This is a genomic window from Poseidonocella pacifica (assembly GCF_900111875.1).
GTDB lineage: Bacteria > Pseudomonadota > Alphaproteobacteria > Rhodobacterales > Rhodobacteraceae > Poseidonocella > Poseidonocella pacifica.
In genome coordinates, this window is sequence record NZ_FOJU01000002.1 from 515,064 (window position 1) to 571,337 (window position 56,274).

A 56,274-nucleotide genomic window follows, 5' to 3' on the forward strand; every position below is an offset into this window, starting at 1 on the left:
CGCATCTGCGAGTTGCGGATACGGGTGAGCATATCGCCGATAGGATCGTTCATATCATGCCCTCCTTACCAGCTCGACTTGACCATGCCGGGCGCCTGCCCGCTGGAAGCCAATTCGCGCAGCATGATCCGGGAAACCTTCAGCTTGCGATAGTATGCATGCGGACGGCCGGTCAGCTGGCAGCGGTTGTGAAGCCGGGTCGGCGACGAGTTGCGGGGAAGTTTCGCAAGCTTCAGGCGCGCCTTGAAACGCTCTTCCATCGGCTTGGATTCGTCTTTCGCGATTTCCTTGAGCTCGGCGCGCTTGGCAGCATACTGCTCCACAAGGCGCTGACGCTTCTTTTCGCGTTCGATCATTGCTTTTTTTGCCATGTCTTCTCTCTCCCGCGGATCAGCTGTTGAACGGCATGTTGAAATGCTTCAACAGCGCCTTCGCTTCCGCGTCGGTTTCCGCGGTGGTGGCGATTACGATGTCCAGGCCCCAAACTTCGTCGACCTTGTCGTAGTCGATTTCAGGGAAGACGATGTGCTCCTTGATGCCCATGGCATAGTTGCCACGGCCGTCGAAGCTCTTGCCGGGAATGCCGCGGAAGTCGCGGATGCGCGGCATGGCCACGGTCACCAGACGGTCGAGGAAGTCGTACATCCGGTCACCGCGAAGGGTCACCTTGGCACCGAGCGGCATGTCTTCACGAACGCGGAAGCCAGCGATGGACTTCTTTGCCTTGGTGACGACGGCCTTCTGACCGGCAAGTGCGGTCAGGTCTTCCTGAGCCGATTTCGCCTTCTTGGAGTCCTTCACGGCCTCAGCGCCGCACCCGATGTTGAGCACGATCTTGTCGAGGCGCGGGATCTGCATGTCGTTCTTGTAGCCGAACTCTTCTTTGAGAGCGGCCTTGATCGTCTCGTTGAACTGGCTGCGCAGACGCGGGGTATAGGTTGCAGTATCAAGCATCGATCACGTCCCCCGTGGTCTTGGCGAAACGAACCTTCTTGTCGCCTTCCATGCGGAAGCCGACGCGGGTTGCCTTGCCGTCTTTGTCGATCAGCGCCAGGTTCGACAACTGGATCGGCATCGCCTTGGGAACGCGCCCACCTTGCGTGGTCTGGCTCTGGCGTGTGTGGCGAACGGCCATGTTCACACCCTCGACCACGGCCTTGCCAGCCTTGGGATCGACGGAGATGATCGTGCCTTGCGCGCCCTTGTCCTTGCCAGCAAGAACGAGGACCGTGTCACCTTTGCGGAGTTTAGCGGCCATTACAGCACCTCCGGAGCAAGCGAGATGATCTTCATGAAGTTCTTCGCACGCAGCTCACGAACCACCGGCCCGAAGATACGGGTGCCGACAGGCTCGCCCGCATTGTTCAGGATGACGGCCGCGTTGCGATCGAAGCGGATTGAGGTGCCGTCTTCACGACGGACTTCCTTGGCGGTGCGAACGACGACGGCCTTGCGGACGTCACCTTTCTTTACGCGGCCGCGCGGGATGGCTTCCTTTACGGAGACGACAATGATGTCGCCCACGCTTGCGTATCTACGCTTGGAACCACCCAGGACCTTGATGCACTGCACCCGGCGTGCGCCGGAGTTGTCAGCGACATCCAGATTGGTCTGCATCTGGATCATATGGTTTCTCCCGACCTGTGGGGGGCACTCATGGCCTTGTCCCCAGGGTTTCGCTCAAACCGAAAGGTTCGGCAGGCTTACGCCTCCAGAACCTCCCAGCGTTTCGTCTTCGACTTCGGTGCGCATTCGATGATGCGAACCAAATCGCCAACCTTGAATGCATTCTTCTCATCGTGAGCCCGGTATTTCTTGGACTTACGGATGGTTTTCTTCAGAACCGGATGCGTGAAGCGGCGCTCGACAGAGACCGTGACGGTCTGGGCATTCGCGTCGCTGGTGACGGTTCCTTGCAGGATACGTTTGGGCATATCAGTCTCTCCTTACTCGGCTGCCGCTTGGGCTTTTTCGTTGAGGATCGTCTTGACCCGTGCAACGTCACGGCGAACAGACCGCATCCGAGCGGTGCTTTCCATTTGGCCAGTGGCCTGCTGGAAGCGGAGGTTGAAAGCCTCTTTCTTAAGAGTGGCCAACTGCTCTCGCAGTTGATCCGGCGTCTTGTCGCGCAGTTCCTGAGCATTCATGGCTCATGTCCTTTCCAACATCACCAGGCGGCCCCGAAAAGGGGTCACCGCGAATCTGGTGGAGTTCGTGATGAAGGGGCCGTATAGGGTTCAAACGCATCCGGCGCAACCCCTACCAAGTCCAGCGCAGAACTTGGTACAAAAAAGCGGGCCGGACTGCCTGCGAAGGCCCCCGTACCCGCCATATGCGCCGACCGCAAAACGGTCGGCACTGCTAACTTCAGATCAGTTGGCTTTCGCTTTGCGGCGACGGAGCGACGCCAAAGCGAGAATACCCGTAAGCCCCAACGCGCCGGCCGGAACGATCGGCACAGGCGCCGGCGCTGTTTCCACAGCGAAGGTTACCTGGTTGCCCGAAGGGCCAGCTTTGCCGTTGAGGAAGAAGCTGAGCGTTTGTCCCGCACCCAAAAAGATGTTCAACCCCGTTGCCCCAACCGAACCCGGACCGATGAGAACTGTGGTAACTGCCAGAGGAATCGCCGGATCAGCATCGATCGCATAGGAGAGCGAAATCGTGTTGGACGGAACGCCACCCGGGGAGAGGAAAAACGGGTTTATCGTCGCCGTAATCTTGGCGAGCAAGTCCGTGGCGGCCGCAAAAGAAAGCGTTTCCCCTGCGAAGGATTCCCCAGCCATGGCCACAGCGTTGCCATATGTCGCGTCGCCTGCGGAAAGGGGGGTGTCGAACGGTTTCACCGTGACGGCAGAAGCCATGCTCGCCGCAACACAGAACAAGGCTGCAACCCCCAGAGATTTGAAACTAGAAATCATAAAAGTGTCCCTCCAGGACGCGCGAGTTCACGCTCAAACGAAGACACAATCCTCCGCTGTCGTAACGCTCCTCGCATTTTCGACGAGCGAGACTCATCTTGGCCCCACAACTAAGAGTTTTAGGACGACTCTAGGAAATCTCAATTATCCTAGTTTACTTTCGGTTAGCATTTTGAGGAAACAGACTGTTTTTCGGCGCGAAGATTTGATCTGGCGAAAGCCAGTATCGATCCTGAAAACCCCGGTATAAGCCACTCTTGGTAAAACGAAGAAGCCCTCCCCGGCATGACCGGGAAGGGCTTTGTCTCTCACGCTAGGACGGGTTTACCAGTCTTCGCGAACCACAAGGCGGGTCTTGATCGGAAGTTTCATCGCAGCCAGGCGCAAAGCCTCGCGTGCGACGTCTTCGGATACACCATCGATCTCGAACATCACGCGACCGGGTTTCACCTTGGCCGCCCAGAAATCAACTGAGCCCTTACCCTTACCCATCCGAACTTCGGTGGGCTTGGAGGTTACTGGAGTATCCGGGAAAATCCGGATCCAGACACGACCCTGACGCTTCATATGACGCGTCATGGCACGACGAGCAGCTTCGATCTGACGCGCTGTAATGCGCTCTGGCTGAGTAGCCTTCAGACCGTAAGTCCCGAAGTTGAGGTCGGAGCCGCCTTTAGCCAGACCGTGAATACGGCCCTTATGCTGTTTGCGGAACTTTGTGCGCTTTGGTTGCAGCATCTGTCACGTCTCCTCAGCGGCGGCCGCCGGCGCCACGCGGGGCCGGGCCATCCTGGATTTCCTGGGTCTTACGATCACGAGCCGACGGATCATGCTCGAGGATCTCGCCCTTGAAGATCCAGACCTTCACCCCGATGATTCCGTATGGCGTCGTGGCTTCGGCAGTAGCGTAGTCGATGTCAGCACGAAGGGTATGGAGCGGCACGCGGCCTTCACGATACCATTCGGTCCGCGCGATCTCGGCGCCACCAAGGCGGCCCGCGACGTTGACCCGGATCCCCAGTGCGCCCATGCGCATGGAGTTCTGGACGGACCGCTTCATGGCGCGGCGGAACGACACACGGCGCTCGAGTTGCTGTGCGATCGACTCGGCAACCAACTGCGCGTCAAGTTCGGGCTTGCGAACCTCAACGATGTTGAGGTGAAGCTCGCTGTCGGTCATCGAGGAGAGCTTCTTGCGAAGTGTCTCGATGTCAGCGCCCTTCTTGCCGATGATAACACCTGGACGTGCTGTGTGGATCGTCACGCGGCACTTTTTGTGCGGCCGCTCGATGATCACGCGGGCAACACCGGCCTGCTTGCACTCGTCCTTGATGAACTCACGGATTCTGATGTCTTCCAGAAGAAGATCGCCGTAGTCCTTCGTGTCAGCGTACCAGCGGCTGTCCCAAGTGCGGTTGACCTGAAGGCGCATGCCGATCGGATTGACTTTGTTACCCATTAGGCTTGCTCCTCAATCTGGCGCACCTTGATGGTGAGCTCCGAGAACGGCTTGATGATGCGACCGAACCGGCCACGTGCCCGCGGACGACCGCGTTTCATCGTAAGGTTCTTACCCACGTAAGCCTCTGCGACGACAAGCTCGTCCACGTCGAGGTTGTGGTTGTTCTCGGCATTGGCGATGGCCGACTGAAGGCACTTCTTCACGTCGTCCGCGATCCGCTTGTTCGAGAAGGTCAAGTCGCTAAGCGCCTTTTCGACCTTCTTGCCACGGATCATCGCGGCTACCAGGTTGAGCTTCTGCGGGGACGTACGAAGCATGCGCAGTTTTGCCATTGCTTCATTGTCGGCCACGCGGCGGGGGTTCTTTTCCTTGCCCATGACTTACTTCCGCTTCGCTTTCTTGTCCGCGGCGTGACCATAATAGGTCCGCGTCGGCGAATACTCACCGAACTTCTGACCGATCATGTCTTCCGAGACGTTGACTGGGATATGCTTCTGGCCGTTGTATACGCCAAACGTCAGGCCCACGAATTGGGGCAGGATCGTTGAGCGACGCGACCAGATCTTGATGACTTCATTGCGGCCCGACTCACGCGACGCTTCGGCTTTTTTCAGCACGTAGGCATCGACGAAGGGGCCTTTCCATACGGAACGAGACATTGATTAGCGCCCTTTCTTCTTGGCGTGCCGCGAGCGGATGATGAGCTTCTGCGACGCCTTGTTCTTGTCGCGGGTCCGCTTGCCCTTGGTGTCCTTACCCCATGGGGTAACCGGTGTACGACCACCGGAGGTCCGGCCTTCACCACCGCCGTGGGGGTGATCGATCGGGTTCATTGCCACACCACGGACCGACGGGCGCTTGCCCATGTGCCGGACACGACCGGCCTTGCCGAAGTTCTGGTTGCTGTTGTCGGGGTTCGACACGGCACCAACGGTGGCCATGCATTCCTGACGCACCATCCGCAATTCGCCGGAGGAGAGGCGAATCTGTGCATAGCCGCCATCACGACCGACAAACTGAGCATATGTACCGGCGGCGCGTGCGATCTGACCGCCCTTGCCTGGCTTGAGCTCAATGTTGTGAACGATCGTCCCGATCGGCATGCCAGCGAAGGGCATTGCGTTACCGGGCTTGATGTCGGCTTTGGCGGAGGCAACGACAGTATCGCCTACGGCGAGTCGCTGTGGTGCCAGGATATAGGCCTGCTCACCATCTTCATATTTCACCAGAGCGATGAAGGCCGTCCGGTTCGGGTCATATTCGATCCGCTCGACGGTGGCCGCCACATCGAATTTAGTACGTTTGAAATCGACGATCCGATAGAGGCGCTTTGCCCCACCGCCGCGACGACGCGATGTGATCCGTCCGGTGTTGTTCCGGCCGCCCGATTTCGTCAAACCCTCAGTAAGGGATTTGACGGGACGTCCTTTCCACAGCTCCGAACGGTCGATCAGCACCAGCGCGCGCTGGCCCGGCGTCGTCGGCTTATACGACTTGAGTGCCATGCTTTCTGTCTTCCGTTTAGCAGTGCGGGAGTTGTTTCCCGCTATGTGTGGGGCCTCGGAGGGCCCTCTTGGTATAGGGCCCCGAAGGTCCCCGGCGAAAATCTTGCAGCGCTAATAACGAAACCCCGGACGAATCCGGGGCCGCAGCGCATGGGGTCGTTTAGGGGATAGCGGATCAGTCGTCAAGGCACCCTCACCCTTATAACGGGAACATGGGGCAGCTCCTCAAAACAGCGCCCCTGACTGCCTCAACCGATCATATGCGCAAGGGGCCTCTAGCCGGGTGATCGACGCGGTTAGGGGTACAAACACAAGACCTCAGCCGCCGGCGCGGCGGTGCAAAAAGGCAAGCAACCCAAGATCGACCAACAGCATCGACCAACAGCATCGGCGCGCCCGCAGGCAGCGGTACCGCCGCGTATGGTGTGACGGTCACCTCCGCGATAGCAGCGGCTGTCCGCAGCATACTTGTGTCTTGCCGAAAAAATAAAAAAGGCCCCAGCCGCTTTCGCAGCTGGGGCCATATTCTCAACCTTCGATCAGATCAGAGACCAGTGGTCACGTCGATGGTGTTTCCCTCTTCGAGGGTCACGTAGGCCTTCTTGACGTCCTTGCGGCGACCAAGGATGCCCTTGAACCGCTTGGCCTTGCCTTTGGTGATCGTCGTATTGACCGCTTTCACCTTTACACCAAAGAGCGCCTCGACGGCCTCCTTGATCTGAGGCTTGTTGCTGTCGATTGCCACTTCGAACACAACTGCGCCGTTTTCGGACGCCATGGTGGTCTTCTCGGTGATAATCGGCTTGCGGATTACGTCGTAATGTTCAGCTTTCGCGCTCATTTCAAACGAGCCTCCAGAGCTTCGACACCCGCCTTCGTGATCACGAGGATATCACGCTTGAGAATGTCATACACGTTTGCGCCCATCGTCGGCAGGACGTCGAGCCCTTCGATGTTGCGTGCAGCCTTGGCGAACCCTTCGTTGACCGACGCGCCATCAATGATGAGCGCGCGCTTCCAACCGAGGTTCTTCACCTGCTTCGCAAGGGCACCGGTCTTGCCTTCGGATTCCGCGGACTCGATCACGACGAGTTCGCCGGCTTTCGCCTTGGCGGACAGGGCGTGGCACAGGCCAAGCTTGCGGAACTTCTTGGGCAGGTCATGGCCGTGGCTACGCGGGGTTGGCCCCTTGTAGATACCACCCTTGCGGAAGATCGGCGCATTCCGGTCACCGTGGCGTGCGCCGCCGGTGCCCTTCTGGCGATAGATCTTCTTGGTCGAGTAGCTGGTTTCGGTCCGGGTCTTGACCTTGTGGGTGCCTTGCTGGGCGTTGTTACGCTGCCAGCGGACAACGCGGTGCAGGATGTCGGCGCGCGGCTCCAGCCCAAAGAGGGCCTCGTCCAGCTCGACCGACCCGGCAGTGCCGCCGTCCAGATTGATCACGTCGAGTTTCATTCGTCGCCTTCCTTCTTCTCGGCCTGAATTTCGGCCTCAGCCTCCTTCAGAGCGGCTTCTTCCGCGGCGGCGGCTTCGGCTGCTGCTGCGGCCTCTGCTGCTTTTGCCTCTGCTTCGGCTGCGGCTGCGGCCTCTTCAGCGGCTTTCGCGGCTTCTTCAGCGGCGGACTTCAGCGCGGCGGGAAGAATCGCGTTCTCGGGGAACGGCTTTTTTACCGCATCCTTGATCGTGACCCAGCCACCCTTGGAACCCGGAACCGCGCCCTTGACCATGATCAGGCCGCGGCCCGCATCGGTGCGCACAACCTGAAGGTTCTGGGTAGTCACACGGGCCGCGCCCATATGACCGGCCATTTTCTTGCCCTTGAAGACCTTGCCCGGATCCTGACACTGCCCGGTGGAGCCGTGCGAACGGTGAGAGATCGACACGCCGTGCGACGCACGAAGGCCGCCGAAGTTGTGCCGCTTCATGGCACCGGCAAAACCCTTACCGATCGAGGTCCCGGAGACGTCGACGAACTGACCTTCGAAGTAGTGGTCAGCCGTGATCTCTTCGCCAACGGCAATCAGGTTGTCCGCATCAACACGGAACTCAGCAACCTTCCGCTTCGGCTCAACCTTGGCAACGGCAAAGTGGCCGCGCATGGCCTTGGAAGTCCGCTTGGCCTTGGCCGTACCGGCACCGAGTTGAACAGCGGAATAGCCGTGCTCATCTGCGGTCCGCTGTGCGACGACCTGAAGTTTGTCGAGTTGGAGAACGGTCACAGGAATCTGCTTTCCGTCGTCCATGAAAAGCCGGGTCATGCCGACTTTCTTTGCGATTACGCCAGAGCGCAACATGGTGGTGCCCTCCTTAAACCGAAATCTGAACGTCGACGCCAGCAGCCAGGTCGAGCTTCATGAGCGCGTCCACGGTTTGCGGGGTCGGATCGACGATGTCGAGCAGCCGCTTGTGTGTGCGGATCTCGAACTGGTCACGGGATTTCTTGTCGACGTGGGGACCACGCAGAACGGTGAACTTTTCGATCTTGTTCGGCAGCGGAATGGGCCCGCGCACCTGTGCGCCGGTCCGCTTGGCCGTATTCACGATTTCCTGCGTGCTGGCATCCAGCACCCGGTAATCGAAGGCCTTCAGCCGAATGCGAATGTTCTGGCTTTGCATTTCTTAGCCTTTCGCGGCTTTGGAGTTGATAGGAGGGCCGGCGGCTCATCCGCCGGCCCTCGTCGAACCCGAAGGTTTTCTTGCTTACTCGATGATCTTGGCGACGACGCCGGCGCCGACGGTGCGGCCGCCTTCACGGATGGCGAAGCGCAGACCGTCTTCCATGGCGATCGGTGCGATCAGTTCTACCGCGAACGACACGTTGTCGCCCGGCATCACCATCTCCGTGCCTTCGGCCAGTGTCACCGTTCCGGTCACGTCCGTCGTGCGGAAGTAGAACTGCGGGCGATAGTTGGCGAAGAACGGCGTGTGACGCCCACCTTCATCCTTGGTCAGGATATAGGCTTCGGCTTCGAACTTCGTGTGCGGCTTCACAGAGCCGGGCTTGCAGAGAACCTGGCCACGCTCAACGCCATCACGATCGATGCCGCGCAGCAGTGCGCCGATGTTGTCACCCGCTTCCCCGCGATCGAGCAGCTTGCGGAACATCTCGACGCCCGTGCAGGTCGTCTTCTTGGTGTCCTTGATGCCAACGATCTCAAGCTCGTCGCCCACGTTCACTACGCCGCGCTCAACACGGCCGGTCACAACCGTACCGCGACCGGAGATCGAGAACACGTCCTCGATCGGCATCAGGAACGGCAGGTCAACCGCGCGTGCCGGTGTCGGGATATACTCGTCGACAGCCGCCATCAGTTCCTTGATCTTCTCTTCGCCGATTTCCGGGTTCTCTCCGTTCATCGCCGCAAGGGCAGAGCCCATGATGATCGGGATATCGTCGCCGGGGTAATCGTAGGACGACAGAAGTTCGCGGATTTCCATCTCGACGAGCTCCAGAAGCTCCTCGTCATCCACCTGGTCAACCTTGTTCATGAACACGACCATGTAGGGAATGCCAACCTGACGGCCGAGCAGGATGTGCTCGCGCGTCTGGGGCATCGGGCCGTCGGCCGCGTTCACAACGAGGATCGCCCCGTCCATCTGCGCCGCACCCGTGATCATGTTCTTCACATAGTCCGCGTGGCCGGGGCAGTCGACGTGCGCGTAGTGACGGTTCTCCGTCTCGTATTCCACGTGCGCCGTCGAAATCGTGATCCCGCGTGCCTTCTCTTCGGGCGCGCCATCAATCTGGTCGTAGGCCCGGAAGTCACCGAAATACTTCGTGATCGCCGCCGTCAGCGTCGTCTTCCCGTGGTCAACGTGCCCGATCGTGCCGATGTTCACGTGCGGCTTGTTACGTGCAAACTTTTCCTTTGCCATGAGCTTGGCTCCTCTTGTCTTTCGGATGGTGGGGCATTCCCCACCCTACGGTGATGGGTAGGGCGGGGTACCCCCCGCCACCCGGTTATGCGTATTTGGCCTGGATCTCTTCCGAGATGTTGTTCGGCACGGGATCGTAGTGATCGAACTGCATCGTGAACTGCGCCCGGCCCGAAGACATGGACCGAAGAGTGTTGATGTAGCCGAACATGTTGGCCAGCGGAACCATGGAGTTGATTGCGACGGCGTTGCCGCGCGGCTCCTGGCCCGTCACCTGACCGCGACGTGACGTCAGATCGCCGATGATGCCACCGGTGTATTCTTCCGGCGTCACAACCTCGACCTTCATGATCGGCTCAAGCAACTTGGCACCCGCTTTGCGCAGACCTTCACGCATACACATCCGGCCAGCGATTTCGAACGCCAGAACACTGGAGTCCACGTCGTGGAACTTACCGTCGATCAGCATGACCTTGAAGTCGATCACGGGGAAACCAGCAAGTGGGCCGCTATCCATGACGGACTTGATGCCCTTCTCGACGCCGGGGATGTATTCCTTCGGAACCGCACCACCAACGATCTTGGACTCGAACGAGAAGCCCTCGCCAGGCTCTGTCGGCGAGATGACCATCTTGACCTCGGCGAACTGACCCGAACCACCCGACTGTTTCTTGTGGGTGTAGGTATGCTCAATCTCGTGACCGATGGTCTCGCGATAGGCAACCTGCGGCGCACCGATGTTGGCTTCGACCTTGAACTCACGCTTGAGGCGATCAACGAGAATGTCGAGGTGAAGTTCGCCCATGCCCTTCATGATCGTCTGACCGGACTCGAGGTCGGTTTCGACGCGGAAGGAGGGGTCTTCGGCGGCAAGCCGCGCGAGGCCCTGGGACATCTTCTCCTGGTCGCCCTTCGTCTTGGGTTCGACCGCAATCTCAATCACCGGATCGGGGAAGGTCATGGTTTCAAGAACCACCTGCTTCTGCGGATCACAGAGCGTATCACCGGTCGTGGTCTCCTTGAGACCAGCAAGCGCGATGATGTCGCCGGAACCTGCCCATTCGATCTCTTCACGGGAATTGGAGTGCATCATCATCATACGACCGACGCGCTCTTTCTTGCCCTTGGTGGAGTTCAGCACCGAACCGCCCTTTTCGAGCAGGCCAGAGTAGATCCGGGTAAAGGTCAGCGAGCCGACAAACGGGTCGTTCATGATCTTGAACGCGAGGCCCGCAAACGGCTGATCGTCGCCAGGACGGCGCTCGATGTTGCGCGTCTCTGTTTCGTCGTCAGGGGAGAAGCCCATGTACGGCGGCACGTCGAGCGGACCGGGAAGATAGTCGATCACACCGTTCAGGAGGGGCTGGACGCCCTTGTTCTTGAACGCGGAGCCACAAAGAACGGGGACGAACGACATGGACAGCGTGCCCTTGCGGATCATCTCACGCAGCTTCGCCTCGGTGGGCATATCGCCCTCGAGGTAGGCTTCCATCGCCTCGTCATCCATCTCGACAGCGATCTCGATCAGGTTGGCCCGCATTTCTTCGGCCTGATCCTTGAGCTCGTCGCGGATCTCCTGAATGACCCAGCTCGCGCCAAGATCTTCGCCCTTCCAGACCCATTCCTTCATGGTCACGAGGTCGATGATGCCTTCGAGCTTGTCTTCTGCCCCGATGGGCATCTGGATCGGTGCCGGAATCGCGCCGGTGCGATCCTTGATCATCGCGACGCAGTTCCAGAAGTCCGCACCAATCTTGTCCATCTTGTTGACGAACACGATGCGCGGGACCTTGTAACGGTCAGCCTGACGCCAGACGGTCTCGGTCTGTGGCTCCACACCAGCGTTGGCATCGAGCACGGCAACGGCCCCGTCAAGCACGGCGAGCGAACGCTCAACTTCGATGGTGAAGTCGACGTGACCGGGTGTGTCGATGATGTTGAACCGGAACTTGGCTTCCTGCGGAGTGTCGCCGTAGATACCAGTGGGGTTCTCGCCGTCCTCGGTACGGAACCAGAATGTCGTGGTCGCAGCAGAGGTAATCGTGATGCCCCGCTCCTGCTCCTGCTCCATCCAGTCCATCGTCGCGGCGCCATCATGCACCTCGCCGATTTTGTGCGACTTGCCGGTATAGAACAGGATCCGCTCGGTGCAGGTGGTCTTGCCTGCATCGATGTGGGCCATGATCCCGAAGTTACGGTACCGGTCGAGTGTATATTCGCGTGCCATTGGGGATGCCCTTGCGTGTTACCAGCGGTAGTGGCTGAACGCCTTGTTGGCGTCGGCCATCTTGTGGGTGTCTTCGCGCTTCTTCACGGCGGAACCGCGCGATTGAACAGCGTCGACAAGCTCGCCTGCAAGGCGCTCTTCCATCGTGTTCTCGTTGCGGCCGCGCGAGGCGGTGATCAACCAGCGGATTGCCAGCGCTTCGCGGCGCTCGGGACGAACCTCGACGGGCACCTGGTATGTGGCACCACCAACGCGGCGGGAGCGAACTTCAACCGCCGGCTTGATGTTGTCGAGCGCTTCGTGGAACACCTCGACAGGCGCGCGCTTGATCTTCGCTTCGACGCGCTCAAGTGCGTTGTAAACGATGGTTTCCGCGACCGACTTCTTGCCGTCGATCATCAGGTTGTTCATGAACTTTGTCAGAACCCGGTCACCATACTTGGCGTCGGGCAGAATCTCGCGTTTTTCAGCGGCGTGACGGCGGGACATTCTCTAAATCCTCTTACTTCGGACGCTTGGCGCCATACTTGGAACGGCGCTGCTTACGATCCTTGACGCCCTGGGTATCCAGAACACCGCGCAGGATGTGGTAACGCACGCCGGGAAGGTCTTTCACACGGCCGCCACGGATCAGGACAACAGAGTGCTCCTGAAGGTTATGGCTTTCGCCGGGGATGTAGGAAATCACCTCGAAACCATTGGTCAGGCGCACCTTGGCAACCTTCCGCATGGCCGAGTTCGGCTTCTTCGGCGTCGTCGTATAGACCCGCGTGCAGACACCGCGCTTCTGCGGGCACTGCTCGAGGTGCATTGACTTAGAGCGTTTGACTTTCGGCTGCCGCGGCTTGCGGATCAGCTGTTGGATCGTTGGCATTCCGGTCTATCCCCGTGTTGCTCACACATGTGTTCGTGCACGTCAGGACGTGCGGTTTCTCGTCGATTGCGCCTTGCGCGTCCGCAAAACACAAAAACCGCATTCGTCCCCTGTTTTGACAGGAACGACGCGGTGGGTTTCCAGAGGATCGGGGAAATCTAGTCCCGGATCTTGTCCACTTCGGTTCTGATTTTCAGCGCTGGAGGCAATGCCCCCTTGCCGAGGTGTGGCGTCTATAGGGGGAGTCGCGCGCCTTGTCAACTGAATGGTAAGACACTATCCCTTCCCCTGCAGAAGCTCCGCCATGATGACAGTAACCCCTCGTGGTTGATACCGAAATCGTCACGCAGAAGGTCTGGCAAGCCAGCGCGGTCAAAGGCGTATCCACTGAGGTTTTGGCTTCGCTCCGACAAGGCGCTGTCGTTGCCCCCATGGGCGCCACGAATGAACATTGGCTGGTGCTCCATGCTCAGCGTTGGCATCTGTTTCCAGACCCGCATATGGGGATAATCGAGCAAGCTTCCCGGATCATCCGGGCGCAGCACAAGCGCGAGCGCCGGCGTCCAGAGCCGCGCCAACGCCGGTGAAAACGAAAGCTCCGGCCGATCAGCGCGCATGACCAGCCCCTTACAGAAATCGACCGCGAGGCGCCCGTTCCGGGCATGAACTGGGCCAAGAAGGGCAGCGATGCTACGAACCTGTGCGACGAAGCTGCCGGCGATGGCATCGTCGTCATCCAGCCGGAATTCCGCCACCGCCGCTACGGATGGATCACGGGCCGACACCATCAGCCGCCGTACCATGCGCCGATGATTCCGGCCCTCGGCCACGAACACCGGACGTATCTGCGGGACTTGCGCCGCCAACTCCAACAGCCGGGTCCGCGCTGGATCCGGCAATTGATCGCCGAGCATCAGTAGAAGCGTAAAACGATCATCTGTCTGGGCACGTAGGCAGGGCATGATGAGGTGCTCGAAAAAGAAGAGGCGCAGCGCCAGCCGCGCCGGATCGTAAAGGTAGGCCCGAAGTGCATCGAGTGTCGGGAAGTCGTGATTGAATGCCCGCAGTTCCGACGGATAAGACCACCGGCACAGGCCGAGTACCTGCAGATCGTCAGGTATCATGCGCAGAGCCGCCACAGGCGCGCGTCCGTGCCACTCTGAGTACGTCTCATGTCCTCTCCGTCGCCACCACGGGGGGTAAGCCACATGCCGCAGTGAAAGCCCCCTACCCGCCTCTGTTACAGAACCTGCTCCGCAAAGTGAAAGCTGTATTGTCCGCGTGATCAAACTCAAAAGGCCCCGGCGTTGCGCCGGGGCCTCTTACTACTCGATTTATGACGGCTTTATTCGTCGCGGCTTTCCGGCGTTTCGACGAGGCCGCTATCGATCTCGTCCTCAATCACGGGAGCGGCCAACGCGGCGGCCGCTTCGGCCTCCTCGCGACGCGCTTCGATGACGATATTGTCACGCTCCGAAGCGATACGCGTCACCCGCTGGGTGGCACCACCGGTGCCCGCCGGGATCAGGCGGCCAACAATGACGTTCTCCTTGAGGCCCACGAGCTTGTCGCGCTTGCCCTGTACCGATGCCTCGGTAAGGACGCGAGTCGTCTCCTGGAAGGAGGCCGCAGAGATGAAGGAACGCGTTTGCAGCGAGGCCTTGGTGATCCCAAGCAGGATCGGCTCACCCTGTGCCGGACGACCACCTTTGGCGATCGCCTTTTCGTTGGCCGCATCGAACTCCGCCTTGTCGACGTGTTCGCCCTTCAACAGCGTCGTCTCGCCGCTGTCCTGAATCTCCCACTTCTGGAGCATCTGACGAACGATGACCTCGATGTGCTTGTCGTTGATCTTCACACCTTGGAGACGATACACGTCCTGCACTTCGTCGATCATGTAGTTTGCCAGCGCTTCGACACCCATGATGGCAAGGATGTCATGCGGCGCAGGGTTGCCGTCCATGATGTAATCGCCCTTCTGCACGAAGTCGCCTTCCTGCACCGGGATATGCTTGCCCTTCGGCACCATATATTCGACCTGCTCCTGCGTGTCATCAGCAGGCTCGATCGCGATCCGACGCTTGTTCTTGTAGTCGCGCCCAAAGCGAACATAACCGTCGATTTCGGCGATGATCGCGTTGTCCTTGGGACGGCGCGCTTCGAACAGTTCGGCCACACGTGGCAGACCACCGGTGATGTCCTTGGTCTTGGCACCTTCGCGCGGGATACGTGCAACCACGTCACCCGCTTTCAGGGCCTGACCATCTTCACACGACAGGATCGCATCAACGGACATCGGATAGGTGATCGGGTTGCCCTGATCATTGCGCACCGGCTCGCCTTCGGCATCGATCAAGATGACCTCGGGCTTGAGTTCGTTGCCCTTGGGCACCGAACGCCAATCGGTCACGATCTTCTGCGTCATGCCGGTCGCATCGTCGGTTTCCTCGCGCACGGCAACACCGTTCACCAGATCCACATGACGTGCGATACCGTCCTTCTCCGCGATGATAGGCAGCGTGAAGGGGTCCCATTCAAAGAGCTTGTCACCACGGGTGACTTCGTCGTGCTCCTTGACATGAAGCTTGGTGCCGTAGCCCAGCTTGAAGCTTGCACGCTCCTCGCCGTCCTCGCCCACGATCACCAGTTGCATGTTACGGCCCAGAACGATCTGAGCGCCCTCCGCATCGGTGATGATATTGGTATTGCGGAACTCCGCCTTACCCGCCTGGTTGGCCTCCTGGAAGGACTGCTGACCACCCTGAGCAACGCCGCCGATGTGGAATGTTCGCATCGTAAGCTGTGTACCCGGCTCACCGATCGATTGTGCCGCGATGATGCCGACCGCTTCACCGACGTTGACGCGCGTGCCGCGGGCGAGGTCCCGACCGTAGCACTGGGCGCAGACACCGTCTTCGGCTTCACATGTCAGCGGCGAGCGGATCCGTACGCTTTCCAGCGCGGATTCCTCGACAGCATCCGCCATGCGTTCGTCGATGATCTCACCTGCGGCTACGATCACCTCATCCGTTCCCGGACGAACCATGTCTTCCGCAGCGACCCGGCCAAGGATGCGCTCGCCCAGAGACGAAACAACCTCACCATCGTTCACAGCCGCGGAGGCAGTGATTGCCCGCTCCGTGCCGCAATCATGCTGGCGAATGATGCAGTCCTGCGCCACGTCCACGAGACGACGGGTCAGGTAGCCCGAGTTCGCCGTCTTGAGAGCCGTATCCGACAGACCTTTACGCGCGCCGTGGGTGGAGTTGAAGTACTCCAGAACCGTCAGGCCTTCCTTGAAGTTCGAGATGATCGGCGTTTCGATGATGTCGCCGTTCGGCTTGGCCATCAGGCCGCGCATCCCACCGAGTTGCTTCATCTGGGTCACGGACCCCCGCGCCCCGGAGTGGGCCATCATGTAAACGCTGTTGGGCTCGCGCTCTGCGCCGTTCTCGTCCCTCTGCACGGCCGAGATCGCACCCATCATCGCATCGGTGACCTTGTCGTTACACTTGGTCCACGCGTCGATCACCTTGTTGTACTTTTCGCCCTGAGTGATCAGGCCGTCCATGTACTGCTGCTCGAACCCCTTCACCTGATCGCGGGTATCGTCGACGATTTCCCACTTGTGCTCGGGGATTACCATGTCGTCCTTGCCGAAGGAGATGCCGGCCTTGAAGGCCTCGCGGAAGCCCATCGTCATGATGTGGTCGCAGAAGATGACCGACTCTTTCTGACCGCAGTAACGGTAGACGGTATCGATGACCTGCTGGACTTCCTTCTTGCGAAGGAGCCGGTTCACGAGGTTGAACGGTGCCTTGGCATTCAGCGGCAAGAGCGCGCCAAGCCGCACGCGGCCCGGCGTGGTGTCAAAGCGCTGCATGACTTCCATGCCGTTTTCGTCGATCTGCGGAATGCGCGCCTTGATCTTGGCGTGCATGTGCACTTCGCCGGAGTCGAGCGCGTGCTGCACTTCTTCGATCGAGGAGAAAACCATCCCCTCGCCCTTCATGCCTTCACGCTCCAGGGTCACGTAGTAGAGACCAAGGATCATATCCTGCGACGGAACGATGATCGGCGCGCCGTTTGCAGGCGACAGAACGTTGTTCGTCGACATCATGAGGACGCGCGCTTCGAGCTGAGCCTCAAGCGAGAGTGGTACGTGAACGGCCATCTGGTCGCCGTCGAAGTCAGCGTTGAATGCCGAACAGACGAGCGGGTGCAGCTGGATCGCCTTGCCTTCGATCAGCACAGGTTCAAACGCCTGAATGCCAAGACGGTGCAGGGTCGGAGCACGGTTCAGCAGGACCGGATGCTCGCGGATCACCTCATCGAGGATGTCCCAAACTTCAGGCCGCTCTTTTTCGACCAGCTTCTTGGCCTGCTTCACCGTCGAAGACAGGCCTTTGGCCTCAAGCCGCGAGTAGATGAACGGTTTGAAAAGCTCGAGCGCCATCTTCTTGGGCAGGCCGCACTGGTGCAGCTTGAGTTCCGGACCGGTTACGATGACCGAACGGCCGGAGAAGTCGACGCGCTTACCCAGAAGGTTCTGACGGAAACGGCCCTGCTTGCCCTTGAGCATGTCGGACAGCGACTTCAACGGACGCTTGTTGGCACCCGTGATGACGCGACCGCGGCGGCCGTTGTCAAAGAGCGCATCGACGGATTCCTGAAGCATCCGCTTTTCATTCCGCACGATGATATCCGGCGCGCGCAACTCGATCAGCCGCTTGAGGCGGTTGTTCCGGTTGATCACTCGACGATAAAGATCGTTGAGGTCCGACGTCGCGAAACGGCCACCGTCCAGCGGGACCAGCGGGCGCAGTTCCGGGGGAATGACCGGAATGACCGTCATGATCATCCACTCAGGCCGGTTCCCGGATTCGAGGAAGGACTCTACGACCTTGAGGCGCTTGATGATCTTCTTGGGCTTCAATTCACCGGTCGCTTCGGCGAGATCCGCACGAAGCTGTTCCGCCTCGGATTCGAGGTCGATCGCCGCCAGCATCTCACGGATGGCTTCGGCGCCGATGTTGGCCGTGAACGCATCGGCACCATAGGTGTCCTGCGCGTCCATGAACTCTTCTTCGGTCATCATCTGGCCGTACTGAAGCTCGGTCAGGCCGGGTTCGATGACAACGTAGTTCTCAAAGTACAAGACCCGCTCCAGATCGCGCAGGGTCATGTCGAGCATGAGGCCGATACGCGACGGAAGCGATTTCAGGAACCAGATATGCGCGACGGGAGAAGCCAGTTCGATGTGGCCCATCCGCTCGCGGCGTACCTTTTGCAACGTCACTTCGACGCCGCACTTCTCGCAGACAACGCCGCGATATTTCATCCGCTTGTATTTGCCGCACAGGCATTCGTAGTCCTTTATCGGGCCAAAAATACGCGCACAGAAAAGGCCGTCCCGCTCAGGCTTGAACGTCCGGTAGTTGATGGTTTCAGGCTTCTTGATCTCGCCGAAGGACCACGAGAGGATCCGTTCCGGCGATGCGAGTGAGACCTTGATTTCATCGAAGGTCTTCACCGGTGCAACCGGATTGAACGGGTTGTTTGTGAGTTCCTGGTTCATAGCTTTCCCTTTCGGAGGGGATTCAGAAAAAGATGACATCGGTTGATGCAGCGAGGAGGAGAACTCCCCAAGGAAACCGCTTTGGCCGAAGGTATTTGAAGAAGGTTGGGTCGCTTCCGGGGGGCTTTTGAAACGCGCCGACCGAAGTCGGAAGCTTCCCAACCATGTTCAAAGATTACTCATCTTCCTCCGTATCCAGGAGTTCCATGTTGAGGCCCAAACCGCGGACCTCTTTGACGAGAACGTTGAAGGATTCAGGTACGCCGGCCTCGAAGTTGTCTTCGCCTTTGACGATCGACTCGTAGACCTTGGTCCGGCCTGCCACGTCATCCGACTTCACCGTCAGCATTTCCTGCAAGGTGTAGGCGGCGCCGTAAGCTTCGAGCGCCCAGACCTCCATCTCACCGAAGCGCTGACCACCGAATTGTGCCTTACCACCAAGCGGCTGTTGAGTGACGAGGCTGTAGGGCCCTGTCGACCGCGCGTGGATCTTGTCGTCCACAAGGTGGTGCAGCTTGAGCAGGTACTTGATACCCACGGTCACCGACCGGCTGAACTGTTCGCCCGTGCGTCCGTCGAACAGGATGGACTGACCGGATTGGTCGAAACCTGCCCGCTTCAGCGCATCGTTGACGTCGGGTTCCTTCGCGCCGTCAAAGACGGGTGTTGCGATTGGAACGCCGCGGGTCACGTTTCCTGCGGCCTCGACGAGATCGCTTTCGTCCATGCCTTCGATGCCCTCTTCATAAACATCGTCGCCATAGGCGAGGCGCATCGCTTCGCGCACCGGGGTCAGATCGCCCGACCGGCGATAGTCGCCAAGCGCGTCGTCGATCTTGATGCCCAGACCACGTGCGGCCCAGCCCATGTGTGTCTCAAGGATCTGCCCGACGTTCATACGCGACGGAACACCCAGCGGGTTTAGGCAGAAGTCCACGGGCGTACCATCCGCGAGGAACGGCATGTCCTCCATCGGCACAACCTTGGAAATCACACCTTTGTTGCCGTGACGTCCGGCCATCTTGTCGCCCGGCTGCAGCTTGCGCTTCACCGCGACGAACACCTTGACCATCTTCATGACACCCGGGGGGAGGTCGTCCCCACGGCGCACCTTCTCGACCTTGTCCTCGAAGCGGGCATTGAGAGCGCGCTTTTGCGCCTCGTACTGCTCGTTGAGGGCCTCAAGGTGCTTGGCATCTTCCTCGTTCTCGAGGGCGATCTGCCACCACTGACCTTTGGTCAGCGTGCCAAGAACTTCCTCGTTGACCTCGGAGTTCGGCTTGACCCCGCGCGGGCCTTTGACGGCCGTCTTGCCCATCAGCGTGGTCTGCAGGCGCGCATAGATGTTGCGGTCGAGGATCGCGAGCTCGTCGTCACGGTCACGGGTCAGACGTTCGACCTCTTCCCGCTCGATCTGCAGTGCGCGTTCGTCCTTCTCGACACCGTGACGGTTGAAGACACGAACTTCCACGACTGTGCCGTAATCGCCCGGCTTCACCCGCAAAGAGGTGTCGCGCACGTCAGAGGCTTTCTCACCAAAGATCGCGCGGAGCAGCTTCTCCTCCGGCGTCATCGGGCTTTCGCCCTTCGGGGTGATCTTGCCCACAAGGATATCGCCCGGCTCCACATCGGCGCCGATATAGACAATCCCGGCCTCGTCGAGGTTGCGAAGCGCTTCCTCACCGACGTTCGGAATATCCCGCGTGATCTCTTCCGGCCCGAGTTTCGTATCACGGGCGGCGACTTCGAATTCCTCGATGTGGATCGAGGTAAAGACGTCGTCACGCGCGATGCGCTCGGAGATCAGGATCGAGTCTTCGTAGTTGTACCCATTCCAAGGCATGAAGGCGACGACGACGTTCTTGCCGAGCGCCAGTTCACCCATGTCCGTGGAGGGACCATCCGCGATGACTTCGCCCTTCTGAACCGTATCACCAACCTTCACCAGCGGACGCTGGTTGATGCAGGTGTTCTGGTTCGAGCGCTGGAACTTACGCATGCGGTAGATGTCGACCCCGGGATCGCCGGGCTCAAGATCCGCTGTTGCGCGGATCACGATCCGCTGCGCATCCACTTGGTCGATGATGCCCGCGCGGCGCGCCATGTAGGCAGCCCCGGAATCGCGTGCGACGACTTCTTCGATACCCGTGCCAACGAGCGGCGCTTCGGCACGCAAGAGCGGAACAGCCTGACGTTGCATGTTCGAGCCCATCAGAGCGCGGTTCGCGTCGTCGTTCTCAAGGAACGGGATCAGCGAGGCGGCGACGGACACCAACTGCTTGGGAGAGACGTCGATCAGATCGACATTCTCGTTGGGTGCGAGCGTATAGTCACCATTCTGACGGGTGCTCACCAGATCGTTCACGAAACGGCCACCCTCGTCGAGATTGGCGTTCGCCTGCGCCACGGTGTGACGCATTTCCTCGGTCGCGGACATATAGTGCACTTCGTCCGTAACCTGGCCGTCCTTGACCACTCGGTAGGGCGTCTCGATAAAGCCGTACTTGTTGACCCGCGCAAACGTGGCCAACGAGTTGATCAGACCGATGTTCGGGCCTTCCGGCGTCTCAATCGGGCACATCCGGCCATAGTGGGTCGGGTGAACGTCGCGAACTTCGAAGCCGGCGCGCTCACGGGTCAGACCGCCCGGGCCAAGCGCCGAAAGGCGACGCTTGTGCGTCACTTCGGAGAGCGGGTTTGTCTGGTCCATGAATTGCGAAAGCTGCGAGGAGCCGAAGAACTCACGCACGGCCGCGGCGGCCGGTTTCGCGTTGATCAGATCCTGCGGCATGACCGTGTCGATCTCGACCGAAGACATACGCTCCTTGATCGCGCGCTCCATGCGAAGCAGACCAACGCGGTACTGGTTTTCCATCAATTCGCCAACGGACCGCACACGGCGGTTGCCGAGGTGGTCGATGTCGTCAATGTCACCCTTGCCATCGCGAAGCTCTACGAGCGCCTTGATGCAGGAGACGATATCCTCACGGTCCAACGTCCGTTGGGTGTCCGGCTTTTCCAGCGCCAGACGCATATTCATCTTCACACGGCCAACTGCGGAGAGGTCATAGCGCTCGCCATCGAAGAAGAGCGTGTCGAAAAGGTTCGACGCGGCCTCGACGGTGGGCGGCTCGCCAGGACGCATGACGCGATAGATGTCCATCAGCGCGCCATTGCGGTCCATGTTCTTGTCCTGCGCCATGGTGTTGCGCATGTAGGGACCGACATTGATGTTGTCGATATCGAGGACAGGAATCTCAGTGACGCCGGCATCGACCAATTCCTTGATCGTGCCGCCGATGATCTCCCCGGACTTGTCGCGCTCGAAGGTGAGCTCGTCGCCGGCCTCGACATAGATGGCGCCGTTCTCTTCGTTGATGATGTCGCGCGCGACGAACTTGCCCGCGATCTGCTCGAAGGGCAGCAACAGTTCAGTGACCTTACCCTCATCGATCAGCTTCTTCACCGCGCGAGGTGTGACCTTCTTGCCCGCCTCTCCGATGACTTCGCCAGTCGCCGCGTCCACGAGATCATAGGGCGGACGTGTGCCGCGCACCCGCTCGGGGAAGAACTTCGTGACCCAGCCGGTGTTGCGCTCAAGGCGATAGTCGACCGTATCGTAATACGCGGTCATGATCGCTTCCTGATCCAGCCCGAGAGCATAGAGCAGGGTCGTCACAGGCAGCTTGCGACGGCGGTCGATGCGCGCGAACACAAGATCCTTGGCGTCGAATTCGAAATCGAGCCACGAGCCGCGATAGGGAATGATGCGGCAGGCAAAGAGCAGCTTGCCCGAGCTGTGCGTCTTGCCCTTGTCATGGTCAAAGAACACGCCGGGGCTGCGGTGCATCTGGGATACGATGACCCGCTCCGTCCCGTTGACGACAAAGGTGCCATTGGGCGTCATCAGGGGCATGTCGCCCATGAATACGTCCTGCTCCTTGATGTCCTTCACAGACTTAGCACCAGTATCCTCGTCCACATCGAACACGATCAGGCGCAGAGTCACCTTGAGCGGCGCGGCATAGGTCATGTCGCGCTGCATGCACTCTTCGACGTCATACTTTGGCTTCTCAAGCTCGTACTTGACGAATTCGAGGACCGACGTTTCGTTGAAGTCCTTGATCGGGAAAACCGACTGGAAAACACCCTTGATGCCTTCGCCGTCAAGCGGCTCGGGCTGATCGCCGGAATTCAGGAACAGATCGTAGGAGGATTTCTGAACCTCGATGAGGTTCGGCATCTCCAGCACTTCGCGGATTTTGCCGTAATATTTGCGTAGACGTTTCTGGCCGAGGAAGGACTGAGCCATATTAGGTGTCACCTTTCAGTTTCTCAACGGTTGCACCCGCCGTCGGGGCTACGACGGTGCGACCATACGAGAGGGGTCTTGTCGCGGATCAATGCCTGGCACCCGTCCCACCGGAGCCTCCCGATCCTCTTGACCTACCCAGGGAAAGCCCGACATCCGGACCTTTCCAAGACAGGTGAGGCTGGACCCAGGTTACCCCGGGCCCAGCCATTTTCATGCGTCCCGCATCACGCGGGCGCAGATCACTTGAGTTCGACTTCGGCGCCAGCTGCTTCGAGCTTGCCCTTGATCTCGTCAGCTTCGTCCTTGGAGACTTGCTCCTTGACGGCCTTGCCACCGGCTTCAACCAGTTCCTTGGCTTCTTTGAGGCCAAGACCGGTGATTGCGCGGACTTCCTTGATCACGTTGATCTTGGAGGCGCCGGCCGACTTCAGGATGACGTCGAATTCGGTCTGCTCTTCAGCGGAATCGCCGCCGGCGTCGCCAGCAGGGCCAGCCATCATGACGGCGCCGCCTGCTGCGGGCTCGATGCCATACTCGTCCTTGAGGATGGTTTTCAGTTCTTGTGCTTCGAGCAGGGTCAGACCCACGATTTGCTCTGCAAGTGCTTTCAGATCAGCCATTGTGACTCTCTTTTCTCTAGATATGTGTTCCAACGCGGGTGGCAATGCCTCCACGCAGATCTTCCATGTGCCTTATGCAGCCTCGGCCTTCTCTTCGATGGTCGAGAGAATGCTTGCGATGTTCGAAGCAGGCGCGCCAATCGCACCGGCGATATTCGAAGCAGGTGCACCGATCATGCCAACGATGGTCGCGATGAGTTCATCACGCGACGGCATTTTCGATACAGCTTCGACGCCGGCCCGGTCGAGGGCCGTATCACCCATTGCCCCGCCCAGGATTTCAAATTTCTTGTTATCCTTGGCGAAGTCCTCGGCCACCTTGGCTGCTGCCACGGGGTCCTCGGAAAAGGTGAGTACAGTCATACCCGTGAGGTAGTCAGCAATGCTTGAGCAGGGCTTTCCCTCGAGGGCGATTTTGGCGAGCTTGTTCTTGGCAACGCGTACGGATCCACCTGCTTCGCGAGCGCGGGCACGAAGATCCTGCATTTCGGCAACTGTCAGACCGGCGTAGTGGGAGACCACGACGACGCCAGAGCTTTCAAAGATCTGGCCGAGTTCCTCGACCACTTTCTCTTTCTGGGCTCTATCCACAGTTTCACTCCAATTGTTGGAGGGGGTAACCCCTCCGGCTCTTGTCTTGCCGAGGCCAGAGCCCCGACAAACGGGTCCGAACGGGTCGTAACCAAAATCGCTTTCCCGAGGGCACGAAGCCCCAAAGAAATTCGGTCTCTTCCCATCTCAGGCAGGATTTATGGCATGCACCACCCACCGTCTCGGACGAATCATCGGGCCACTCAACGAAAAGTGGGCGACCCAACGGAGGGCCTCATAGCCAAACCTTGAGGAGAAGTGAAGGCCCCGCGCGCAAAAAGTTCCACAATTGGACCGGGGCGCCATCACAAAGACGCGACCAGCCGCAGGACGGAACAGCGCTCCGAGGGCGTTGGAGGGATCATATCACCTCAGAATGCTGCCGCCAAATCGAATTTTGGCGCATTACGTCAAGCTTTTCGCGCGCTCTCCACGCCAAAGGATAAAAAGACCCGCGAGCACAATCAGGCCCGATCCGATCATCATCGACATGCTCAGGCTTTCGCCAAAGAGCACCACCCCGAGGGCAATTCCAAAGAGCAATCTGGTGTACCTGAACGGGGTGACGACGGAGACCTCGCCACTGCGCATGGCTTTCATGAGACAGGAATAGGCGGCTACGCCCGTCAGCACTGCCGCAATCAGGGCAAGTGACGCGCTCACCCCCGGCACCACGAACGGCACTACCTGCCACAGCGCGAAGACGCCGCCCGCGACAACAATCGCGAGAAATCCGTAGAAGCCGAGGATTGATGTGCTGAGTGATGCCGGGGCGGCCCGGCTTGCAAGATCACGACCAGCAAACCCGATCATGCCGATGATTGCCAGTACGGATAGCACCGAAAAACTGTCCGTGCCGGGCTGGACGATTACCACCACCCCAGCCAAGCCGATTACGATGGCCGCCCACCTGCGCCAGCCGACCTTTTCGCCAAAGGCCAAGGCAGCGCCAGCAACAACAACTAGCGGCGTTGCCTGCAGGATCACCGTGGCGGCCGATAGGGGGATCAGGGAAATCGCGAGGACGTAGAACAGCCGGCCAATCACTTCGAACAGAACGCGAATGCGCATCGGACGAGACACGACATCGGGAGAAAATAGTCGATCTCCGGTCAGGACTGCGATGCAAGCAAACCCGAATGCGCCCCCGGCGCCGAACAGGATCAGGATTTCGGCCACAGGCAACGTCGCCGCCGCTGCCTTCAGCAAAGCATCCTCCACCGAGAACGCCCCCATCGCAGCCACCATCCATAGGCTCCCGAGGAGATTCGCCCGGCGGTCCGTTGCGATACCGGTGATCACGAAAGGCCCATTGCTGCTTGGAAAGCTTTCATTCCGCTGGATTCCCTTCAGGCGTTCACGTTCATTGCTTTTAGCGGACTTTGGCTCCCTCATCCAAACGATGAGGTGCCACGAAAAAAGGCGGACCCGAAGATCCGCCTTTCAATTCGATTACACCGTCTGATTACTCAGCGGAAGCAGCATCCGCCACATCAACCGTCACGCCGGGGCCCATGGTCGAGGACAGCGCGATTTTCTTGAGGTAGGTGCCTTTGGCGCCAGCTGGCTTGGCACGTGCAACCGCGTCGATAAAGGCACGGATGTTCTCTTCGAGCTTGGCTTCGTCAAAGGATGCCTTGCCGACACCTGCATGGACGACACCGGCTTTCTCTGCCTTGAACTGGACCTGGCCGCCTTTGGCGTCCTGCACAGCTTGTGCCACATCCATGGTCACCGTCCCGACCTTGGGGTTCGGCATCAGGTTGCGGGGGCCAAGTACCTTACCCAGACGACCAACGATGGGCATCATGTCTGGTGTGGCGATGCAGCGATCAAACTCGATCTTGCCGCCTTGGATCGTTTCCATCAGGTCCTCTGCGCCAACGATATCGGCACCGGCCGCGGTGGCCTCATCGGCCTTCGCGCCACGGGCGAAAACAGCAACGCGCACGGTCTTGCCTGTGCCGTTGGGCAGGCCGACAACGCCGCGCACCATCTGGTCAGCGTGGCGGGGGTCGACGCCGAGGTTCATCGCGATCTCGACGGTTTCGTCGAACTTCGCGTTGGCGTTCGCCTTGATGAGCGAAACAGCTTCCTTGACGGTCAGGTTGTCCTTGCCCGCGAAGGCATCACGTGCGGAGCGGGTACGTTTTCCGAGCTTTGCCATCTTACTTTACCTCGATGCCCATGGAGCGGGCGGAGCCCAGGATGATCTGCATCGCCTGTTCGATCGTGTTGGCGTTGAGATCTTTCATTTTCGCTTCGGCGATTTCCTTGACCTGTGCGGCAGTCACGGAACCCACGGTCTCACGGCCGGGAACCTTGGCGCCGGACTTCAGCTTGGCCGCCTTCTTGAGGTAATAAGACGCAGGCGGCGTCTTGATTTCCATCGTGAAGGACTTGTCCTGATAATAGGTAATCACGGTCGGGCACGGCGCACCGGGCTCCAGGTCCTGCGTCTTGGCGTTGAACGCCTTGCAGAATTCCATGATGTTGATGCCGCGCTGACCGAGCGCCGGACCCACTGGGGGGGACGGATTTGCCTGGCCCGCGGGGACCTGCAGCTTCATCGAGCCTACGAGTTTCTTGGCCATCTGGCCTCTCCTTTTTCCAACACCGCCCCAGACGCGTCCGGGCGGCCTGATGTTGTGTGGTCAGGTCCGCGCATCGCGATGCGCTCGCCTCCCACAATACGCACTCAGCCCTGCTTGGAGACCTGAGTGAATTCCAGTTCGACCGGGGTTTCCCGGCCAAAGATCGACACCGTCACCTTCAGGCGCTGGTTGTCTTCGTCGACCTCTTCGACCATTCCGTCGAAATCCTCGAACGGACCGTCGTTGACCTTGACGCGCTCACCGATCTCGAAGTGGATCAAGGTGCGCGGCGCATCCTCGCCTTCCTGAACGCGGTTAAGGATCTGGTTCACCTCGGCGTCGCGCATCGGCATCGGACGGCCCTGCGGCCCCAGAAAGCCAGTCACCCGGTTGATCGAGTTGATCAAGTGATAGCCGCCGTCGGACATTTCCATATGCACCAGAACATAGCCGGGCATGAAGCGACGTTCCGTCGAGACCTTCTTGCCGCGTCGGATCTCGATGACCTCTTCGGTTGGGACAAGCACCTCGTCGATCTGATCTTCGAGACCTTTTTCCGCCACCGATGTCCGGATCTGTTCAGCGATCTTCTTCTCGAAATTCGAGAGGACGCTGACCGAATACCACCGTTTTGCCATTGCTGTCTCCGACCTCGCGTTCCGCGCCTCGATTTCATTGTCTGACGGGGACTTCGCTGTTCCCCGAAATATCGCATCCGTGAACAAAAACGGGCGTGCAACCGAATCGCCACACGCCGTTGTTACGGAAACAGGGTGCGATTACCCTTCGCTGCCCGGGAATTCAAGACCTGCCCCGGGGCTTTTCACCCTTATCACCCGACCGCAGCGAGCAAGGCTTGCAAGCCTGTCCGGATCATGAGGTCCACCCCGAAGAAGAAGACCGCAGTGATCGCGGCGAGAACAAAGACCATGATCGTGGTCAACAGGACCTCGCGGCGGGTAGGCCAAACGATCTTGGCCACCTCGGCGCGGGTCTGCTGGATGAACTGGAGCGGGTTGGTCATGGCCATGGGACGAAAGCTTCCTGCAGTGATGACGGCCCACATACGCGCCGACCCCTCGAAGATCAAGAGCGCAAGCTGCCCCGCAGCGCAGGCCGCAACAGATCGCACCCGTCGTTTTCCGCCAGCAGCGCCAGATCCGTCTCATACGCGGCGAGGCTTCGTGCACGCGCATCAGTATCCCACGGATCGAAATCGGGGGCGGACGGATTGGAGGACATCGCTGCGCGCGCCGCCCCTATCGGATCCGCACAGGGCCCCTGCCGAAGGAGCTCGGCCACCGCCGCCGCGGAGAGCCCGGCATTGATCCTCTGCGGGAGCGGCACAATTCGGGGGCCGAGCCGCCAGCTTGTCATCCGGCGAAACGCCGGAACGGCGACGGCTGGATAATCCTCATAGGTCCAAAGACAGAGCGATTCGACCCCGGCGATCCCCGACAACCTCGCAACCAGATCCGACCATCGCATCGCCTCGGGCTGCCGTTTGCCACAGAACGCCTCGAACGTGCCACGATATCCGTTGAAGAGGGCATGGCGATACACCGAGGCTAGCCAATCCGCGGGATCCCGCATTGCCAGAAAGAGACGCACCGGAGAGGGCGCGATCGCCTCGATCAGGCGCCGAACCCGCGCCTCCGCCTCGGGATATAGCCCCCCGTCGCTCAATGCTTTATTGGCATCACCAAGAAGGTTTTCTTCGCTGATAATCAACCGCCTGCCACCCCGCCCCACGAGCCAGCGCAGTTGGTCCTGCGGGGGACGCCCCGCAAATGGCGCACGCCCCCCCAAGCCGAAAAGATCGCTCAGAGATGCCGCACCCCGCAGGGTTTGAGGGCCGAGAAATTCCATGCCGGAATCGCGGAGCGTGTCGCGGTGAGCCGCAAGCGTTTTTTGAAGATGCGTGGAGGCTGTTTTGTGTGCGCCCACATGGAGCGATACGGGAACCGGGCGGGCCAAATTTCGCTCCTCGGTCATTCGGCCTGGCAGGGGCAGCAGGGCTTGAACCCGCGACCTACGGTTTTGGAGACCGTCGCTCTACCAACTGAGCTATACCCCTTCAGGCCGGGGCTTTGGGTAGGCCAGACGCGACAAAACTTCAAGGGCCATTTCGCGCACCGGTGAGGAAAAAGCGCACCTTTCCGCGCGCTCCTTCCCGATGACCTTCCCCTACAACTGGATCCGGTACCGCGCAAAGCCATCCGGACCATCGCCCGCCGGTTCGAGAGTGACGCCCGGCACCGATCCGGCATAGGTTTCTGCGGCAGGCCCCGTATCGAACAGCACCGTGGCACCCTCTATCGGGGCGAAACGCCAGTTGCCGTCTGCACTCGGGTTGATGGTGCCCTGCTCCACGATATAGCGCACGATCACGTCGCGATTGGTGTCGGGAGCCTCGAAAATGATCGTTTGTCCGTCCGCACCGGGGAAATTGCCTCCGCCGCCGGCGCGATAGTTGTTCGTCGCGATCACAAACTCCTGCGCGGGGTCGATCGGCGCGCCCTCGTAAGTGAGGTTCACGATGCGGTTAGCGTTCGGCTCCACCACGTTACCGTCCCGGTCGAACTTCGCAGGCTGTGAAAGGTCGATCTGGTACTCCACCCCGTCGATCACGTCGAAGTTGTAGGAGGGGAATTCCGGGTTCAGCAACACTTGGTCCGCAGCGCCCGGCTTCACCTGATTGAACATTCCCGCAGACCGCTCCAGCCAGTCCTTCACTTGCGCGCCGGTGACCTTCACCGCCCGCGCCGTGTTGGGGTACAAATAGAGATCAGCCACGTTCTTGATAGCCACATCCCCCGCAGGCACGTCGGTGTAGTAATCCGGCCCGCCCCGGCCACCCGCCTTGAACGGCGCAGCGGCGGACAGGATTGGCAGACCCTCATACTCACTTCCGGCCAGCATCTGCTCAATGTACCACTTCTGCGCCTGAGAGACGATCTGCACCGAGGGGTCATCCGCGACCAGTGCAAAGTAGGAGTGTAGCGGAGCCGAAGTCTTGCCCACTGCACGGCGCACATAGGCCAGCGTTGCCTCGTGTTCCTCCCGCGCGGCCTCAAGTACACCCTCCTCGCTTTCGACCAGCGCGGTGACGGAACGATCCTCCTCCCGCTGGGAGATGGGCCGAATTTCAGAGCCGTTGCCCACGACGCGCCATTCACCAGCCTCGCGGGTCAGCATCAGGTCGATCACCCCGAGGTGTGAGCCCCAGAACCCGGCCATGACCGCCGGCTTGCCGTGCAGCGTCCCTTTTTCTGCGTCCACACCGGGAACCCCGGCATAATCTGGGCCCGGAAAATTGCGGTGATGGTGCCCGGTCATGATCGCGTCGATTCCCTCCACGGCGGCCAATGGCACGGAGGCGTTTTCCATCATCTCTTCGTGCTCCGCGCCGCCGATCCCGGAATGGCTGAGCGCGATGATGATGTCCGCACCCTCTTCCTTCATCTGCGGCACATAGGCCTTGGCCGTCTCGACGATGTCGCGCGCGATGACGTTGCCCTCAAGGTGCTGACGATCCCAGCGCATGATCTGCGGCGGCACAAACCCGATAAGGCCGATCCGCAGCGGATGCGTCTCCCCTGCCCCGTCTGTCACGTCACGGTCGAGGATCACGTATGGTTTCACCAGCGTCGTATCCTTGATCGCTGTAGCGCCCTCTTCCTTGACCACATTCGCGCTCAGAACCGGGAATGCTGCCCCGGCCAGTGATTTCACAAGGAAGTCGAGCCCATAGTTGAATTCGTGGTTTCCCAAGGTGCTGGCATCGAAGCCGACAGCGTTCATCGCGGCGATCACCGGATGCATGTCGCCCTCTTTCATTCCCCGCTCATAGGCCATGTAGTCGCCCATCGGGTTGCCCTGAAGGAAATCACCGTTGTCCACGAGGATCGAGTTGGTCGCCTCGCGCCGGATCTCCTCCACGTGGGCCGCCGTGCGGGCCAAGCCGACGGTGTCTATGGGTTTGTCCGCGTAATAATCATAGGGATAGACATGCACATGCAGGTCCGTCGTCTCCATCAGGCGCAGATGCACCTGTCCCGCCTGCGCGCTGGCGGAGAACGGATGAAGCGCGATGTACCCGGCAGTGCTGCCGAGAAAGCCGCGGCGCGAGAGTGAAAGCATGGGGACCTCCTGAGGGATTTTCTGATTTTCCCCTACTCTGGCACCACGACACTCATGCGACAATGGTTTCCGCAGCGGCCTCCAGCGCCCGAAGATCGCCACCGCAAATGGCCGCCTCCGCCTTGAGCACGTCCGCGATGGGCCAATCCCACCACGCAATGTCCAGCAGTCGCGCAATTACCCCCGCGGGAAAACGCCGCCGCACAACCCGCGCGGGATTGCCAACGACAACTGTGTAATCCGGCACCTCGCCGCCCACCACCGCGCCCGCCCCCACAATCACGCCAGAGCCGATCCGCGCGCCGGGCAAGATGCGCGCGCCCTGCCCGACCCAGACATCATGCCCCAGTACGGTATCCCGTCCCGGTCCCGGCATGGAAGGCCGCCCAGCGACCTCCCCGCCCCCAAAGACCGCGAATGGAAAGGTTGAAAATCCATCGTGCCGGTGGTTCGCGCTCGCCGTGATGAACAGCGCACCATCGGCAATTTGACAGAACTTTCCGATCACCAACCGCTCTGGGGAGAAATCGAAGAGATAGGGCGCCAGATGCGCGGCCCAATCCGAAGGCGGGATATGAGCACTGGCGTAGGAGTAGTCGCCTACCTCGATGCGGGGATGGTCGATCACGGGCTTGAGAAAGACAGTACCCTCATGTCGCCTGCCATCGGGCAGCGGCACGGGTTGGCGCTCATCTGGCGCAGGGAAAGGACGGTGCATGGGGAACCTCAGTCTGATGTACGAAAAACGGCTCAGATCGCGGTTTTGTCCATCACACCCTCCCTCGCTAACGCCGGGGCCTCATGCCACCTTCGGGAATTGCCCCTGCGTGAACGCAACCTACCATAGAACGGGGCGCGGTGGAATATCGCTGCTCACGTCGAGGGGTGGGGCTTAGGGATCGCCTCCGGCCCTCGGTCAAACAAGATTCGCGTCGATCAGGTTTCTCGAGGGCAATACCGAAGGGCCAAGGTCGCGTGCCTTCCGCGATCCTTCCTTTTTATGACGCGCTGTAAAATCAGGAGACCCATGAATGCCCAAAACCACCAGACGCGGCCATGAGGCTGAGCGCCCTTCGGAGATCCCGCCAGCGGGTTGGCGGGCGATACTGGGGCGTGTCTGGAAGGAAATTGCTGCGGATCATGTCACCGTGGTCGCGGCCGGCGTGGCGTTCTTCGGACTGCTCGCGGTATTTCCTACAATCGGCGTGTTCGTCTCCGTCGGCGGGGTGATCCTCGACCCTGCCGACATAGTCTCCGAACTGGAGACCGTCGTGACGCTTCTGCCTGAAAACGCCGCCACGATCATTACCGATCAAATCGTCAGCGTCGCGGGAAGCGACGGGAGCACGACAGGCATCGCCGCCGCACTCGGGATCGGGGTGGCGCTTTATGGCGCGATGCGCGGGGTCCTGACCCTGATCGAGGGTATGAATATCGCCTATGACGAGGAAGAGACCCGCGGCGTGTTCGTACTTTACCTTACCGCCTTGCTGCTGACTGTTGTCTTGCTTCTGGCGGTCGTCTTGACGTTCGCGATCCTTGTTGTCCTCCCGGGGCTCGCCGTACTTCTTGGGCTGCCGGATTGGGTGGAAAGGGTCATAGGCTGGTCGAAATGGCCCATACTCGGGGCGCTCACGATCACCGGTCTGTCGGTGCTCTACCGGTTTGGTCCCTCCCGCCGGAATCCCCGGTGGCGCTGGATTAGCCCCGGAAGCATTCTGGCCACCATGTTGTGGCTGGGCGGGACCCTTGGCTTCTCTCTCTATGTTCAGAACTTCGGGCGCTATAATGAGACCTATGGCGCGCTCGGCGGCGTCGTGGTCCTGCTGACGTGGTTCTGGCTGTCGGCGTTCATCGTCCTGTGTGGGGCCGAACTTAACGCCGAGATGGAGCACCAGACACGCCGTGACAGCACGGTGGGGCCAGATAGGCCGATGGGAATGCGCGGGGCGGTAAAGGCCGATACCCGGCCCAAGGGAGAGGCCTGAGACTCAGATCCAATTCATCCTTCGAATGATAAGCAGCTGCACGCCGACCACCACAACCAACGCGGCGGAAAATATCCAGAACGCGCCGGAATGCTGCGCCCCCGGCATGCCCGCGAGGTTGATGCCAAAGAGACCTGTCAGGAACCCCAGCGGCAGGAAAACTGCCGACAGGATCGACAACATATACATGTTGCGATTGAGGCGCTCCGACAATTCCCCGGAGAGTTCTTCGCGCAGGAGGGTCATGCGCTCTCGCATCGCCTCCATATCTTCCACCAACCGCACCATGGCATCATGTTCCTCGGACAGACGTCTGCGATCAGGCGGGGACAACCATTCGAACTCGGCCAGGGCGAGTGCCGCGAGTGCATCCCGCTGCGGAATACCATAGCGGCGCAGACGCACCGCCTGCATCCGCAAGTCGGTCAGACGCTCCCGCATATCGCGGCTGGGCCGATCAATCACCATTTCCTCCAGCGCGTCCGCCTCATCGTCCGCGGCCTGCGCGAACAGGTCGATCCGGTCGGCCAACATCTCAGCGATGGTCGCGATGAAGGCGCCCGCATCGCGCGGCCCCTCGCCACGATCAAACGCTTCCGCCATTTCGTGCAAGGCGGGAACAGGTCGACGAGAGACGGTGATGACCCGGTTCGCATCGATCCATAGCCGAACCGACACCATATCGTCCGGCTCCGCGCCTAGGTTCGTGTTGATGCCTCGCAAGATGACAAGAGCGCCCACACCGATCGGCGTGAAGCGGGGCCGGGTTTCCTCTGCTATGAGAGCATCCGTTATCGTCTCATCAAGGTAATCGAGTTGCCCTTCTATCCAGCCTTCGGTCTCCGGATGAAGCGCTGAGAGATGAACCCACCCAAAGGTCTCCGATTCCAGCACGGCGGCAATATCCGCCCCCGGAACGCGCCTCGCGGGCGCATCCTTGTCGAAGGCAAAGGCATATTCGATGGCATCCGTCATGGCCGGACGATGCCACCGGTCCCTGCCGTGCGCAAGACGGGGCCAACGCCGCTTTCCAATTCCCGGCATACTGCGCGCCCTGCAGCCCGATGAACTTTTTGCCGCATCGCGCGTTCCAAAGACATGGACACACCCTCCCCCCAAGACCGCGGCCAAGCCGCCGAGCGTCCCGCCGAGATCCCAAGCCCCGGCTGGTGGGACATTCTCAAACGCACCAAGGACGAAATCGGGCGCGATCACGTCTCGGTCGTGTCCGCGGGCGTCGCCTTCTTCGGGCTTCTTGCCATCTTTCCCGCGATCGGGGCGATCATCTCCATTGCGGGACTTTTCCTTGACCCCGCCGACGTTGCGCAACAGCTTGATCAACTCGCCGCGCTTCTGCCGGACAACGCGGCCACCATCATTCAGGATCAGATCGTAAAGGTCACAGGCGGGGATGAAACAGCCACGGGCCTTGCCGTCGCTTTCGGGATACTGCTCGCGCTCTACGGGGCAATGAAGGGGATGAAGACCCTGATGGAAGGCATGAACATCGCCTATGATGAGACCGAAACGCGCGGCTTTGTCATGCAGAACGTTACCGCCTTCGGGCTGACCCTTGCCCTGATCCTTGGCCTCACCCTGAGCTTTGCGGTGATCCTGGTCCTGCCGGCCGTTATCGCTTGGTTTGGTCTGCCTGAAGGCGTGGAGACCGTGATCACTTGGGCAAAGTGGCCCGTGCTCGCGGGCCTGACCATGCTGGGCCTGTCGCTTCTCTATCGGTTTGGCCCTGCGCGGGATAACCCAAAGTGGCGGTGGGTCAGCGTTGGCAGCGTGGCGTCGACCATCCTGTGGGTAGCGGGAACAATCGGTTTTTCGATCTATGCCAAGAACTTCGGTAGCTACAATGAGACTTACGGCACCCTCGGCGGTGTGATCATCCTGCTCACCTGGCTATGGCTGTCATCGTTCATCGTACTGAGCGGTGCGGAATTGAACTCCGAGATGGAGCACCAAACCCGGCGAGACAGTACGACAGGGCCGCCTCAGCCACGCGGACAACGCGGCGCCGTCAAGGCCGACAGCAGGCCAGAGGAATTTGGAGGCGATCCCTCTTCCAAGGACGATTTCACCGAAGGTCCCCGCGCAGGACCGGCATAGGTTCAGGCGGTCAGCGGCATTCGGAAAGTGAAGCTCGTGCGATCTTCGTCTGATTGCACATCGATCCGGCCGCCGTGCCCCTGCGCGATTTGCGACGCGATATAGAGCCCCAAGCCCAGACCGTTCGTTGAGGACATCGCGTCGCCCCGGGCAAACGGCTCGAACAGGCGGGACCGAGCGGAGGCCGTTATCGGGGCCCCGCCGTTTTCCACCTGTAGAACGAATTCCTCGCCCACGGTTTCCGCCCTGACGTGGATCGGCTGTTCCGGATCGCCATGGCTTACCGCGTTGGACAGAAGATTCGAAAGCAGCTGCCCTAGTCTGGGAGGATCGCAGAGCACAGCGCCGCTGATCCGAAGGTCCGCGTTTACCTGTCGTTCCGGGGTGATCGCCCGCACTTCGGCCACCACGTGCTGGAGCGTCTCGTCAAGATTGTCGACGGGTTCGCGCCGGGTAGTCATCCCATCGCCCAGACGGGAGCGAGCGTGATCAAGGATATTCTCGATCAGATCGCTCATGCGATGCGCCGATAACCGCATGAGACGGACCAATTCGGTTGACCGCTCATCCAAGGGACGTTTTGCGAGCATCCGAAGCCCCGCCCGCATAGCGCCGACAGGATTGCGCAGATCGTGACCTAGCACTGCGACGAATTCTTCCCTCAACCGGCCAATATCGATTTCTCTGTCCAGTTGGGCCTGCACGTCCTTGAGCCTCTGCGTGACGTCGAGCACATCGCCGATCATACGCGCGAAATGCCGGAACATCCGCAAGACCCTCGGATCGTCCAACGCGCGGGGATGCGGGTCAATCGCACAAAGCGTGCCAAAGAATTGACCGGCAGCATCGTGAATCGGAATGGAGACATAGCTGCGAAATCCATATTGCTTCGGCGTATGGTGATCGCAATAGAGCGGATCGTTCGGAACATCTGAAATGATGATTTCGCGCTCCGCCGCGCGAACCTCATGGCAAAGCGTGCTCTCGACCGCGAGTTCATCGCCCGGGCCAAGTCCAAAGCCGATGCTGTCTACCGCCCTACAGGTGATCCAACGGGTTTCCGTGACGCGTGCAACCGCGGCAAAGCCCATACCGGTGGCCAGACAGACCGTTTCAAGAAGTGTTGCAACCGTCTCGCTCTCATAGATTTGCTTGATGTCGCGCTCGAAACCCAACGGCAGAACCAATTCTGCCCGGCCGTTCTCTTCGCCCAAGTCGGTCGAGCTGCTCATGAAGAATCCGTTCCTGTCTCGTTATCTCAGCCGAACCGTAAGGGCTGAGAGAGAGCGTGTCACCGCCCTGTGAAAAATGCGACATGTCTCAGTCCAGATTTCGAAGAATAGCCTATCTGAAAAGATTAAGGGCCGCGCAGAGCGCGGCCCTAGGTAGATCTGCTGCCGTGCCCCTCAAGGTAGGACACATCGGATGCTTACTCGATGATCTTGGCGACGACGCCGGCGCCGACGGTGCGGCCGCCTTCACGGATGGCGAAGCGCAGACCGTCTTCCATGGCGATCGGTGCGATCAGTTCTACCGCGAACGACACGTTGTCGCCCGGCATCACCATCTCCGTGCCTTCGGCCAGTGTCACCGTCCCGGTCACGTCCGTCGTGCGGAAGTAGAACTGCGGGCGATAGTTGGCGAAGAACGGCGTGTGACGCCCACCTTCATCCTTGGTCAGGATATAGGCTTCGGCTTCGAACTTCGTGTGCGGCTTCACAGAGCCGGGCTTGCAGAGAACCTGGCCACGCTCAACGCCATCACGATCGATGCCGCGCAGCAGTGCGCCGATGTTGTCACCCGCTTCCCCGCGATCGAGCAGCTTGCGGAACATCTCGACGCCCGTGCAGGTCGTCTTCTTGGTGTCCTTGATGCCAACGATCTCAAGCTCGTCGCCCACGTTCACTACGCCGCGCTCAACACGGCCGGTCACAACCGTACCGCGACCGGAGATCGAGAACACGTCCTCGATCGGCATCAGGAACGGCAGGTCAACCGCGCGTGCCGGTGTCGGGATATACTCGTCGACAGCCGCCATCAGTTCCTTGATCTTCTCTTCGCCGATTTCCGGGTTCTCTCCGTTCATCGCCGCAAGGGCAGAGCCCATGATGATCGGGATATCGTCGCCGGGGTAATCGTAGGACGACAGAAGTTCGCTGATTTCCATCTCGACGAGCTCCAGAAGCTCCTCGTCATCCACCTGGTCAACCTTGTTCATGAACACGACCATGTAGGGAATGCCAACCTGACGGCCGAGCAGGATGTGCTCGCGCGTCTGGGGCATCGGGCCGTCGGCCGCGTTCACAACGAGGATCGCCCCGTCCATCTGCGCCGCACCCGTGATCATGTTCTTCACATAGTCCGCGTGGCCGGGGCAGTCGACGTGCGCGTAGTGACGGTTCTCCGTCTCGTATTCCACGTGCGCCGTCGAAATCGTGATCCCGCGTGCCTTCTCTTCGGGCGCGCCATCAATCTGGTCGTAGGCCCGGAAGTCACCGAAATACTTCGTGATCGCCGCCGTCAGCGTCGTCTTCCCGTGGTCAACGTGCCCGATCGTGCCGATGTTCACGTGCGGCTTGTTACGTGCAAACTTTTCCTTTGCCATGGATTGAGGCGCCTCTGATTTTATGAGCCGAATGGCCCGGGGTTGGTCTCCGCGGCGGACTTATTGGCTCGGAAACGGAAAATCAAGCACGGTTTGATCCGAAGGGGATCAACCTGCTTCGTCGGGGACGAACCATCCGGCTTCGGCATTCTGAGAGACGAGCCAGCGTTCGATCTGTTTGGCAGCCGACGCGGCGAGGTTTGCCAGTTGCGCATCCGCCTTCTGGGTATTGCCCGACCCGACGATCGTCCGTGGAGAGATGGGCTCCGTGACGGTGATCTGATGCGGCTCATCGTTGAGCTTCACTTGCCGCGCATCATCCCAAACCGTGACTTTCACGATCAGAACCGATTTGGGGGTGAAGACGATGGGAATGCCGGGATGCGCCAAGACATAGCCGTCGACGCTGATCCCGAGATGATAGAGCCGGTCCCCTTCGTATCGGCCGAACCGCGCGTCTACCGCGCTCTTGACCGCAGCGGCCAACACGTCGGGCGAAGCCTCACGGGATGCGGGGCCCTTGACCGGATTGGGTGCGACAACGACGTTGTAGCCAAGCGCGAAATCGCCCAGTGGCACCGGCGGCTTGTCAAGATCGTTGGCCGCACAGGCCGCAAGGCCCAGAACCGCCGCAAGAATGATAAATATGCGCGTCATAGTCTCTCCCTCATCGCGGGCCTCTCTATCGCAAGGGCCCAGACTTGCAAAGGAGGGGCTTTGTCCTCCTCCGCGCCTCGCCTATATGAAACCTATGGACATGCCAGCCCCACCACTGCCCGTTCGCGTCCCGCTGGTGACAAAGCCGATGGGTGTCTGGGCCTCGTTACAGGCCTCACGGCGCAATCTGCTGTCCATCATTCCCGAACTTGCCACGCGGCAGCCGATGGTCTCTGGCCGTACCGGCAAGCGTTGGCACATGGTGATGGATCCCGGCGCGATCCGGCATATCCTGAAAGACCACCTGAACGATTACCCCAAATCTCTGGTCACCAAGAACCTGCTCAAGCCTGCCATTGGAGAGTCGCTCTTTATCGCAGAGGGTGCGGAATGGCGCTGGCAGCGGCGGGCAAGCGCGCCAGTGTTTTCCTTCCGTAACGTGCGCAACCTTGCGCCCATCATGACCGCCGCCGCCTCCCGCTCCGCGGATCGCATCGCCTCGGCCGGCCCCCGTGCCATCAACCTCTTTGATGAGATGGTGACCGCCACCTTCGACATCATCTCGGATGTCACGTTCTCGGGGGGTGATGGTTTTGATCGCGACGGCGTGCATCGCGCGATAGATGCCTATATCTCCGACGCTGGAAAGATATCGCTGTTCGACATTCTTGGCCTTCCGGACTGGCTGCCCCGGCCGGGCCGCCTCATGTCCGGCTCTGGCCTTCGCGATATGAAACGGGTTGCGGATGAAGCAATAGATCGACGCAGACAGGCAGGCACGGAAGGTATTCCCGACCTGCTCGACCTTCTGCTCAGCGGCGAGGACCCGGAAACCAAACGCCACATGTCCACCGCGGAATTGCGTGACAATCTGCTGACTTTCATCGTCGCGGGGCATGAAACCACCGCGCTGTCACTGTCTTGGGCGCTCTATCTTTGCGCGTTTGATCAAGGCATCCAAGACCGCGCGCGGGACGAAGCGAGGGCCGTTCTCGGTGACCGCCCCGCCACGGGAGAAGATGTCGACAAATTGCCGCTTGTCCGCGCAATCCTTGATGAGGCCCTGCGGCTCTATCCCCCTGCGGCAATGGTTTCTCGGACGGCACAGGCCCCGGATGAGCTTTGCGGGCGGGAAATACGCCCCGGCGATACCGTGATCCTACCGATTTATGCGCTGCATCGTCACAAACTTCTTTGGGAAGATCCCGACGCGTTTCGCCCCGAACGTTTCACGCATCCCGACAAAGCCGACCGCTACGCTTATCTGCCCTTCGGTGATGGCCCGCGCATCTGCATCGGGGCGAGCTTTGCGCTTCAAGAAGCAGTTATCATTCTGGCGACACTGCTTGCCCGGTTTCGGTTCACCCCCGTCGCGGGCCGTGAGCCGGAGCCGGTGATGATCCTGACCCTGCGCCCCGAAGGCGGAGTGTGGCTCATGGCCGAGGACCTTGCCGGTTAAGCCGGCAGGTCGCCGCGTTTCATCAAGATCAGCTGAACCTCAGAGATTTGGGAAATCCGTGCGGCGGGCGTTTCCCGATACCGCCGCGCTTGCCTTTCCATTCGGACAGGTCGGGCTCATGACGGATTTTTCCGCCACCCATTTCCCAGCGCAATCCCTCTTCCCATTTGAACGTCACGAGGTCGGACAGCCCGCCATCCAGTTCGAGCGAACCCTGACGCCCTCGGGCCATATTGTATTTCTGAATACGCACGCCCTTGCCGCGGCCCATCTCGGGAAGTTCCTCACGGTCGAACACGAGGAACTTGCCGTTCTGGGACACCACCGCCACGTGATCGCCTTCGACCCGCCGGACCAGCGCGGCCCGGTCATCGGCTCCGACATTCAGCACCTGTTTGCCCGCGCGCTTCTGGGCGACGACATCGTCCTCGGGGACGATGAAACCGTTGCCGCCGGTCGTGGCCACGATCAGCCGCCCGCCGGGACGATAGATCATGATGTCGATGATTTCCGCCTCGTTGGGCAGATCCACCATCAGGCGCAAAGGCTCCCCCGTTCCGCGCCCTCCGGGCAGATTCGCGGCAGAAACGGTGTAGAACCGGCCATTTGAGGCGAAGACCAGCAAACGGTCCGTCGTCTCGGCATGGAATAGAAAACGCGGCCCGTCGCCATCCTTGAACTTCAACTCACGGCCCAGATCGATATGCCCGGTCATCGCGCGGATCCAACCCATCTGCGAACAGACGACGGTGATCGGCTCCCGCTCGATCATCGCCTCCAGCGGCACATCCTCGATTTCGGTGGCTTCGGAGAACTGTGTGCGGCGCGCCCCGCCTTCGTAGTCCTTGCCGAACTTTTTCTTCACCTCGCGAAGCTGTTCGGAGATCGCACGCCATTGCAGATCTTCGCCGGCCAGAAGATCTTCGAGCCCCGCGCGCTCCTCCATCAGAGCATCCCGTTCCCGCACAAGCTCCATCTCTTCGAGACGGCGCAAACTGCGAAGCCGCATGTTGAGGATTGCCTCGGCCTGCACATCGGACAGCCCCTCGGCCGGGCCAGCGGCGGGAGAGACGTAATCCTTCTCCGAAGTGGCCCGAACAAAATCACGGCCCCAGTCCTCGCGCATGAGCGCGGCCTTCGGCTCATCGTCATAGCGGATGATGTCGATGACCCGGTCGAGATTGAGGAAGGCGATAATAAACCCTTCGAGCACCTCAAGCCGGTGGTCGATCTTCTCCATCCGGTGCTGGCTTCGGCGGATGAGCACTTCGCGGCGGAAGTCGAGGAAGGCGCGCAGAACCTCCTTCATCGAACAGACCTTCGGCGTCACCCCGTCGATCAGCACGTTCATGTTGAGCGAGAAGCGCACTTCAAGCTCGGTGTTGCGAAAGAGCATTCCCATCAGCATGTCGGGATCAACGTTCTTGGAACGCGGCTCCAGCACGACACGGATGTCGTCGGCGCTCTCATCCCGCACATCGGCCAGAAGCGGGACCTTCTTGGTCTGAATCACCTCGGCCAGCTTTTCGATAAGCTTGGATTTCTGAACCTGATAGGGGATCTCGGTTACGATGACCTGCCATGTGCCCCGGCCCAGATCTTCAACCTCCCACTTGCTGCGCAGCCGGAACGACCCTCGGCCCGTCGCATAGGCCTTGATGATGTTTTCCCGCGGCTCAACGATGATACCGCCCGTGGGAAAGTCAGGCCCGGGAACGAAATTCAGGAGCGTTTCGTCACGCGCATCCGGCGACTTGATGAGATGCAGACACGCGTCGCAAAGCTCGGCAATGTTATGCGGCGGAATGTTCGTCGCCATCCCCACGGCAATCCCGGAAGAGCCGTTGGCCAGAAGGTTGGGGAACGTCGCAGGCAGAACAATCGGCTCGGTCAGCGTGCCGTCGTAGTTGTCCCGGAAATCGACGGCGTTTTCATTCAACCCCTCGAGCAGCGCTTCGGCGACGGCCGTCATCCGCGCCTCGGTATATCGCGAGGCAGCCGGGTTATCGCCGTCGATATTGCCGAAGTTCCCCTGCCCGTCGACAAGCGGGTAGCGGACGTTGAAATCCTGCGCAAGGCGCGCCATCGCGTCATAAATCGCAGCATCGCCATGCGGGTGATAGTTCCCCATCACATCGCCGCTGATCTTGGCCGATTTGCGGAAACCGCCGTTGGAAGCAAGTTTCAGCTCGCGCATCGCGTAGAGGATACGCCGGTGCACGGGCTTGAGACCGTCGCGCGCATCCGGCAGCGCCCGATTCATGATCGTACTGAGCGCATAGGTCAGGTAACGGTCCCCGATCGCGCGCCGCAAAGGCTCTGCTATCGGAGGGGTGGCTTCGGGGGCGTCAGGATCGCGGATGTCGTCGCTCATGAGGGCCTGATACTGTGCGCGTTCGCCCTCGTCCAGCGATGACGTTGCAACCGGAGGCTGCGGGCTTGCACTCTGGCCCGTTGCCCTGCATCAGCAGCACATGACAGAAGGCGCGCGCGAAGTGACCAAGAGTATCCTCATCACGGGCTGTTCCTCCGGGATCGGGCTGGATTCGGCCCGCACCTTGCGTGACCGGGGTTGGCAAGTATTCGCGTCCTGCCGCGCCGAAGATGACTGTATCCGGCTACGGGCCGAAGGATTCCACAGCCCGAGAATCGATTACGAAGACCCTGAGAGCATCGAAACGGGACTGGCGGAGGTTCTTCGCGTCACGGGCGGCCCTCTTGATGCGCTTTTCAACAATGGGGCCTATGCAATCCCAGGTCCTATGGAAGATGTTCCGTCCGACGCGTTGCGCAGGATTTTCGAGGCCAACCTCATCGGCTGGCATGACCTGACCCGCCGCGTCATTCCCGTCATGCGATCACAGGGTCACGGGCGCATCCTGCAATGCTCCTCGGTGCTTGGTCTTGCCGGGGCGAAATGGCGTGGGGCCTATGTGGCAACCAAGTTCGCGCTCGAAGGGATGAGCGACGTGCTCCGCATGGAGATGAAAGACACCGGGATCGATGTCGTATTGATCGAACCGGGTCCGATTGAGACCCCGTTTCGCGACAATGCCATCAAGCAGTTTGAACGCTGGATCGATTGGGAATCCTCCGCCCGCGCCGGGCAATATCGCGACTCGCTGCTCAACCAGCTTTACCGCGGCTCCTCCGGCCCAAGCTGGCCTACATCTGCCGTGACAACCGCCGTGATCCGCGCGCTGGAAGCGCGCCGCCCCAAACCGCGCTACCGCGTCACTACACCGACCACCGTTGTAGCGATCTTCCGGCGTCTCCTGCCGACCCGCCTGCTCGACCGGGTGCTGGACAGGGCGTGACGGTTTTACCCGTTCGCTTTTCGCCCGCGCTCCGCTACATCTGCGATCCACACCGCAAGGAAGCCGACAGATGACCAGTGACCCCCTTTTCCTTCTGCTTGCCGCCGTGATGCTTGGCGTGGTCGTGATCCTCGGGTTGGGGATCATGAATTTCGGCAAGGGCACCGAAGACGCCGCCAAGCGGTCCAACAAGTTCATGCAGTGGCGCATCGCGGCCCAATTCGTTGCCGTGCTGCTCATCCTGCTGTTTCTCTACATGCGCTCGGGAGGCTGAAATGGTCGTACTCAACAAGATCTACACGCGAACCGGCGACCGAGGGGATACCGCCCTTGGCGATGGCGCACGCGTGGCGAAGCATTCCGCGCGGGTTGCGGCGTATGGCACCACGGATGAGCTCAATTCCTTCGTGGGTATTGCCCGGCTTGCCTCCGAGGATGAGACGGACCTCGCCCTGTCGCGCATTCAGAACGACCTCTTCGATCTGGGGGCTGATCTTTGCCGTCCGGGCATGGAGAAGGATGCCGAGGCAGAGTACCCCCCGCTGCGCGTGGTACAATCGCAGGTCGACCGACTTGAGGCAGAGATTGACCTGATGAACAAAGCGCTGGAACCACTGCGCAGTTTCATCCTTCCCGGTGGGACGAAACTCGCGGCCCATTTGCATGTCTGCCGCACCGTTGCCCGCCGCGCCGAGCGGAATGTAACGGAACTGAGCGAAAGCGAGCCGGTGAACCCGGTGGTCATCACCTACCTCAACCGTCTGAGCGATTGGTTTTTCGTCGCGGCCCGCAGCGCCAACAACGGCGGCAAGGATGACGTACTCTGGGTGCCCGGCGCCAACCGCTGAAGTTTTGATCGCCTTCGCCGGAAACCTCACGTCGCCAGCCCTTTCGGAGCCTATTTTCCCCTGTTTCCCCCCGGCCCCCTCCGTTATCAACATGGACGTGTGATGGAGGGCCCGCCGGGGCCGCCGCAATTGAGGGAGATGACTGCCGATGAAGGTTCTTGTGCCTGTCAAACGCGTGATCGACTACAACGTGAAGGTTCGCGTCAAGGCGGACGGGAGCGGGGTCGATCTGGCGAATGTGAAGATGTCGATGAATCCGTTCGACGAAATCGCCGTCGAGGAGGCCATCCGGCTCAGGGAAAAGGGCGCGGCCACCGAAATCGTCGCCGTCTCCATCGGTGTGAAGCAGTCGCAGGAAACGCTGCGGACCGCGCTGGCGATGGGCGCTGACCGGGCGATCCTCATTGTCGCCACCGAGGATGTGCATCAGGACATCGAGCCGCTCGCCGTCGCCAAGCTTCTCAAGGCGGTGATCGACGAAGAGCAGCCAGAGCTCGTCCTGTGCGGCAAGCAGGCCATCGACAACGACATGAACGCCACCGGGCAGATGCTTTCGGCGCTGCTGGGCTGGAGCCAGGCCACCTTCGCCTCCGAAGTGCGGATCGAAGATGGAAACGCCGTGGTGACCCGTGAGGTTGATGGCGGCCTCCAGACGATCAAGGCAAAGCTTCCGGCCATTGTCAGCGTCGATCTGCGCCTGAATGAACCGCGCTACGCGTCACTTCCCAACATCATGAAGGCGAAGAAAAAGCCGCTCGAGGAAAAGACACCCGCCGATTATGGCGTGGACGTCGCGCCGCGGCTCGAAGTCGTCTCCACGACCGAACCGGCGGAGCGCGCTGCGGGGATCATGGTGGGCTCTGTTGACGAGCTGATCGGGAAACTCAAAGAAGCGGGGGCACTCTGATGGCAGTTCTACTTCTGGCCGATGTGGCCAATGGCCAACTAGCAACCGATGCCGTGTCCAAGACGGTGAACGCACTTGCCGCACTGGGCGATGTGCACGTGCTCGTCGCGGGACAGGGCGGTGAAGCCGCAGCCAACGAAGCGGCGACCCTTCAGGGCGTCGCGAAAGTTCTGCTTGCGGGGGACGATGGATTCTCCCATGCGCTCGCGGAGCCGGTTGCCGATCTTATCGTGTCTCTGGCGGGCGACTATAGCCATATCGCGGCCGCTGCGACGACAGATGGCAAGAACGTCATGCCGCGGGTCGCCGCGCTTCTCGACGTTATGATCATCTCCGAGGTGATCAAGGTCATCGATGCCGATACGTTCGAGCGTCCGATCTATGCCGGAAACGCGGTCCAGACCGTGAAATCCCGCGATGCCACCAAGGTGCTGACGGTCCGGACCTCTACTTTCGACGCGGCGGATGCGGGTGGCAGCGCCTCGGTCGAGGCGGTCGATACGGCGGCAACTTCGGGGTTGTCGGAATGGATCGAGGACACTGTTGCAGAAAGCGAACGCCCGGAGTTGACCTCCGCGGGGATCGTCGTCTCCGGCGGGCGCGGCATGGGATCGGAAGAGAGCTTCGCCATCATCGAGAAACTGGCCGACAAGCTCGGGGCCGCTGTTGGCGCCTCCCGCGCCGCTGTCGACTCAGGCTATGCTCCGAACGATTGGCAGGTGGGTCAGACTGGCAAGGTCGTGGCCCCCGACCTCTATATCGCCGTTGGTATCTCCGGCGCGATCCAGCACCTGGCTGGCATGAAGGACAGCAAGGTCATCGTCGCCATCAACAAGGATGAAGAAGCCCCGATCTTTCAGGTGGCCGACTATGGCCTCGTCGCGGATCTCTTCGAAGCGATTCCGGAACTGACCGAGAAACTCTGACCTCGGATCACCAGACCTGCAAAAGCCGCCCTCCTCGCCGGGGGCGGCTTTTTCTGTCTACTCCGCCGCGTCGCGCCGGGGCAGGATCCAGCCCGGACGCGCAAAGTGGCACGTATAGCCGCCAGGATTGCGCAGCAGGTAATCCTGATGCTCCGGCTCAGCCTCCCAGAAATCGCCCACAGGTTCGACCTCCGTCACGACCTTTCCGGGCCATAGCCCGCTCGCATCCACATCCGCAATCGTATCAAGGGCAACTGCCTTCTGCTCCTCGTTCTCGTAAAAGATGGCGGAGCGATACGACATGCCGAGGTCGTTTCCCTGACGGTCCTTGGTGGTCGGGTCGTGGATCTGAAAGAAGAACTCCAGTATCTTGCGGTAGGAAATCCGCTCTGGGTCGAAGGTGATTTCGATCGCCTCGGCGTGGGTGCCGTGATCCCGATAGGTCGCGTTCGGGACGTCGCCGCCGGAATAGCCGACCCGCGTCCGCAGAACACCCTCCATCTTGCGGATGAGATCCTGCATCCCCCAGAAACATCCCCCAGCCAGAACAGCGCGTTCCTCAGCCATCATACGTCCTCCACCTGATCCAAATAATCGCCATACCCTTCGGCCTGCATGTCATCCTTGTGGATGAAGCGCAAAGAGGCCGAATTGATGCAGTAACGCAGCCCGCCACGATCCTGCGGTCCGTCCGGAAAAACGTGGCCCAGATGGCTGTCGCCATGCGCGGAACGCACCTCGGTGCGCACCATGCCGTGGCTCTTGTCGGCAAGTTCGGTGACATGGGCCGGCGCGATCGGTTTGGTGAAACTCGGCCACCCGCAGCCGCTTTCGTACTTGTCACTGCTGGCGAACAGGGGCTCACCGCTGACGATGTCGACATAGATGCCCGGCTCTTTGTTCTTGAGATACCGACCGGTTCCCGCGCGCTCCGTCCCGCTCTCTTGAGTGACCCAGTACTGTTCCTCGTCGAGCGCGGCGATGGCCTCGGGGTTCTTGAAGTAATCCGCCATGGGACCTCCTTTGCTTTCCCCATAGATGGGGCGGCAAAGGTGAAATGAAAACCGCTCCCCGCTCAACTTGGCGTCAGCGAGCGGCGAAATTCCCGCACGGCGGAGCTATCGCAATCGCTCAACGGCCCAGCGCGCGGCCTCCGCCACGGTCTCATCGGGATCAGAGCAGAGCGTCGCAGCTACCGGACCAAGCGCGGGACGCCCCGAATTTCCGATGGCATAGAGAACGTTTCGTACAAAGCGATCCCGCCCGATCCGCTTGATGGGTGAGCCGGAAAAGAGAGCACGGAACCCCGCATCATCCAGCCCAGCCAATTCCGAGAGATCCGGCGAAACCAATTCCTGCCGCGCATGGTACTTGGCCTCGCGGGCCTCTTGCGCGAACTTGTTCCAAGGGCAAACCGCCAGACAGTCGTCGCAGCCATAGATGCGATTGCCCATCCTCTCCCGCAAGTCATGGGGCACGGGGCCCTTGTGCTCGATCGTCAGGTAGGAAATGCACCGCCGCGCGTCGAGCTTGTAAGGCGCGGGGAATGCATCCGTCGGGCAAACATCAAGGCACCGGCGGCAAGATCCGCAGTGATCCACCTCCGCCGCGTCCGGCGCAAGGTCGAGCGTGGTGAAAACCGACCCGATGAAGAACCAGCTTCCCATGTCCCGCGACACGAGATTGGTATGCTTGCCCTGCCAACCCAGTCCTGCGGCCTCCCCCAAGGGTTTCTCGGGAACGGGCGCGGTATCGACAAAGACCTTCACCTCCCCACCCGCATCCGCGATCAGCCATCTCGCCAGCCGCTTCAGGCGCTTTTTCACCACGTCATGATAATCGCGGTTCTGTGCATAGACGGAAATCGCGGCCTTCTCCGGCTCTGCGAGGATATCCAGCGGATCATGCGCAGGCGTATAACTCTCCCCGAGCATGATCACTGAACGGGCCTCCGGCCAGAGAACGTTTGGCGCGCCGCGCCAATGCGCCCGCTCGCCCAGCCATGACATTTGCCCATGGCGGCCCGCGTCCAGAAACTCGGCAAGGCGGTCTGGCACCTGCGGCACCGCATCGGGGCGGCAGATCCGGCAGAGGTCAAACCCCATGTCCTCTGCGGCTTGGGTCAGGCGCGCCTTCAGCTCATCCATGCAGCGTCCCGGCCCCTTGGGCCTGCGAGCATGTGGCCCGGTTCAGAAATCCAGATCAGCATAATGCGCTGGCGGCGGAAACCCTGGCACCTGATCGGCCAGAATGCTTCGGAAGGCGGGGCGGGACTTGATCTTGGCATACCAGTCGCGAACGGTTTCGCTCCGGTTCCAATCCACGTCAGAGATGTAATCCAGACAGGACAGATGCGCCGCCGCGGTGAAATCCGCCAAGGTCATCACATCCCCCGCAAGCCAGCGCCGCCGATCAAGCAACCATGCCATGTAATCAAGGTGATACTTCACCGCCTTGGCCCCGGCCTTGACGTTGCCCGAATCCGGAAAGCCTTTTTTCATGACCTTCTTGTTGACCCGCTCGTACAACAACTTCGCCGTCACCTCGTGGTGAAACACATCGTCGAACCACCCGACCAGACGCCGCACTTCATAGCGCCCATCGGGATCTTCGGGGAGCAATGGCGGCTCCGGCACGGTCTCTTCAAGATATTCGCAGATCGGCAGGCTTTCTGCCATCATCCGCCCCCCAAGCTTGAGCACAGGGACCTTGCCCGCGGGATTGCGGCGCAGGAACTCAGGGTCGCGCTCCCAATAGCGCTCCTCCACAAGCTCCACCTCGATCCGCTTTTCCGCCAGAACGAGCCGAACCTTACGGCAGAAGGGGGACAGGGGTACGTGAAACAGTCTGTTCATGATGGGGGTCCCGGATTGGCTGGGTAGAACACTCTCTCAATGCCGCAGGGATCGGGGCGATTCAACCGTCCGCGCCGAAACAGGCGGCACGCCCATCGCGTCGGATCGTCGCCGCACCGTCGGCAATGCTTCGGGCGCGGAGCGTGACGAAATCGGAAGGTCGCCCCGCATCGCGCCGCTTGGGATCGGGCAATACCGCTGCCAAGCGTGCCGCCTGACTGGACGAAAGCTGCTCCGCGGAGATGCCAAAGCTGCGCTGCGCCGCGGCCTCGACCCCGAAAACCCCTTCGCCAAACTCCGCAACATTGAGGTAGACCTCAAGAATTCGCTGCTTCGGCCATGCGATCTCCACCGCCGGAGTCAGGATCGCCTCAAGCGCTTTGCGCGGCCAACTTCGCCCCTGCCAGAGATAGACGTTCTTCACGACCTGCTGGCTGATGGTGCTTGCGCCCCGCACTTCGCCCCGCGCGATGACCCCCCGGATCGCCGCCATGTCAAAGCCCCAGTGTCGGCAGAAATTCGCGTCTTCTGCTGCCACCGCCGCCCGCGCCATGACCGGCGCGATCCTCTCCATGGGGACCCACTCTTGCGCCACCCCGTCGAGCCGCCGCGATTCGCGCATCATATAGGGGGTCGTGGGCGGATTGATGAACCGATAGCCGAGAATCGCCATGACCAGCAGAGCGCTCAGCACGAGCACCGCACGCAATGCCCATCGCCGAAACCCCACTCTGGGCTTCTCTTTCGTTTTCGCCTTCGCCTTCCCGCGTGCCTTGCCTGCCACTGTCGCAACCTTGTTCCTTTTGCACCGGCCTTCTGCCGCAGCAAGCCCGGCATTCCAAGCACCAGACCCGGATACCGCGCGCACCATTAGGGATTTATTGCGATTCCTTACCCCAAGATTAACCTAGTTTCCGTTAGTAAGGCGCCACAATGTATTCAGTACTCGATCGGCCAGCAGACAGCCCCCATCCGCCAGCCACCCCGGAAACGTCCCCGGCAAGACCTCAGCCACTCCGCCGCGAGGATTCGCCCTCACGTATCGCTGCGGCGGGCCTTGATCTGTCGCCGGAACTCGTCGCGATGACCTATTGCAGCGGCGATTGCATCAAGTTGCTCGAACCGGACGGTCGCCTCGCCTACATGAGCGCCAACGCAGCCCGCGCAATGAAGGATGACACCTCCGGCGCGCTCTACGGAACCTTCTGGTGGGATCTGTGGCCCGATCAACTGCGCGAAACCGTGAAGAGAGCAGTCGGCATCGCGCGCATGGGCCGCCTCGCAAATTTCATCGCGCCCTGCCCCACCGCAAGGGGCATACCCGCATTTTGGGATGTGACGGTTACCGGCATCACCAACGAGCATGGGGAAGTCTGCGAGATACTGGCAGTCACCCGCCGGACGCTGGACAGGCCCCGCCCGCTCTGAGGGGCCAGACCCCTCAGGGGCGCGACAGGGCCCTTGCCTGACGTGGATGGGGCACCGGGCGCGCCGTCGGCGCCCCGTCACCAAGCGGCAGATCAGGGAACAGTATCTCAAGCTCCGCCCGCAGCGCCGCATCCCCTTCGAGCCAGTCCGCACCGGGATTGAAGCTCTCGCTCAGGGTACCTTCGGAACACAGGATCACGGGCGCGTCGCACATCAGGTGCACATAGCGCACGGTATCCATCTCGACCCGGCGTACCGTCTTGTCGTTCACCAGATGCACCGCCGCCACGAGAACCTCCGGCTCACCAAAGAGCAACTCGGCACGCGCGCCCTTGACCAGCATCCGGTGCTGCGGAGAGACAAGCAGCGGCCTCTCGTTGCCGATTGCCCCGGCTTCGAATCGCACGGGGGCCAGTGCCCGCACCCCAGGTACGGCGCTTTCCCCGGCCCAGATCAGCGTTTCCGCCGTCCCGTCTACTGTTGTCACCGCATCCCCGGCGCACAAATCCTCAACTAGAACCCTGCCATCCGGGGTATCGATCAATGTCCCCGCCACAAAGCACGCCGGCCCGAAGCGTGGAATCGCAATATCGTTTTGCTGGCTGACCCAGGTGGAGTTCTGAAAAGTCCCCTCCCTGAGCACGGAATTGTCGGTCGGGGTGAACAGCCTTCGCCCGTCCTGCAGGTAGAAGGTGACCCCCGAAAACGTCTGCGATACACCGTCGATCCGCAGCGTTACCGTATCGCCATCAAAGGTCCGCGTGACCCGGCTGCCATCGATGGTATCCCCATCGCGCCTGCCGATATCGGAATCGTCGTTCACATCCGTGAGCGTCAGGTTGATCGGCGTCAGGACTGTGCCCGTAGACGGCGGCGAATAGGGATCAATTAGGATGAACTGGTCGGTAAAAGACTGGGGCATTGGCATCTCACAAACGGCACGGTCCGACCATCATAGTCGACAAATGCCCCCGCGCCAAACTCAAGCGCGAAGCCATGGGAAACGTGACGCCGGGTCACTTTCAGGAAATCCATTCCGGTAGGAAATCAAAAGGATAGGAGTCGGCCCGTGGCCTGCCTCCGTTAACCTATTGTTCAGCATTCCGTTGCGAAAAGACCCTCTGAACACGTATTCCCCTTTTATCAAATCAATTTGTAAAGGTCGTAAAATGAAGAGCTTCCTACTTGCCGCGACTGCCACGGCCGGACTGGCCCTGATGGCGGCGAACGCCCAAGCAGCAACCATCGTGAATGCGGGCGCGGAATGTGATTCCACCTCCCCCGCAAGCGCACTGCACGCCGGATTCACCGGATCCTATTCCTGCGGGGTCACCGCAGATCGGCGCGACGTGTCCAAAGTCAACGTCGGGGCCGCCGATGGTGCCTTCTTCTCGCTCGGGCTAAGCCCCACGGGCAGCCTCTATGGCGGGTCGGCCGTTTTTGAACTCGGGACCCAGTTCACCGGCCCCATGACCGTTGTTGAGGTCACCAACCCGTCGCAGCACTGGGAAGCCGCGGACGTATTCGTCGGCGCCTCGATCGACGAGCTTTACACCAACATGCAGAACCACCTGTCCATTGGCCGGGTCGACAACGGCAAGGGCGGAAGCGTCGCGGCCTCGTCCTCGATCAACTTCTCCGGCACATACAGCTGGATCGGGTTCATGGACGCCAGCTATGACGAATACGGGATCGACGGAAACAGCTCTGCGGATGGCTTTGACCTCGACAGCTTCACCGTCACCGATGTCGCACCAGTTCCGCTTCCCGCCGGTGTGGCCCTGTTGTTGACCGGCCTCGGCGCATTCGGCATCGCGCGCCGCCGTCGGTAAGACACCCAGGCAGAATTGAAAAACCCCGCGCCGGGAGACCGGCGCGGGGTTTTTTGTTGTCTTTCCCCAAGGGCGGGGCCCGGCGGGGCAATCACTCCGCCGGGATCGAAACGTCCGAAATGGCAATCGGGTGGGACAGCTTGTTGAGCATTTCCTTCGGACAGACCTGAACGAAGTTGTTCAATTCCTCGTCCCAATGCTGCCAGATGTCCTGCGCCTTGCGCGATCCGGTTTCTTCGATGTGCCGCTCGATCAATTCCTCGAGTTGCGTCCGCCAATGATCGACGGTCACCGGACAGGTCACAATCGTCTCGGAGTTCATCAGCGACGCCGCACGGCCTTCGGGATCATAGATATAGGCCATGCCGCCGGTCATCCCCGCCCCGAAGTTGGAGCCGATCTGCCCGAGAATCACCGCAACCCCACCGGTCATGTATTCGCAACCGTTCGATCCGCAGCCCTCGACCACAACCTTCGCGCCGGAGTTCCGCACCCCGAACCGCTCGCCCGCGCGACCGGCGGCAAAGAGATAACCGTCCGTCGCGCCATAAAGCACGGTGTTGCCGATAATCGTGTTCTCCGAAGCCACCAGCGGCGAGGCCATTGGCGGACGGACCACGATGGTTCCGCCCGAAAGCCCCTTGCCCACGTAATCGTTGGCGTCGCCCGAAACCTCCAGCTTGAGACCCGGCGCTGCAAAGGCCCCAAGGCTTTGCCCCGCGCTGCCCGTCAGTTTCACGGTCAGGTGGTTGGGCTGTAGAGAGTTGCGCATCCCGAAGCGCCGCACGATATGCGACGAGGTCCGCGTCCCGACCGTGCGGTGCGTGTTCTGCACAGCATAGGAAAGCTGCATCTTCTCGCCGTCCTTGAGGAACCGCGCCGCATCGCGCACGATTTCCGCATCCAGCGTATCGAGCACCGGATTGCGCGGCTTGTCGCGATTGTAGACGATATCCTTGGCGCCATCGACCGTGATGAGCAGCGGATTGAGGTCGAGATCGTCCAGATGCGCCGCCCCGCGAGATACCTGGCTGAGCAGGTCGGCCCGCCCAATCACTTCATGCAGCGACCGCGCCCCGATGGAGGCCAGCACTTCGCGCACTTCCTGCGCATAGAAGGTGATGAGGTTCACGACCTTGTCCGCGTTGCCGGTGAACTTTCCGCGCAGCGCCTCATCTTGCGTACAGACGCCGACGGGGCATGTGTTGGACTGGCACTGGCGCACCATGATGCACCCCATCGCGATCAGCGCCGCGGTACCGATGCCGTATTCCTCGGCCCCCATCATCGCCGCCATGACGATGTCGCGCCCGGTCCGAAGCCCGCCATCCGTCCGCAGCGTGATGCGCCCGCGAAGGTTGTTCATCGCCAGAACCTGATGCGCCTCGGTAAGGCCCATCTCCCACGGCAGGCCCGCGTATTTGATCGACGTCGCGGGCGATGCCCCGGTGCCGCCATTGTGCCCCGAGACGAGGATCACGTCGGCTTTGGCCTTGGCCACACCCGCCGCGATGGTCCCGACGCCAGAAGACGCCACCAGTTTCACACAGACCTTCACCTCGGGGTTGATCTGCTTGAGATCATAGATGAGCTGCGCAAGGTCCTCGATGGAATAGATATCGTGGTGCGGCGGGGGAGAGATCAGCGTCACGCCCTTGGTCGAGTGCCGCAACCGCGCGATCAGGTCGGTGACCTTCATACCCGGAAGCTGGCCGCCCTCACCGGGCTTGGCCCCTTGGGCCACCTTGATTTCCAGCTCCTCGCACTGGTTGAGGTATTCCGCCGTCACGCCAAAGCGCCCGGAAGCCACCTGCTTGATCTTGGCAGATGGGTTGTCGCCATTGGGTTCTGGCACGAAATGCGCCGGATCTTCGCCGCCCTCGCCGCTGTCGGAGCGCGCGCCGATGCGGTTCATCGCGACGTTGAGCGTCTTGTGCGCCTCTGGGCTGAGCGCGCCCAGCGACATGCCCGGCGTCACGAAGCGCTTGCGGATCGCGGTGACGCTCTCCACCTCTTCGATCGGAATCGGGGCGCCAATCGGCTTGAAGTCCAGCAGGTCGCGCAGGTGGATCGGCGGGTTCGCCTGCATCCGCGCGGAATACTGCTTCCACATTTCATAGCTGGCCTTGTTACAGGCCATCTGCAGCATGTGCATGGACTGCGCGCCCCAAGCGTGGGTCTCGCCCGAACGGCGCGCCTTGTAGAAGCCGCCGATGGGAAGCACGTCCTGCCCCCCGCGCCAGCCAAGCTGATGCACGTCCTCGACCTTCTTCTGAATGCCGTGCACCCCGATGCCGGAAATACGGCTGAGCATGCCGGGGAAATATTCCGCGCACATGGCCCGCGACAGGCCAACGGCCTCGAAGTTGAGCCCCCCGCGATAGGACGAGATGACCGAGATGCCCATCTTGGACATGATCTTGAGCAGACCCTGATCAATTGCCTCACGGTATTTCCGCACGGCTTCGGTCAGCGAAAGGTCAAGCAGGCCGCGATTGATCCGGTCGGCAAGGCTGTCCTCGGCGAGATAGGGGTTCACGACCGTCGCGCCTGACCCGATCAGCACGGCGAAATAGTGCGGATCGATGCATTCGGCGGAACGTACGTTGATCGATGTAAAGGTCCGCAGCCCCTTGCGGGTCAGGTGCGAATGCACCGCCGAAGTCGCGAGGATCATGGGCATCGCGACCTTGGTCTCGCCCTGATGCTCATCGGTCAGGATGATGTGGCCCGCGCCGGAGCGCACGGCGTCTTCGGCTTCGTGGCGGATGCGCGCCAACCCCTCCATCAGCGCGTTTTCCACGCCCGGTGCAAAGGTACAGTCGATCTCCACCACGTCGCTGTCGAAGTTCGCGACCAACTCGGCGAACTGCGCGTTGCCCACGAACGGGCTTTCCAGCACGACGATCTCCGTCTGCGCACTGCTCTCATCGAGCACGTTCTTGAGGTTGCCGAACCGCGTCTTGAGCGACATCACGCGATATTCGCGCAAGGAGTCGATTGGCGGGTTCGTCACCTGACTGAAGTTCTGCCGGAAGAAATGGCTCAGCGGGCGATACAGCTTGGACAGCACCGCAGAGGGCGTATCATCCCCCATGGAGGCCAGTGCCTCCTTGCCGTCCTCGGCCATGGGCGCGAGGATCTGCTCCAGCTCCTCCATCGAATAGCCCGCCGCGATCTGACGCTTGCGCAACTCGCCACCGGAATAGATCGGCGCTTCGGTCACGGTGCCGAGCCTGTCATCCAACTCGTTGATCTTGCCAACCCATTCGCCGAACGGCTGCGCGGCGGAGAGTTTGTCCTTGATCTCCGTGTCGTGATAGAGCTTGCCCTCGGCCATATCGACGGCGAGGATCTGCCCCGGCCCGAGCGCGCCCTTCTCCACCACAGTGCTTTCGTCGATCGGGACCATGCCCGCCTCGGAGCCGGCGATCAGCAGGTTGTCACCCGTCACGACATACCGCATCGGGCGCAGCCCGTTCCGGTCGAGCCCCGCACAGACCCAGCGGCCGTCCGTCATGGCCAGCGCGGCGGGGCCGTCCCACGGCTCCATCACCGAGTTGCAGTAGGAATACATGTCGCGCCACGCCTGCGGCAATTCCAACCGCTGCTTGGACCAGCTTTCGGGCACCAGCATCGTCTTGGCCATCGGCGCGTTGCGCCCGGCCCGGACCAGGACCTCGAACACGGCATCCAGCGCGGCACTGTCGGACGAACCTTGCGGGATGATCGGCTTGATATCCTCGGCCATGTCCCCGAACGCGCCGGAGGCCATGCGGATCTCGTGGCTCTTCATCCAGTTGGTGTTGCCCTTGAGCGTGTTGATCTCACCATTATGGGCCAGCATGCGGAACGGCTGCGCCAGCCACCATTGTGGGAAAGTGTTGGTCGAATAGCGCTGGTGATAAAGCGCAAAGGCGCTCTCGAACCGCTCGTCCTGCAGGTCGGGATAAAAGACCGAAACCTGCTCGGCCAGCATCATCCCCTTATAGATGATCGACCGGCATGACAGCGACGCGATATAAAGAGAGTTGATCCCCGCCGCGCCCGCCGCCTTTTCGATACGGCGACGAATGACGTACAGTTCACGCTCGAATGTCTCTTCGTCCACGCCCTTGGCGTTGGAGATGAGGATCTGTTCGATCTCGGGGCGCGTCGCATTGGCCTTTTCGCCAAGACAGCCAATATCGACCGGTACATGCCGCCAGCCATAGATATAGTGCCCCATGCGCAGCACTTCGGATTCCACGATTGTCCGGCAGCGTTCCTGTGCCCCATGATCCGTGCGCGGCAAAAAGACCTGCCCCACGGCCATGAGTTCCCCGCGGCGCGGCTCATGCCCCGTGCGGGTGATCTGATCATAGAAGAAGTTGACCGGGATCTGGATGTGGATACCCGCGCCGTCGCCGGTCAGCCCGTCCGCATCGACCGCGCCCCGGTGCCAGATCGCCTTGAGCGCGCTGATCCCCGCCTGCACGACCTTGCGCGATGGCCGCCCGTCGATCGACACGACAAGGCCCACACCGCAGGAGGAATGCTCTTCCTCCTCGCTGTAAAGTGCGTTCTCCGCCATCCACTGGCGCTTTGCCTCTTCGGCGGCGGCCCAGTCTGCATCAAAGTTGGTCATGGCGTGA

56 protein-coding genes and 1 tRNA gene (1 of these 57 cut by a window edge) are annotated in these 56,274 nt (G+C 60.8%); 10 read left to right on the forward strand and 47 right to left on the reverse strand.

Annotated features, from left to right (window positions below; all coding sequences use genetic code 11):
• The 35 genes from rpsH to BM234_RS07790 form a co-directional block, all read right to left on the reverse strand.
• A protein-coding gene (rpsH, locus tag BM234_RS07620; protein WP_092062661.1) for a 30S ribosomal protein S8 crosses the window boundary here: on the reverse strand, positions 1–53 show its beginning. It extends 340 nt beyond the left edge of the window; 53 of the gene's 393 nt are visible here — the first part of the coding sequence; the start codon lies at positions 51–53; its stop codon lies off the left edge, out of view.
• A 12-nt stretch (positions 54–65) separates the two neighbouring features.
• Positions 66–371, reverse strand: coding sequence for a 30S ribosomal protein S14 (gene rpsN / locus BM234_RS07625; RefSeq protein ID WP_092062663.1), 306 nt, complete (start codon positions 369–371; stop codon positions 66–68).
• 19 nt (positions 372–390) lie between these two features.
• Positions 391–954: a 50S ribosomal protein L5 gene (gene rplE / locus BM234_RS07630; protein WP_092062666.1), complete on the reverse strand. Its 564-nt coding sequence runs from the start codon at positions 952–954 to the stop codon at positions 391–393.
• Complete coding sequence (gene rplX / locus BM234_RS07635) at positions 947–1,258, reverse strand: 50S ribosomal protein L24 (RefSeq protein WP_092062669.1); 312 nt, start codon at positions 1,256–1,258, stop codon at positions 947–949. Before rplX ends, rplE begins: the two co-directional genes overlap by 8 nt.
• Positions 1,258–1,626 (reverse strand): 50S ribosomal protein L14, encoded by a 369-nt coding sequence (rplN, locus tag BM234_RS07640; RefSeq protein ID WP_092062672.1) that lies wholly within the window; start codon positions 1,624–1,626, stop codon positions 1,258–1,260. Before rplN ends, rplX begins: the two co-directional genes overlap by 1 nt.
• Before the next feature lie 77 nt (positions 1,627–1,703).
• A complete protein-coding gene (gene rpsQ / locus BM234_RS07645; RefSeq protein WP_092062675.1) occupies positions 1,704–1,934 on the reverse strand; it encodes a 30S ribosomal protein S17 in 231 nt (76 codons plus the stop codon).
• A gap of 12 nt (positions 1,935–1,946) precedes the next feature.
• Entirely contained in the window at positions 1,947–2,147 is a 201-nt protein-coding gene (rpmC, locus tag BM234_RS07650) for a 50S ribosomal protein L29 (protein WP_092062678.1), read from the reverse strand.
• Between the two features lie 225 nt (positions 2,148–2,372).
• Complete coding sequence (locus BM234_RS07655; protein ID WP_092062681.1) at positions 2,373–2,918, reverse strand: hypothetical protein; 546 nt, start codon at positions 2,916–2,918, stop codon at positions 2,373–2,375.
• 324 nt (positions 2,919–3,242) lie between these two features.
• Entirely contained in the window at positions 3,243–3,656 is a 414-nt protein-coding gene (rplP, locus tag BM234_RS07660) for a 50S ribosomal protein L16 (RefSeq protein ID WP_092062684.1), read from the reverse strand.
• Between the two features lie 13 nt (positions 3,657–3,669).
• Positions 3,670–4,377, reverse strand: coding sequence for a 30S ribosomal protein S3 (rpsC, locus tag BM234_RS07665; RefSeq protein ID WP_092062687.1), 708 nt, complete (start codon positions 4,375–4,377; stop codon positions 3,670–3,672).
• Positions 4,377–4,757, reverse strand: a complete 381-nt coding sequence (gene rplV / locus BM234_RS07670; protein ID WP_092062690.1) for a 50S ribosomal protein L22 — start codon at positions 4,755–4,757, stop codon at positions 4,377–4,379. The genes rpsC and rplV overlap by 1 nt, the downstream gene beginning before the upstream one ends.
• A gap of 3 nt (positions 4,758–4,760) precedes the next feature.
• On the reverse strand, positions 4,761–5,039 hold the full coding sequence (gene rpsS, locus BM234_RS07675; protein ID WP_048532936.1) for a 30S ribosomal protein S19: 279 nt from the start codon (positions 5,037–5,039) through the stop codon (positions 4,761–4,763).
• Between the two features lie 3 nt (positions 5,040–5,042).
• A complete protein-coding gene (rplB, locus tag BM234_RS07680; protein ID WP_092062693.1) occupies positions 5,043–5,885 on the reverse strand; it encodes a 50S ribosomal protein L2 in 843 nt (280 codons plus the stop codon).
• 544 nt (positions 5,886–6,429) lie between these two features.
• A complete protein-coding gene (locus BM234_RS07685; RefSeq protein ID WP_092062696.1) occupies positions 6,430–6,726 on the reverse strand; it encodes a 50S ribosomal protein L23 in 297 nt (98 codons plus the stop codon).
• On the reverse strand, positions 6,723–7,340 hold the full coding sequence (rplD, locus tag BM234_RS07690) for a 50S ribosomal protein L4 (protein WP_092062699.1): 618 nt from the start codon (positions 7,338–7,340) through the stop codon (positions 6,723–6,725). Before rplD ends, BM234_RS07685 begins: the two co-directional genes overlap by 4 nt.
• On the reverse strand, positions 7,337–8,179 hold the full coding sequence (rplC, locus tag BM234_RS07695; protein ID WP_092062702.1) for a 50S ribosomal protein L3: 843 nt from the start codon (positions 8,177–8,179) through the stop codon (positions 7,337–7,339). Before rplC ends, rplD begins: the two co-directional genes overlap by 4 nt.
• A 13-nt stretch (positions 8,180–8,192) precedes the next feature.
• Complete coding sequence (gene rpsJ / locus BM234_RS07700; RefSeq protein ID WP_044028221.1) at positions 8,193–8,501, reverse strand: 30S ribosomal protein S10; 309 nt, start codon at positions 8,499–8,501, stop codon at positions 8,193–8,195.
• A gap of 84 nt (positions 8,502–8,585) precedes the next feature.
• A complete protein-coding gene (gene tuf, locus BM234_RS07705) occupies positions 8,586–9,761 on the reverse strand; it encodes an elongation factor Tu (RefSeq protein ID WP_092062705.1) in 1,176 nt (391 codons plus the stop codon).
• An 85-nt stretch (positions 9,762–9,846) separates the two neighbouring features.
• Entirely contained in the window at positions 9,847–11,988 is a 2,142-nt protein-coding gene (gene fusA, locus BM234_RS07710) for an elongation factor G (protein ID WP_092062708.1), read from the reverse strand.
• An 18-nt stretch (positions 11,989–12,006) separates the two neighbouring features.
• Complete coding sequence (gene rpsG / locus BM234_RS07715; RefSeq protein WP_092062712.1) at positions 12,007–12,477, reverse strand: 30S ribosomal protein S7; 471 nt, start codon at positions 12,475–12,477, stop codon at positions 12,007–12,009.
• A gap of 13 nt (positions 12,478–12,490) precedes the next feature.
• Entirely contained in the window at positions 12,491–12,862 is a 372-nt protein-coding gene (gene rpsL / locus BM234_RS07720) for a 30S ribosomal protein S12 (protein WP_005621086.1), read from the reverse strand.
• A 257-nt stretch (positions 12,863–13,119) separates the two neighbouring features.
• Positions 13,120–13,986 carry a glycosyltransferase gene (locus BM234_RS07725; protein WP_139226783.1) on the reverse strand — a complete coding sequence of 289 codons (867 nt, stop codon included), beginning with the start codon at positions 13,984–13,986 and terminating at the stop codon, positions 13,120–13,122.
• Between the two features lie 221 nt (positions 13,987–14,207).
• On the reverse strand, positions 14,208–18,440 hold the full coding sequence (gene rpoC, locus BM234_RS07730) for a DNA-directed RNA polymerase subunit beta' (RefSeq protein ID WP_092062718.1): 4,233 nt from the start codon (positions 18,438–18,440) through the stop codon (positions 14,208–14,210).
• A 175-nt stretch (positions 18,441–18,615) separates the two neighbouring features.
• Positions 18,616–22,752, reverse strand: a complete 4,137-nt coding sequence (gene rpoB / locus BM234_RS07735; RefSeq protein ID WP_092062721.1) for a DNA-directed RNA polymerase subunit beta — start codon at positions 22,750–22,752, stop codon at positions 18,616–18,618.
• A gap of 242 nt (positions 22,753–22,994) precedes the next feature.
• On the reverse strand, positions 22,995–23,375 hold the full coding sequence (gene rplL / locus BM234_RS07740) for a 50S ribosomal protein L7/L12 (protein ID WP_092062724.1): 381 nt from the start codon (positions 23,373–23,375) through the stop codon (positions 22,995–22,997).
• 72 nt (positions 23,376–23,447) lie between these two features.
• A complete protein-coding gene (gene rplJ / locus BM234_RS07745; RefSeq protein ID WP_092062726.1) occupies positions 23,448–23,966 on the reverse strand; it encodes a 50S ribosomal protein L10 in 519 nt (172 codons plus the stop codon).
• A gap of 405 nt (positions 23,967–24,371) precedes the next feature.
• Positions 24,372–25,214, reverse strand: coding sequence for a DMT family transporter (locus BM234_RS07750; protein WP_092062729.1), 843 nt, complete (start codon positions 25,212–25,214; stop codon positions 24,372–24,374).
• Between the two features lie 217 nt (positions 25,215–25,431).
• Positions 25,432–26,133 carry a 50S ribosomal protein L1 gene (gene rplA / locus BM234_RS07755; RefSeq protein ID WP_092062732.1) on the reverse strand — a complete coding sequence of 234 codons (702 nt, stop codon included), beginning with the start codon at positions 26,131–26,133 and terminating at the stop codon, positions 25,432–25,434.
• 1 nt (position 26,134) lies between these two features.
• Positions 26,135–26,560, reverse strand: coding sequence for a 50S ribosomal protein L11 (gene rplK, locus BM234_RS07760; protein ID WP_092062735.1), 426 nt, complete (start codon positions 26,558–26,560; stop codon positions 26,135–26,137).
• Between the two features lie 104 nt (positions 26,561–26,664).
• Positions 26,665–27,198 (reverse strand): transcription termination/antitermination protein NusG, encoded by a 534-nt coding sequence (nusG, locus tag BM234_RS07765; protein ID WP_092062738.1) that lies wholly within the window; start codon positions 27,196–27,198, stop codon positions 26,665–26,667.
• A gap of 194 nt (positions 27,199–27,392) precedes the next feature.
• The gene (secE, locus tag BM234_RS07770) at positions 27,393–27,590 is read right to left on the reverse strand and encodes a preprotein translocase subunit SecE (protein ID WP_092062741.1); all 198 of its coding nucleotides are present in this window, start codon (positions 27,588–27,590) and stop codon (positions 27,393–27,395) included.
• A 56-nt stretch (positions 27,591–27,646) separates the two neighbouring features.
• Positions 27,647–28,537, reverse strand: coding sequence for a hypothetical protein (locus BM234_RS07775; protein ID WP_092062744.1), 891 nt, complete (start codon positions 28,535–28,537; stop codon positions 27,647–27,649).
• Positions 28,538–28,561: 24 nt separating this feature from the next.
• Positions 28,562–28,637: transfer RNA gene (locus BM234_RS07780), tRNA-Trp, on the reverse strand.
• A gap of 110 nt (positions 28,638–28,747) precedes the next feature.
• Entirely contained in the window at positions 28,748–30,703 is a 1,956-nt protein-coding gene (locus BM234_RS07785) for a bifunctional 2',3'-cyclic-nucleotide 2'-phosphodiesterase/3'-nucleotidase (RefSeq protein ID WP_092062747.1), read from the reverse strand.
• 52 nt (positions 30,704–30,755) lie between these two features.
• Complete coding sequence (locus BM234_RS07790; protein WP_092062750.1) at positions 30,756–31,421, reverse strand: CatB-related O-acetyltransferase; 666 nt, start codon at positions 31,419–31,421, stop codon at positions 30,756–30,758.
• A gap of 313 nt (positions 31,422–31,734) precedes the next feature.
• Here BM234_RS07790 and BM234_RS07795 point away from each other — a divergent pair, with 313 nt between their 5' ends.
• Positions 31,735–32,691 carry a YihY/virulence factor BrkB family protein gene (locus BM234_RS07795; RefSeq protein WP_092062753.1) on the forward strand — a complete coding sequence of 319 codons (957 nt, stop codon included), beginning with the start codon at positions 31,735–31,737 and terminating at the stop codon, positions 32,689–32,691.
• Between the two features lie 3 nt (positions 32,692–32,694).
• Here BM234_RS07795 and BM234_RS07800 read toward each other — a convergent pair whose 3' ends face one another.
• Positions 32,695–33,666: a zinc transporter ZntB gene (locus tag BM234_RS07800; protein WP_217645957.1), complete on the reverse strand. Its 972-nt coding sequence runs from the start codon at positions 33,664–33,666 to the stop codon at positions 32,695–32,697.
• A gap of 123 nt (positions 33,667–33,789) precedes the next feature.
• Between BM234_RS07800 and BM234_RS07805 the strand changes: the two genes are divergently transcribed.
• The gene (locus BM234_RS07805; RefSeq protein ID WP_092062759.1) at positions 33,790–34,806 is read left to right on the forward strand and encodes a YihY/virulence factor BrkB family protein; all 1,017 of its coding nucleotides are present in this window, start codon (positions 33,790–33,792) and stop codon (positions 34,804–34,806) included.
• A 2-nt stretch (positions 34,807–34,808) separates the two neighbouring features.
• Here the strand turns inward: BM234_RS07805 and BM234_RS07810 are convergent, their stop codons facing one another.
• The 3 genes from BM234_RS07810 to BM234_RS07820 form a co-directional block, all read right to left on the reverse strand.
• On the reverse strand, positions 34,809–36,038 hold the full coding sequence (locus tag BM234_RS07810) for a GAF domain-containing sensor histidine kinase (RefSeq protein WP_092062762.1): 1,230 nt from the start codon (positions 36,036–36,038) through the stop codon (positions 34,809–34,811).
• 197 nt (positions 36,039–36,235) lie between these two features.
• Positions 36,236–37,411 carry an elongation factor Tu gene (gene tuf, locus BM234_RS07815; RefSeq protein ID WP_092062765.1) on the reverse strand — a complete coding sequence of 392 codons (1,176 nt, stop codon included), beginning with the start codon at positions 37,409–37,411 and terminating at the stop codon, positions 36,236–36,238.
• A 108-nt stretch (positions 37,412–37,519) separates the two neighbouring features.
• Positions 37,520–38,068: a hypothetical protein gene (locus BM234_RS07820; protein WP_092062768.1), complete on the reverse strand. Its 549-nt coding sequence runs from the start codon at positions 38,066–38,068 to the stop codon at positions 37,520–37,522.
• Between the two features lie 100 nt (positions 38,069–38,168).
• Here BM234_RS07820 and BM234_RS07825 point away from each other — a divergent pair, with 100 nt between their 5' ends.
• The gene (locus BM234_RS07825; RefSeq protein WP_425439232.1) at positions 38,169–39,527 is read left to right on the forward strand and encodes a cytochrome P450; all 1,359 of its coding nucleotides are present in this window, start codon (positions 38,169–38,171) and stop codon (positions 39,525–39,527) included.
• Positions 39,528–39,555: 28 nt separating this feature from the next.
• Here BM234_RS07825 and BM234_RS07830 read toward each other — a convergent pair whose 3' ends face one another.
• Positions 39,556–41,901: a DNA topoisomerase IV subunit A gene (locus tag BM234_RS07830; protein ID WP_092062771.1), complete on the reverse strand. Its 2,346-nt coding sequence runs from the start codon at positions 41,899–41,901 to the stop codon at positions 39,556–39,558.
• A 121-nt stretch (positions 41,902–42,022) separates the two neighbouring features.
• Between BM234_RS07830 and BM234_RS07835 the strand changes: the two genes are divergently transcribed.
• The 5 genes from BM234_RS07835 to BM234_RS07855 all read left to right on the forward strand — a co-directional run bounded on the left by BM234_RS07835 (position 42,023) and on the right by BM234_RS07855 (position 45,525).
• Complete coding sequence (locus BM234_RS07835) at positions 42,023–42,844, forward strand: SDR family NAD(P)-dependent oxidoreductase (protein ID WP_092063305.1); 822 nt, start codon at positions 42,023–42,025, stop codon at positions 42,842–42,844.
• Positions 42,845–42,914: 70 nt separating this feature from the next.
• Complete coding sequence (locus BM234_RS07840; protein ID WP_092062774.1) at positions 42,915–43,118, forward strand: twin transmembrane helix small protein; 204 nt, start codon at positions 42,915–42,917, stop codon at positions 43,116–43,118.
• A 1-nt stretch (position 43,119) separates the two neighbouring features.
• A complete protein-coding gene (locus BM234_RS07845; RefSeq protein WP_092062777.1) occupies positions 43,120–43,692 on the forward strand; it encodes a cob(I)yrinic acid a,c-diamide adenosyltransferase in 573 nt (190 codons plus the stop codon).
• Positions 43,693–43,840: 148 nt separating this feature from the next.
• Positions 43,841–44,599, forward strand: a complete 759-nt coding sequence (locus BM234_RS07850; protein WP_092062780.1) for an electron transfer flavoprotein subunit beta/FixA family protein — start codon at positions 43,841–43,843, stop codon at positions 44,597–44,599.
• Positions 44,599–45,525: an electron transfer flavoprotein subunit alpha/FixB family protein gene (locus BM234_RS07855; RefSeq protein WP_092062783.1), complete on the forward strand. Its 927-nt coding sequence runs from the start codon at positions 44,599–44,601 to the stop codon at positions 45,523–45,525. The genes BM234_RS07850 and BM234_RS07855 overlap by 1 nt, the downstream gene beginning before the upstream one ends.
• A gap of 57 nt (positions 45,526–45,582) precedes the next feature.
• Here the strand turns inward: BM234_RS07855 and msrA are convergent, their stop codons facing one another.
• The 5 genes from msrA to mtgA all read right to left on the reverse strand — a co-directional run bounded on the left by msrA (position 45,583) and on the right by mtgA (position 49,110).
• On the reverse strand, positions 45,583–46,092 hold the full coding sequence (gene msrA, locus BM234_RS07860) for a peptide-methionine (S)-S-oxide reductase MsrA (RefSeq protein ID WP_092062791.1): 510 nt from the start codon (positions 46,090–46,092) through the stop codon (positions 45,583–45,585).
• Positions 46,092–46,538 (reverse strand): peptide-methionine (R)-S-oxide reductase MsrB, encoded by a 447-nt coding sequence (msrB, locus tag BM234_RS07865; RefSeq protein ID WP_092062794.1) that lies wholly within the window; start codon positions 46,536–46,538, stop codon positions 46,092–46,094. The genes msrA and msrB overlap by 1 nt, the downstream gene beginning before the upstream one ends.
• A gap of 105 nt (positions 46,539–46,643) precedes the next feature.
• On the reverse strand, positions 46,644–47,672 hold the full coding sequence (gene queG, locus BM234_RS07870) for a tRNA epoxyqueuosine(34) reductase QueG (protein ID WP_092062797.1): 1,029 nt from the start codon (positions 47,670–47,672) through the stop codon (positions 46,644–46,646).
• 42 nt (positions 47,673–47,714) lie between these two features.
• On the reverse strand, positions 47,715–48,380 hold the full coding sequence (gene fzlA / locus BM234_RS07875) for an FtsZ-binding protein FzlA (protein WP_092062800.1): 666 nt from the start codon (positions 48,378–48,380) through the stop codon (positions 47,715–47,717).
• A 61-nt stretch (positions 48,381–48,441) separates the two neighbouring features.
• The gene (gene mtgA, locus BM234_RS07880) at positions 48,442–49,110 is read right to left on the reverse strand and encodes a monofunctional biosynthetic peptidoglycan transglycosylase (RefSeq protein WP_245752545.1); all 669 of its coding nucleotides are present in this window, start codon (positions 49,108–49,110) and stop codon (positions 48,442–48,444) included.
• Between the two features lie 203 nt (positions 49,111–49,313).
• Here mtgA and BM234_RS07885 point away from each other — a divergent pair, with 203 nt between their 5' ends.
• Entirely contained in the window at positions 49,314–49,808 is a 495-nt protein-coding gene (locus BM234_RS07885; protein WP_092062806.1) for a PAS domain-containing protein, read from the forward strand.
• A gap of 13 nt (positions 49,809–49,821) precedes the next feature.
• Here the strand turns inward: BM234_RS07885 and BM234_RS07890 are convergent, their stop codons facing one another.
• Entirely contained in the window at positions 49,822–50,730 is a 909-nt protein-coding gene (locus tag BM234_RS07890) for a Hint domain-containing protein (protein WP_175501219.1), read from the reverse strand.
• A gap of 247 nt (positions 50,731–50,977) precedes the next feature.
• Here BM234_RS07890 and BM234_RS07895 point away from each other — a divergent pair, with 247 nt between their 5' ends.
• Positions 50,978–51,640, forward strand: a complete 663-nt coding sequence (locus tag BM234_RS07895) for a VPLPA-CTERM sorting domain-containing protein (RefSeq protein WP_092062811.1) — start codon at positions 50,978–50,980, stop codon at positions 51,638–51,640.
• 91 nt (positions 51,641–51,731) lie between these two features.
• Here the strand turns inward: BM234_RS07895 and gltB are convergent, their stop codons facing one another.
• Positions 51,732–56,267: a glutamate synthase large subunit gene (gltB, locus tag BM234_RS07900; RefSeq protein ID WP_092062813.1), complete on the reverse strand. Its 4,536-nt coding sequence runs from the start codon at positions 56,265–56,267 to the stop codon at positions 51,732–51,734.
• Positions 56,268–56,274: the final 7 nt, after the last annotated feature.

What these genes read in the sequence shown, in the direction of transcription:
- rplA (WP_092062732.1), bottom strand. Translation starts at nt 26,133, where the DNA reads ATGGCAAAGCTCGGAAAACGTACCCGCTCCGCACGTGATGCCTTCGCG.
- BM234_RS07655 (WP_092062681.1), bottom strand. Translation starts at nt 2,918, where the DNA reads ATGATTTCTAGTTTCAAATCTCTGGGGGTTGCAGCCTTGTTCTGTGTT.
- gltB (WP_092062813.1), bottom strand. Translation starts at nt 56,267, where the DNA reads ATGACCAACTTTGATGCAGACTGGGCCGCCGCCGAAGAGGCAAAGCGC.
- BM234_RS07890 (WP_175501219.1), bottom strand. Translation starts at nt 50,730, where the DNA reads ATGCCCCAGTCTTTTACCGACCAGTTCATCCTAATTGATCCCTATTCG.
- rplN (WP_092062672.1), bottom strand. Translation starts at nt 1,626, where the DNA reads ATGATCCAGATGCAGACCAATCTGGATGTCGCTGACAACTCCGGCGCA.
- rplV (WP_092062690.1), bottom strand. Translation starts at nt 4,757, where the DNA reads ATGGGCAAGGAAAAGAACCCCCGCCGCGTGGCCGACAATGAAGCAATG.
- secE (WP_092062741.1), bottom strand. Translation starts at nt 27,590, where the DNA reads ATGGCCATGACCAACCCGCTCCAGTTCATCCAGCAGACCCGCGCCGAG.
- fusA (WP_092062708.1), bottom strand. Translation starts at nt 11,988, where the DNA reads ATGGCACGCGAATATACACTCGACCGGTACCGTAACTTCGGGATCATG.
- msrA (WP_092062791.1), bottom strand. Translation starts at nt 46,092, where the DNA reads ATGGCTGAGGAACGCGCTGTTCTGGCTGGGGGATGTTTCTGGGGGATG.
- BM234_RS07850 (WP_092062780.1), top strand. Translation starts at nt 43,841, where the DNA reads ATGAAGGTTCTTGTGCCTGTCAAACGCGTGATCGACTACAACGTGAAG.
- BM234_RS07840 (WP_092062774.1), top strand. Translation starts at nt 42,915, where the DNA reads ATGACCAGTGACCCCCTTTTCCTTCTGCTTGCCGCCGTGATGCTTGGC.
- BM234_RS07790 (WP_092062750.1), bottom strand. Translation starts at nt 31,421, where the DNA reads ATGCACCGTCCTTTCCCTGCGCCAGATGAGCGCCAACCCGTGCCGCTG.
- rplD (WP_092062699.1), bottom strand. Translation starts at nt 7,340, where the DNA reads ATGAAACTCGACGTGATCAATCTGGACGGCGGCACTGCCGGGTCGGTC.
- rplE (WP_092062666.1), bottom strand. Translation starts at nt 954, where the DNA reads ATGCTTGATACTGCAACCTATACCCCGCGTCTGCGCAGCCAGTTCAAC.
- rpsS (WP_048532936.1), bottom strand. Translation starts at nt 5,039, where the DNA reads ATGTCTCGTTCCGTATGGAAAGGCCCCTTCGTCGATGCCTACGTGCTG.
- rpsQ (WP_092062675.1), bottom strand. Translation starts at nt 1,934, where the DNA reads ATGCCCAAACGTATCCTGCAAGGAACCGTCACCAGCGACGCGAATGCC.
- rplP (WP_092062684.1), bottom strand. Translation starts at nt 3,656, where the DNA reads ATGCTGCAACCAAAGCGCACAAAGTTCCGCAAACAGCATAAGGGCCGT.
- BM234_RS07825 (WP_425439232.1), top strand. Translation starts at nt 38,169, where the DNA reads ATGCCAGCCCCACCACTGCCCGTTCGCGTCCCGCTGGTGACAAAGCCG.
- BM234_RS07885 (WP_092062806.1), top strand. Translation starts at nt 49,314, where the DNA reads ATGTATTCAGTACTCGATCGGCCAGCAGACAGCCCCCATCCGCCAGCC.
- BM234_RS07810 (WP_092062762.1), bottom strand. Translation starts at nt 36,038, where the DNA reads ATGAGCAGCTCGACCGACTTGGGCGAAGAGAACGGCCGGGCAGAATTG.
- queG (WP_092062797.1), bottom strand. Translation starts at nt 47,672, where the DNA reads ATGGATGAGCTGAAGGCGCGCCTGACCCAAGCCGCAGAGGACATGGGG.
- rpsG (WP_092062712.1), bottom strand. Translation starts at nt 12,477, where the DNA reads ATGTCCCGCCGTCACGCCGCTGAAAAACGCGAGATTCTGCCCGACGCC.
- rplX (WP_092062669.1), bottom strand. Translation starts at nt 1,258, where the DNA reads ATGGCCGCTAAACTCCGCAAAGGTGACACGGTCCTCGTTCTTGCTGGC.
- rplL (WP_092062724.1), bottom strand. Translation starts at nt 23,375, where the DNA reads ATGGCTGATCTGAAAGCACTTGCAGAGCAAATCGTGGGTCTGACCCTG.
- BM234_RS07750 (WP_092062729.1), bottom strand. Translation starts at nt 25,214, where the DNA reads ATGGTGGCTGCGATGGGGGCGTTCTCGGTGGAGGATGCTTTGCTGAAG.
- BM234_RS07895 (WP_092062811.1), top strand. Translation starts at nt 50,978, where the DNA reads ATGAAGAGCTTCCTACTTGCCGCGACTGCCACGGCCGGACTGGCCCTG.
- BM234_RS07795 (WP_092062753.1), top strand. Translation starts at nt 31,735, where the DNA reads ATGCCCAAAACCACCAGACGCGGCCATGAGGCTGAGCGCCCTTCGGAG.
- rplK (WP_092062735.1), bottom strand. Translation starts at nt 26,560, where the DNA reads ATGGCCAAGAAACTCGTAGGCTCGATGAAGCTGCAGGTCCCCGCGGGC.
- BM234_RS07785 (WP_092062747.1), bottom strand. Translation starts at nt 30,703, where the DNA reads ATGCTTTCACTCTCGCGCCGCGGCTTTCTCGGCAGCACTGCCGGGTAC.
- fzlA (WP_092062800.1), bottom strand. Translation starts at nt 48,380, where the DNA reads ATGAACAGACTGTTTCACGTACCCCTGTCCCCCTTCTGCCGTAAGGTT.
- rpmC (WP_092062678.1), bottom strand. Translation starts at nt 2,147, where the DNA reads ATGAATGCTCAGGAACTGCGCGACAAGACGCCGGATCAACTGCGAGAG.
- BM234_RS07820 (WP_092062768.1), bottom strand. Translation starts at nt 38,068, where the DNA reads ATGACGCGCATATTTATCATTCTTGCGGCGGTTCTGGGCCTTGCGGCC.
- nusG (WP_092062738.1), bottom strand. Translation starts at nt 27,198, where the DNA reads ATGGCAAAACGGTGGTATTCGGTCAGCGTCCTCTCGAATTTCGAGAAG.
- rpsC (WP_092062687.1), bottom strand. Translation starts at nt 4,377, where the DNA reads ATGGGTAACAAAGTCAATCCGATCGGCATGCGCCTTCAGGTCAACCGC.
- rplC (WP_092062702.1), bottom strand. Translation starts at nt 8,179, where the DNA reads ATGTTGCGCTCTGGCGTAATCGCAAAGAAAGTCGGCATGACCCGGCTT.
- tuf (WP_092062705.1), bottom strand. Translation starts at nt 9,761, where the DNA reads ATGGCAAAGGAAAAGTTTGCACGTAACAAGCCGCACGTGAACATCGGC.
- rplB (WP_092062693.1), bottom strand. Translation starts at nt 5,885, where the DNA reads ATGGCACTCAAGTCGTATAAGCCGACGACGCCGGGCCAGCGCGCGCTG.
- rpsJ (WP_044028221.1), bottom strand. Translation starts at nt 8,501, where the DNA reads ATGCAAAGCCAGAACATTCGCATTCGGCTGAAGGCCTTCGATTACCGG.
- BM234_RS07855 (WP_092062783.1), top strand. Translation starts at nt 44,599, where the DNA reads ATGGCAGTTCTACTTCTGGCCGATGTGGCCAATGGCCAACTAGCAACC.
- BM234_RS07845 (WP_092062777.1), top strand. Translation starts at nt 43,120, where the DNA reads ATGGTCGTACTCAACAAGATCTACACGCGAACCGGCGACCGAGGGGAT.
- rpoC (WP_092062718.1), bottom strand. Translation starts at nt 18,440, where the DNA reads ATGAACCAGGAACTCACAAACAACCCGTTCAATCCGGTTGCACCGGTG.
- BM234_RS07725 (WP_139226783.1), bottom strand. Translation starts at nt 13,986, where the DNA reads ATGATACCTGACGATCTGCAGGTACTCGGCCTGTGCCGGTGGTCTTAT.
- rpsL (WP_005621086.1), bottom strand. Translation starts at nt 12,862, where the DNA reads ATGCCAACGATCCAACAGCTGATCCGCAAGCCGCGGCAGCCGAAAGTC.
- BM234_RS07805 (WP_092062759.1), top strand. Translation starts at nt 33,790, where the DNA reads ATGGACACACCCTCCCCCCAAGACCGCGGCCAAGCCGCCGAGCGTCCC.
- BM234_RS07685 (WP_092062696.1), bottom strand. Translation starts at nt 6,726, where the DNA reads ATGAGCGCGAAAGCTGAACATTACGACGTAATCCGCAAGCCGATTATC.
- msrB (WP_092062794.1), bottom strand. Translation starts at nt 46,538, where the DNA reads ATGGCGGATTACTTCAAGAACCCCGAGGCCATCGCCGCGCTCGACGAG.
- tuf (WP_092062765.1), bottom strand. Translation starts at nt 37,411, where the DNA reads ATGGCAAAGGAAAAGTTTGCACGTAACAAGCCGCACGTGAACATCGGC.
- rpsN (WP_092062663.1), bottom strand. Translation starts at nt 371, where the DNA reads ATGGCAAAAAAAGCAATGATCGAACGCGAAAAGAAGCGTCAGCGCCTT.
- rpoB (WP_092062721.1), bottom strand. Translation starts at nt 22,752, where the DNA reads ATGGCTCAGTCCTTCCTCGGCCAGAAACGTCTACGCAAATATTACGGC.
- BM234_RS07800 (WP_217645957.1), bottom strand. Translation starts at nt 33,666, where the DNA reads ATGACGGATGCCATCGAATATGCCTTTGCCTTCGACAAGGATGCGCCC.
- BM234_RS07830 (WP_092062771.1), bottom strand. Translation starts at nt 41,901, where the DNA reads ATGAGCGACGACATCCGCGATCCTGACGCCCCCGAAGCCACCCCTCCG.